The sequence below is a fragment of the uncultured Pseudomonas sp. genome (assembly GCF_913774235.1).
Taxonomy (GTDB): Bacteria; Pseudomonadota; Gammaproteobacteria; order Pseudomonadales; family Pseudomonadaceae; genus Chryseomonas.
On the sequence record NZ_CAJYDW010000018.1, the window covers coordinates 111,466 to 168,130 of the forward strand.

The following is a 56,665-nucleotide window of genomic DNA, read 5'->3' on the forward strand; positions in this document are numbered from 1 at the left end:
GACGGTGTCGCCTGGCTTGAAGTCCGGATGCTGGGAGGCGACCACCTCGCCCACGCCCAGGGCGCGAATGACCTCGCCGATGCCGATGGGCTTGATGTAGGACTTGCCCTCGTTCATCCAGCCGCGCATGGCTGGATCGAGGGACAGGTAGAGGTTCTTGACCAGCACCTGACTGGCGCCAGGCTCGCCTACCGGCTGCTCGACGCGCTCGAAGGTTTCCGCGGTGGGTTCGCCGGAGGGGCGCTTGGCGAGCAGGAATTGGCGATTGGTACGGGACATGGTGGTCTCCTGTGGGGAACGATCAAGTTCCGACCGATCAGGAGCCCACTCGTTTCCTAGGTGCGGCGTGCGGTGAGTAGCAAACTGGCGACAAGACCCGCCACCAGGCCCCAGAAGGCCGATCCCACCCCGGCCAGCGTCAGGCCCGATGCCGTCACCAGGAAGGTGATCAGGGCCGGCTCGCGCTGGCTGGGCTCGGCCAGGGCGCCGTGCAGGCCGTTCATGATCGAGCCAAGCAGCGCCAGGGCAGCCACCGAGATCACCAGCTCGCTGGGCAGGGAGGCGAAGAGGGCGGCCAGGGTCGCGCCGAAGAGGCCGGCGATGCCATAGAAGAGTCCGCACCAGACCGCTGCCGTGTACCTCTTGCCAGCGTCCTCATGGGCCTGGGGACCGGTGCAGATCGCCGCGCTGATGGCCGCCAAGTTGATGCCATGGGAGCCGAAGGGGGCGAGCAGCAGGGAGGCAAGTCCGGTGGTGGCGATCAGCGGCGAGGCCGGCACCGCGTAGCCGTCGGTGCGCAGCACCGCGATGCCAGGCATGTTCTGCGAGGCCATGGCCACCACGAACAGGGGGATGGCGATGCCGATGGTGGCGGTGAGGGAGAAGGTAGGGGCAGTCCAGACCGGGATCGCCAGTTCCAGACGCAGCTGGCTGAAGTCCAGCAGGCCGAGGCCGGCCGCCAGCAGCAGGCCGGTCACCAGGGCCACCAGCACGCAGTAGCGGGGCCAGCGGCGCTTGGCCACCAGGTAGCTCAGCGCCATGCCCAGTACCAGGGCGGTCCGGTGCTGGGCCGCCGCACAGATCTCGATGCCGATGCGGAAGAGGATTCCGGCCAGCAGTGCAGCGGCCAGGGCCGGCGGTACCCGGCGCAACAGCCGGTCGACGCTGCCGGTGAGGCCGCACAGAGCCAGCAAGGCCGCGCAGACGATGAAGGCGCCGATGGCGTCGCTGTAGGGCACCGACGGCAGGCTGGTGACCAGCAGGGCCGCACCCGGGGTCGACCAGGCGATGACGATGGGCGTCCGGTATTTCAGCGACAGGCCGATGGTGGTCAGGGCCATGCCGATGGACAGCGCCCAGATCCAGGAGGAAATCTGCCCGGTGCTGAGGCCGGCGTTCTGGCCGGCCTGGAACATCAGCACCAGGGAGCTGGTGTAGCCCACCAGCATGGCGACGAAACCGGCAACGATGGCCGCGGGAGAGGTATCGGCCAGCGGTCTGAGCCGGCGCGTGGTGACGTCCATGGTGGATCTCAATGGTGGCCGAACAGGATCGGATAGAGCGACAGCACCAGCAGCAGCGCCATGCTCCAGTTGAACACCCGCAGGCGGGCCGGGCTGCTGAGCAGACGGCGCAGGCCCATGCCGAACAGCGTCCAGAGGCTGACACTGGGCAGGTTGATCAAGGCGAAGAGCAGGGCCACCAGCAGCAGATTGGCGGTGAAGTTCTCGGCCGGAATATAGGCCGTGACCGCACCGACGGCCATCACCCAGGCCTTGGGATTCACCCACTGGAAGGCCGCGGCCTGAAAGAAGCCGAAGGGCTTGCCGCTGGCTGTCTCCCGCGGCGTAGGCGCCGCGGCGGTGGCCAGCTTCCAGGCCAGATACAGCAGATAGGCGCCGCCGACCACCCGCAAGGCGATCTGCAGCGGCGGATAGAGCACGAACAGCTGACCCAGGCCGAGGCCGGTGCAGATGACCAGCAGCATATGGCCCAGGCTGATGCCGAACATGTGCGGCAGGGTCCGCCGGAAGCCGAAATTGACCCCGGAGGCCAGCAGCATCATGTTGTTGGGACCCGGTGTGGCGGAGGAGACGAAGGCGAAGAGCATGAAGGCGTAAAGCAGTTCGACGGTCATGAGGACATCCCTGAGCTTTGCGCCAGCTTAGCCAGGCGCCTTGCGCCGGTATCCATACACCGAGGCCGCGAACGAGCGGTACAGTTTTCAGGCGTCGACCGAGTGTTCCGAACTGTCCTGGCTGCCATCGACTGCCTGGCGACCGGCCAGGGCCTGATTGAACGCCAGCCAGCCCGCGGCTGCGTCCGGCCCGGCCGCGGCCAGTGCCGCCTGCACCAGGCGCATCTGCTCGCGTCTCAGGGTCTGCTCCAACGCTGCGCCGCCGCGGGTCAGCGATAGCCTGCGCCGGCGCTTGTCGCTGGCGTCGGTCTCCATCACCACCAGTTGCATCTCCAGCAACTGCCGCAGCGGGATGTTCAGCGCCTGCTTGCTGACGTTGAGCACCTCCAGCAGCGCCTTGTTACTCAAGCCCGGATCGCGCGCGATGAAGAACAGGATGCGCTGGTGGACCCGACTCAGGCCCCGGCGGGCGAGCATGTCGTCGGCCTTGGCGGTGAACGCCTGGTAGCCGAAGAAGAAGCTTTCCATGACTTGGCGTTGGCTGGCAGTCTGGTTTAGGTCAAGCATATTGACTTGTCTTTCCAAGGTGGATTAGGGTCGGTCAACTAGTTTGACTCATTAGGCGGCCGCAGGCCACGGAGGGAAGATGGCATTTTCCGAGCGGGTGACCAGACTCAAGAGCAGTCTGATCCGGGATATTCTGGCAGCGGCGCAGCGTCCTGAGGTGATGTCCTTCGCCGGTGGTCTGCCGGCCGAACGTTGCCTGCCGACCGTGGACTGGACGGCCATGCCCGCCGGCCTGGGCCAGTACGGCATGAGCGAGGGCGAGCCCGCGCTGCGCGAAGCCATCGCCGCCCAGGCCCGCAGCTACGGCCTGGACTGCACGGCCGAACAGGTGCTGGTGACCACCGGCTCGCAGCAGGCCCTGGATCTGATCGCCAAGCTGTACATCGACGTGGGTACCCCGGTGCTGGTGGAGGGGCCTACCTACCTGGCGGCCCTGCAGAGCTTCCAGTTCTTTGGCGCAGACTGCCTGAGCGTGAGCCTGACGCCGGAGGGGCTGGACCTCGCCGCCCTGCGTGACTGCCTGGCGGCGCGGCGCCCGGCCTTCGCCTATCTCATCCCGACCTTCCAGAATCCGTCCGGGGTGCGCTACAGCCCGGCCAACCGAGATGCGGTGGCGGCGCTGCTGGACGAGTTCGGTGTCACCCTGGTGGAAGACGAACCCTATCGCGAACTCCGCTACGACGGTGGACCGGCGCGGCCAGTCTGCGCCCAGCTCCAGCGCAGCGCCTGGATCTACACCGGCAGCCTGTCCAAGACACTGCTACCCGGCCTGCGCGTGGGCTATTTGATCGCCTCGCCGGAGCTGCTCAAACCCTTGCGCGCGCTCAAGCAGGCGGCCGACCTGCATACCTGCCGCGTCAGCCAGTGGCAGGTGCTGCAATGGCTGGGCAGCGAGCGCTATGCCCGGCATCTGGACGAAATACGGGATTTCTACCGGGAGCGTCGGGACAGCTTCGCCGTGGCCCTGGAGCGGCATTTCAGCGATATCGCCGACTGGCAGGTGCCCCAGGGTGGTCTGTTCTTCTGGCTGCGACTGAAAACGCCCCTCGATACCCGTACGCTGTTGGACCAGGCCTTGGCGGAGCAGGTCGCCTTCATGCCCGGTGAGCCCTTCTTCGCCGATCCCGACCAGCATCGTGGTCTACTGCGCCTCAACTTCAGCCATGTGCTACCCGAACGCCTCGATACCGGCTTGGCCCGCCTGGCCGCGGTGATCCGGCAAGCCACCCCCGCCGACAAGGAGCTATGACATGTACCAGGTCCATGGTGATCGCCGTTCCGGCAACTGCTACAAGGTCGTGTTGATGCTGCACCTGCTGGGGGTGGAGTATCGCTGGCACGACGTCGACATCCTCGCCGGTGAGACCCGTACCCCGGAGTTCCTGGCGAAGAATCCGAACGGCAAGATTCCGGTGTTGGAGTTGGACGATGGCACCTGTCTGTGGGAGTCCAATGCCATCCTCAACTTCCTGGCGGAGGGCAGTCCTTACCTGCCGAGCGAACCGCGCCTGCGCACCCAGGTGCTGCAGTGGCAGTTCTTCGAGCAGTACAGCCACGAACCCTATGTGGCGGTGGCACGTTTCATCCAGCTTTACCAAGGCCTGCCGGAGTCCCGTCGGGCCGAGCACGAGGCGTGCCTGGCGCGGGGCTACCGGGCACTAGCGGTGATGGAGCAGCAACTGCAGCGAACCCCCTTCCTGGTGGGCGAGCGGTATTCCATCGCCGACATCGCGCTCTATGCCTATACCCATGTGGCCGACGAAGGGGGCTTCGTGCTGGATGACTTTCCGGCGCTGCGCGCCTGGCTGGCCCGGGTCGCTGCCCAACCCGGCCACGTCCCGATCGGCTGAAAGCGAAAGAGCGACGCAAGGTCGCTCTTTTTGCATGCCTGGCGGGCCCGTTCTAGCGCGCGCTGACCACGAACTGCCAGTACTGGTTGAGGCGGCGCTCGCCGCCGTTGGCGGTCAACAGAACCGAAGACGGCGGCTTGGTCTGCAATTCCGGCAGGGATTTCATCAGCGCCATCCAGTTGCTGTAGTAGGTCTGCAGGCAGCGGCGCGCGGTACCGTTGTTCTGCAAGGAGGTGAGGGCCTTCTGGTAGGCCGGTTCGATTTGCGACAGGGCTTCGGCGACGCAGCTGTCGGTGTCGGCGAAACGGGCGGTGTCGCCGATTCGCGTGCCGGCGATGACGGCTTTGTTGGCGCAGGTCTTGAAGGCGGCCATGGTGGTCTGCTCGAACTGCAGTGCATCCTGGTCCATGGCGAAGGCAGGACTACTGCAGAGGGCAGCGACCGCAACGGCTAAAGCGAAAGCGTGGCGTTTCATGGTGGGGCGTCCCTGACTACGTCGGTGCAACGTGGTGGCATCAATGCACAGCGGCAGACTACGCTGCCAGGCAAATGTTCAGCGCAGAAGGCGGCAAAGCGCCATCAGGTAATTTCTACCAGACCGACGGTAGTGAGACCGATGAACAGGGCGGTCAGAGCGACCATGGCGAAGGCCAACAGATAATCTTCCATCAAGGTTTCCCCTACTACGATGATGGCGATAGGACTCATGGCAACTGGCCAGGTTCGTAGGAGGGTATGGCGATTTGCCGGCGTGCCGACGAAAGGTAAGACGACAGTTGAGAGGGGAGGCCTTGCCGACGCGTTATCGCCACGTCGGCAAGCCAGGGCATCACTCTTCCAGACGGTTCTTGTCGAGCTTCTGGGCGAGACCCGCGCCCAGGTCGGCACCGGTCATCGGGGCAGCGCTTGGGTCCGACATCGTGCGGGTGGCCAACTGCTCCACGGCTTCGGCCTGCCGCGTAGGCAGGGTGACGCTGGCCAGGCCATCGCCACCATCGACCGCGGTGCCGGGCTGTTCGACGTACTCCCAGTCCTGGCCCTGGTTCCAGGGGCCGCGCAGATCGCCTTCGCCTTGCGACAGGTTGTAGTAGACGCTGGCGAATTCCGGCCGCGGTGGCACCTTGCCCTGGGGGAAGTTGGGCTGGATGGAGTGCAGGGCGTTCTCGAAGGACTTCTGGTGGGCGATCTCCCGGGTCATCAGGAAGCTCAGGGTGTCCTGGATGCCCGGGTCATCGGTGACATTGATCAACCGTTCGTAAACGATCTTGGCACGCGCCTCGGCAGCGATGTTGGATCTCAGGTCGATGGTCGGTTCGCCGATGGTATCGATGTAGGCTGCGGTCCAGGGTACGCCAGCTGAGTTGACCAGGGCGGGACCGCCACCGTAGAGGATCTGGGTGACGTGGGAATCGTTGCCGGCGCCGGTCAGGGAGCGGTACATCTCCGCCTCTGCCTGGGTCTTCTCCGCCAGGTCGCCCTTGGCGCCCTTGTTCAGCATGGCGATCAGCGAGCCGATGATCTCCAGGTGGCTGAGTTCCTCGGTGGCGATGTCGAACAGCATGTCCTTGCGACCCGGGTCCAGCTCGGCTATCGCCTGGGTGAAATAGCGCATGGCGGCAGCGAGTTCGCCTTGGGGACCGCCGAATTGTTCCAGCATCAGGTTGGCGAGGCCGGGATTGGGTTCGGATACGCGCACGGTGTATTGCAGTCGCTTGTTATGGACGAACATGTAACCTCCAGGGGCTAGTCACGGGTAACGCGGGGGTGGTTCAGCGCTTCGCGGCCAGGTCGGGGTCGGCGGAGCGTTCCAGGAAGGCTCGGGTGGTGGCCGGCAGGTCTTCCAGCAACCAGGCCGCCATGGCCTTCTCCTGTTCGAGGATGCGTTCGCAGGCCTGCTGTGTTTGGCTGTCGCCGATCTCGGCAGCCGCCGCGATCAGCGTGGTGTAGGTGGCGATTTCGAGGTTCTCGAAGACGTAGCCACTGATGGCACCCTTGATGACCTCATCGCTCATGGGGGCGCCGCCGATGGCCTGGCCCAGCGCCATCAACTTGCCGCCCAGGTCCTTGAGGGTGGAGGGGCTGCTGCCCAGGCGGCTCAGGCAACTCTCGATCACCTGACGCTGTTCCTGGGTTTCCCGGATGTGCTGCTCGATGCGTTGGCGCAGGCGCGGGTAGTGCTCCAGCCGGGCCGATTGGGCAGTGAGCATTTTCTCCGCCTGCTCTTCCATGCCGTGGGCGTCGCGAAGCCAATCGATAAGGTTGTCTTTTCTGGATGCAGTCATGGAAAACTCCTATTGGAAAAGGGCCGTGGCGATGGCCGTCGTCCACCACCGAATCCAGGTTCTGTCTGATCATTAGTGGGCCGGGAGGAAGCAGAGATTCGGGCGGCGAGAGCCTTTCGGATCGGTGGGGAAGGCGAGCGGCTTTTGTTTTACAACCCCAGCGGCGGCAGGAGGTCTGGCAGTCTTTTTTGTTGTACGCGAGGGCTTTGGCTGTACAAGTCTTGTCTCGACCGTGCCCGGTTATAGTCATATGTTTACCGTTCGCACGGCTCTGGATACCGTTCACCCACTGCGTGGCGGAACGCTCGGCATTTGTGTCAGGATTCGACGATGCAGGGGAAGGAGTCAGCATGAACGTGCCTGAGAAGGGACATCCGGGCTCGGATTCGACCGGGCAGGGTGGGCACGAGAGCAGTCGCTGGCCCGACCCGAACGGCCTGGGCGTCGAACCGGAGCGGATCGTCGCGCAACTGCGCGAGGCGGCCGCCGACGCCGATTGGGCCTGGTATCAGCGCCGTGGCGGCTGGTGCCGGACCGCCCAGGGCGACGCGGCGGACCCGTGGCCGATATCGCTCGACGATGCCCAGTTGGCCGCGCTGCGCGCCGAGCCGACCGTGCTTTCTCTCCCGACCGGCTGCGGCCCGACGCCGCCGGGGTGGCTGCTCGCCCGCCCCGATGGCCGGACCGATTTCGCCGCCCTGGCCCTGCGTTTCGGCTTCGTTCTCCAGCAGCGGCAACTCGAGCGCGCCCAGGCCATCCAGCAGGTGCTCTACGACATTACCTACCTGGCCAGTTCGACGGTGGATCGCCAACTGTTCATGCAGCGCACCCACGAGTTGCTGAAGGCGCTGATCGATGCCGAGAATTTCTGCCTGGCGCTGCTGGATCCGATATCCGAGCGTATCCACTATCCCTACTATTTCGACCAACGCGACGAGTCTCCGCCCGAGCCCGGTTCCTTCGAGCCCCTGGAGCGCAGCCGGCCGAGCCTGACCGCTCATGTACTGCTCCACGGTGAACCGCTGCTGCTACCCAAGGAGGCCATCGAACTCGCCCAGGAGCAGGGTCCCTACTATTGCCAGGGCACGGTGCCCGAATTCTGGATGGGCGTTCCGCTCAAGGACGGGACCGACCGCACCTTCGGCGTGCTCAGCTTGCAGGTCTACGACCGCGAACGCCGCTACGGCAGCGAGGACCAGGCGCTGTTCCAGGTCATCGCCCGCGACGTGGCCATGGCGCTGGATCGCATTCTCCGGCACGAGGACCTCGAGGCGACCGTGGGGCTGCGCACCCAGGAGCTGTCCGAGCTCAATGCGCGCCTACGCGAGCAGATCATCGAACGAGAACGCGCCGAGCAGCTGCAGGTAGCACTGTTCCGCATCGCCGAGCTGTCCAGCGCCAGCCCCGACATGACCGATCTGCTGAGTGGTCTACACCAGGTAGTGGGGGAGCTGATCTATGCGCAGAACTTCTACATCGCGCTGTATGACGATGCATCCGGCGAGGTAAGTTTTCCCTACTTCGTCGATGAGGGTCGTACCCAGGCGCCGATCAGGCGCCGCAGGACCCGTGGCTACACGGAATACACCATCCGCCAGCGCCGTCCTTGCCTCATCGATCGGCAGAAGGCGCGCGAGCTGATCGCGCGGGGCGAGATCACGCCCGTGGAGGGAACGCCCGAGGCCTTTTCCTGGCTGGGCATACCGCTCTACGACGGTCAGCACGTCCGCGGGGTGCTGGCGGTGCAGAGCTATCGCGAGGACGTCTACTACAGCGCCCGTGATCAGGAACTGTTGACCTTCGTCTCCCGCCACATCGATACCGCCCTATCGCGGCGCAGCGCTGCGGAGGCGGTGCTGCAATCCCGGCTGGCACTGGAAGTGCGGGTGCAGGAGCGGACCAAGGCGCTGGACGAAGCCAACGCCCGGCTGCTGTACGAGAACAACCACGACGCCCTCACGCGTCTGCCCAATCGCAGCTTCTTCCAGCAACGCCTGGGTGAACTCTGGAGCGCGCTGGAACGCGACGGCAGCGGCCTGGCGGTGATGTTCCTCGATCTGGACCGTTTCAAGCGGGTCAACGACCAGTTCGGCCATCCCTTCGGCGATCTGCTGCTGGTGGCGGCCGCGGCGCGGCTGTCCGGTTGCCTGCGCGAGACCGACCTGCTCGCGCGCCTGGGCGGCGATGAGTTCGCCATCCTGGTGCCCGGCGATGGGCTGGAGTTTCCGGTAGCCATCGCCCAGCGCATCATCGAGGCTTTCGACCGCCCGCTGCTGATCGACGATCACAGCCTGTTCGCCTCCTGCAGCATCGGCATCGTGGTCGCCGATCCGAGTCTCCACCGTCAGCCGGACGACCTGCTGCGCGACGCCGACACGGCCATGTACCGCGTGAAGCAGGGCGGCCGCGACAACTTCGCGGTGTTCAATCAGGAACTGCGCCAGGTAGTCTCGGACCAGGTGGTCCGCGAGGGGGCCTTGCGCAAGGCGCTCAAGCACGATGACGAGCTGGAGCCCTTCTTCCAGCCCATCGTCGAGGTAACGAGCGGCCGGGTGGCGGCGCTGGAAGCCTTGATCCGCTGGCGCCAGCACGACGGCAGCGTCCTGGTGCCGGGCGCCTTCCTGCCGGAGCTGGAAGGCTTGCGGCTGATCGGCCGGTTGGATACCTACATGCTGACGCGCATCGCCGCCATCCTGGCCGAGCCGGCCCAGGCCGATTGGCCGGTGGTGCATGTCAACTGCTCCAGCTATAGCATCGTGCGGCCGGAATTCGCCGACGAGGTGCTGGGCATCCTGGCCGCCCATGGCGTGGCGCCTTCGCGCATCTGCCTGGAACTGACCGAGGGAGCGCTGGTGGCCGAACCGGCCCAGGCCAAGGCGACCATGGAGGCACTGGATCGCCACGGGGTATCGGTGGTGCTGGATGACTTCGGTGCGGGCTTCTCGTCGCTCGGCTACGTGCACGAGTACCGCTTCCGCGGCCTCAAGATCGACAAGTCCTTCGTGCTGCGCCTGGCGGAGAGCCCGCGCAGCGTGGCCATCGTGCGCGCCATCGTGCGCATGGCCGAGTCCCTGGAACTCGACGTGGTCGCCGAGGGCGTCGAGGATGACCAGGCGCTGCAACTGCTCAAAGACATGGGCGCCCGCCATGCCCAGGGCTACCACTTCGCCCGGCCTATGGACCTCCCGGCGATCCGCCGACTGCTGGCCGCCAGCCCCTGAGCGCCGCTCCCCGCCCTTGGGCGATTAGAAAGTGACGCCCGCGACCAGGATCAGGTTGGTGTAAGGCTGGCACTCTCCGGTACGGATCTGCACCCGCGCTCCCTGACATAGCGCCTTCAGCTCCTCGTGGGAGACCAACTGGCGGCTGCCGAGTGCGCCCGCGGCGGTCAGGCGTTCCAGCTCGGCCAGTGCCGGTGGCTGTACCTCGAGGGTTTCCTCGGCGAGCAGATGGCTTTCCACCTGCATCTCGCTAAGCAGCGCCTGCAGCACGCTGAGAAAATCCGGTACTCCGTGGGTGACGGCCAGGTCGACCAGAGGCGTACCGGGCGGCACCGGCATACCGGCATCGCCGATGACCACGCGATCGCCGTGACCGAGGCTGGCGACGGCTTGTGACAGGGCAATATTGAGCAGGGCGGTTTTCTTCAACGGGCAAGCTCCTGGCGCGTGGGAATGGACGGCTGGGCGCCTGGGCGAGTGACGGCGATGGCCGCGGCACGTTGGCCAAGGGCAATGGCATCGGCGACATCCAGTCCCTCGGCCAGGCCCGCAGCGAAACCGCCAAGGAAGGTATCGCCAGCCGCGGTGGTGTCCACCGCCTTCACCGGCGTGGCCGGATGATGCAGGCACCCCTCGGCCGTGACCTGCAGCAGCCCCTGGCTGCCCAGGGTCAGCAGGACCTGCCGTGCACCGGCGGCGATCAGCTGGCGCGCCGCGATCTCGGCCTGCTCGCGACTGTCCACGGGGAGGCCGGTGAGCAGGCTCGCTTCGCTTTCGTTGGGGACCAGGTAGTCGATATGGGCGTACCAGTCGGCGGGCAGGGGGCCGGTCGCGGGTGCCGGGTTGAAGATCACCGTCTTGCCCAGCGCCCGGGCACGCGCCAGGGCGTCACCGACCGTGGCGAGGGGCACTTCCAACTGGGCGATGACGATCTTGGCCGAGGCCAGCAGGGATTCCTGGCTCTGCAGGTGCGCACCGGATAGCTCGCCGTTGCCGCCGGCGACGATGACGATGGCGTTCTGCCCCTGATCATCCACCAGGATGGAAGCGATGCCGGTGGGAACGTCGTTCGCCACCGAGACGCCGCTGCAGTCGATGCCTTCCTGGACCAGGCTGCGGGTGAGGAAGTCGCCATAGGGATCGGCACCGACGCAGCCGATCATGGCGACCCGGGCACCCAGGCGCGCGGCGGCTACCGCCTGATTGGCGCCCTTGCCGCCTGGGGCGGTGGCGAAGGCATGGCCGGCGAGGGTTTCGCCGCCCTTGGGCAGGCGCGGGGCGCGCACTACCAGATCCATGTTGAGGCTACCGATGACGACGACGTCAGGGTGCATGGGAGGTCTCCAGTGCAGAAGGCGCCGCGGTGGATTCGCGCAGCACCAGCCGGGGTACGGCGATGTCGTGGGTGGAAGGACTGCCGACCGTCGCGCGGCGCGCCAGCAGCAGTTGGGCTGCCCGCTCGCCGAGGTCGCGGATCGACTGGCCGATGGTAGTGAGGGCAGGGTAGAGGTAGCGGCTGAGTTCGATGTCGTCGAAACCCACCACCGACAGCTGGGCCGGTACCTGCAGGCCGCGTTCGGCCGCCGCCCGCAGCACGCCCAGGGCGATGGTGTCGTTGCCGGCGAAGATCGCCGTCGGAGCACCTGGCTGGGCCAGCAGTGCCTGGGCTTCGGCATGGCCGGCGGCCGCCGTGAAGGCGCAGCGACGGATCACGCCTGATGCGACACCTGCCTCGGCCAGGGCTTGTTGGTAACCGGCCACCCGCTCGCTGGCGACCGGCGAATCGGCTGGGCCACCGAGGCAGGCGATGCGACGATGCCCCAGCTCCAGCAGGTGGCGTGTAGCGAGCAGGCCGCCCTGCTGGTGGTCGACACGGATGTGCCCGGCCTGGACCCCTTCCAGTGGACGGTCCACCAGCACCAGCGGGATGCGCAGCCCGGCCAGCGCCTTGGCGAAGCGCGGATCGCCGTCTACCGTGGCGACCACCAGGCCATCGATGCGGCGTTCGCGCAAGACCCTGAGGTAGCGCAGCTGCTTGTCGGCATCGTCATCGGAATTGCACAGGATCACGCTGTAGCCCTGGCGTTCGCAGTGATCCTCGATACCGCGGGCCAGTTCGGCGAAATAGGGGTTCACCGCATTGGGCACCAGCACGCCGAAGGTGCCGGTGGCCTGGTTGCGCAAGGAACGGGCGACGCCACTGGGCACGTAGCCCAGCTCGGCGATGGCGGCCTCCACCTTCTCCCGCACCCCCGGACTGACCGGACGGGTGTTGTTCACCACGTGGGACACCGTGGTGTAGGAGATGCCGGCGCGGGCCGCGACGTCCTTGATGGTTGCCATCAGGCCGCTCTCTTGGCCCGTTGGCTGCGATAGGTGTCGAGGATCACGGCGACCACGATGACCGCGCCGGTGATGATGCGCTTGGTGGGTTCGCTGGCGCCGATCTGGGCCAGGCCGGCGGCCAGGACCGAGATGATCAGCACGCCGAAGAAGGTGCTGATCACCGAGCCGCGGCCACCCATCAGGCTGGTGCCGCCGATCACCACGGCGGCGATCACCTGCAGCTCCAGGCCGACGCCGGCATTGGGATCGGCAGCTTCCAGACGCGAGATCTGGAACAGCGCGGCCAGGCCCGCCAGTAGCCCCATGAGGGCGAAGACGATGACCTTGTAGGGCTTGGGATTGATCCCGGCCAGGCGGACCGCTTCCTCGTTGGTGCCGATGGCGATCAGGTAGCGGCCGAGCACCGAGCGGGTCAGCAGCAGTTGCGCCACCACGATCACCAGCAGGGCGATGACGAAGGAGGGCGAGATGCCGAAGGCGAAGGGGGTCGACAGCCAGGCATAGGCATCGCCGATATAGGCGGTGCGCGAGTCGGTCAACTGGTAGGCGGCGCCGCGGGCCATCTCCAGCACGCCCAGGGAGACGATGAAGGAGGGGATGCGCCAGGCCACGGTCACGCTGCCGGTGAGGGTGCCGGTCAGGGCGGCGGCGAGCATGCCCAGGGCGGCGGCCGGCAGGATGCCCCAGCCCCACTCCAGGGTGGCGACGCTGACTACCGCGGCGGCCAGGGCTACCACCGAGCCGACCGAGAGGTCGATGCCGCCGATGATGAGGATGAAGGTCATCCCGGTGGCCAGCACCATGAGGTCGGGGATCTGGTTGGCCAGGGTGGTGAAGGTGGCGTAGGAGAGGAAATGGCTGCTCAGCACGGAAAACAGCACGATCATCGCCAGCAGCGCGGCGGCCAGGCCCACGTAGGTACCCAGGCCCAGGCCGAAGGCACGCCGGGAGGAGGTGACGGGAAGACTGCTCATCGAATGGCTTCCTGAGAAAGGGGTTGCGGCGGGATAGGTTCTTCCAGCAGGGCTTCGCGGGAGCGATAGCCGGCGAAGGCGGCGGCCAGCAGCCGCTCCTGATCCCAGTCATGACGCTCGAAGGTGTCTACCAGGCGGCCGGCGGACAGCACGCCGATGCGGTCGCAGATCAGCATCAGCTCGCGCAGGTCGCTGGATACCACCACCAGGGCCTTGCCCTGACGGGTCAACTCGGCCAGCAGGCCGTAGATCTCGAACTTGGCGCCGACGTCGATGCCGCGCGTGGGTTCGTCGAACAGCAGCACCTGGCAGTCGCGCTCCAGCCAGCGGCCGATGACCACCTTCTGTTGGTTGCCGCCGGACAGTTCGCCCACGGCCTGGGTGCCGTCGTTGCAGCGGATGCGCAGACCCTTGATATGACGCTGAGCCAGCTCGGTCTCGCGGCCGCCGTTGACCAGGCCCTGCTGCGCCAGCTTGTCCATGTTGCCCAGGGCAAGGTTGGCGGCGATCGGCTGGCTGAGCAGCAGGCCTTCACCCTTGCGATCCTCGGTGATGAGGGCGATGCCCTGGCGCACCACCTTGGCCGGCGAACCCAGGTCGACCGGCTTGCCGGCCAGGCGTACCGCGCCGGAATCGGCCCGGTCGGCGCCGAAGATCAGCCGCAGCAGCTCGGTACGACCGGCGCCGATCAGGCCGGAGATGCCATAGATTTCCCCGGCGCGCACGCTGAAGGACACGTCCTGGACCTTGTCGGCGCGGTTCAGTCCCTGCACTTCCAGCAGCGGCGGGCCGAAGCGGCGTTCGCCCATGTCCAGGTGTTCACCGAGATCGCGCCCCACCATGAGACTGACGATCTGGTCGGTGTCGTATTGCACCATGGGCGCATCGGCGACCAGGCGGCCATCGCGCAGCACCACCAGTTGCTGGGCGATGCGCTTGAGTTCTTCCAGGCGATGGGAGATGTAGACCAGCGCTACGCCCCGGGCGCGCAGGCGCTCGATCTGCTCGAACAGCAATTCCACCTCTCGAGAGGTGAGCATGGCGGTGGGTTCGTCGAGGATCAGCACCCGGCAATCGCCAATCAGGTTGCGAGCGATTTCCACCATCTGCTGGTGCCCCACGCCCAGTTCGGCGATGGGGGTATCCGGGTCGATGGCTTCCAGGCCGACCTGGGCCATCGCCAGCCGCGCCTGTTCGCGCAGCTGGCGACGGTCGATCCAGCCCAGCCGCCGCGGCAGGCGGTCGAGAAAGAGATTTTCCGCCACCGTGAGGGTGGGCAGCAGATTGAGTTCCTGCATGACCATCCGAACCCCTAGGGCCTCCGCCTCGCGGCGGCTGCCCGGGGCATAGGGTCGGCCGAGGAAGCTCAGCTCGCCGGTGGTGGGTTGCACCAGGCCACAGAGGATCTTGGACAGGGTGCTCTTGCCGGCGCCGTTTTCCCCGGTGAGCGCCAGCACTTCGCCAGCGCGCAGTTTCAGGTCCACGCCGCCGAGGACCGGCTGTGCATAGGTCTTGCCGATGTCACGGGCGCTGAGGATCACCTCGGACGACATGGGAGGCTCTCCTCGGATCAGGGCTGGGTGACGAGTTCGACCGGCGTCTCGATCACCCCGTCCTTGGCACCGGTGGGCTCGCCCTTGACCAGCTTGAGTGCGGCCTCGATGCCGAACACGGCCTGCTTGGCGGCGAACTGGTCGGCGGTGGCGAGGACGCGACCGTCCTTGAGCATCGGGTGGATGGCCTTGATGTTGTCGTAGCCGACCACCTGCACCTGGCCCTTCTTGCCAGCCGCGCGCACGGCGGAGACGGCGCCCAGCGCCATGCTGTCGTTACCGGCCAGCAGGGCCTTCAGGTCGGGGTATTCGTTGAGCATGGCCGCGGCGACGGCGTTGCCCTTGTCGATCTCCCAGTTGCCGGACTGCACGCCGACGATCTTCATGCCGGCCGCTTCCATGGCGTCCTTGAAGCCTGCGGTGCGCTGCTGGGCGTTGGTGGTGGTGGAGACACCCTCGATGATCCCGACCTGGTCACCTTGCTTGAGTTGCTTGGCCAGGTATTCGCCGACCAGGCGGGCGCCCTTGCGGTTGTCGGGGCCAACGAAGGGGATGTCCAGGGACTTGGACTTGAGCACCTCGGGGTCCAGGCGGTTGTCGATGTTGACCACCTTGATGCCGGCGTCGCTGGCCTTCTTCAGCACCGGGACCAGTGCCTTGGAGTCGGCCGGGGCGATGACCAGGGCATCGACCTTGGAGACGATCATCTGCTCGACGATTCGAATCTGGCTGGAGGTATCGGTCTCGTCCTTGATCCCGTTGGAGATCAGGTCGAAGTCGGCCGCATGCTCTTTCTGGTAGGTCTTGGCGCCGTCTTCCATGGTCAGGAAGAATTCGTTGGCCAGGGATTTCATGACCAGCGCGACCTTGGGCTTCTCGGCGGCCGTGGCATGACTGGCGGTGAGCGGCAGGATCAGCGAAGCGGAGGTGAGGGCAATGGCCGCCAGCAGGCGGGCAGGACGGAAGGCCAGCATAGGGGATCTCCGAATTCTTATGGTTGTTGTGGTCGCGCAAACGTTTGCGTCCGCCAAAGAATGGTGCGAGAGCGGGTAGCTGTCAATCGCCGGCACTACATGAATCGATTCAGCAGGACGGGACGGCTGGTTGGCCTGGGCCTGCCACGGACCGCTATACTGCGCCCCTTGTTTTTCTGCCAGGCGCCCGCCGCCGACGAGTCTCTGCCATGTCCTTTTCCGAATCCGCCCTGAAATCCCTCATCCGCGCCGTGCCCGATTTTCCCAAGGCCGGGGTGATCTTCCGGGACATCACGCCGCTGTTCCAGTCGCCCGAGGGCCTGCGTGCCGTCATGGAAGCCTTGCTGGAGCGTTACCGCGGCGCCTCCTTCACCCATGTCGGGGCGCTGGATGCGCGGGGCTTCCTCATCGGTCCGATCCTGGCCTACGAACTGGGCAAGCCGCTGGTGCTGTTCCGCAAGCAGGGCAAGCTGCCGGCCGAGCTGCTGACCGAGGTCTACAGCACCGAGTACGGTGATTCCGTGATCGAGGTGCACAAGGACAGCGTCGGCGCCGGTGATTCGGTGCTGCTGGTCGATGACCTCATCGCCACCGGCGGCACCCTGGTCGCCGCCGGCAACCTGATCAAGCGCCTGGGTGCCCAGGTCCACGAAGCCGCGGCTATCGTCGACCTGCCGGAACTGGGTGGTTCCAAGCGCCTGGAAGCTGCCGGCATCCCCACCTTCGCCCTGACGAGTTTTGCGCTGTCGGAGTATTGATCACAGCTTTGATCGCGGCCATGGCGGTGCGCCGTAGCGACCGCTCTGACTTGGACTATCGCGGCCATGGGCCGCTCCTACAAAAGCATCACCCTCTGTAGGAGCGGCCCATGGCCGCGATAGGACGTTGTGAGCCGTATCAAGGCGTTTCAGCCGGTCTTCTCGGCTCCAACGGATATAGATCCACCTCATCCGCCAACTTGGGTAACTCGTCGAGGAAGGCGAGGGTATGCGGCTGATTGAAGTGGTCGTCCTGGGCAGCGACCGATGTCCAGCGCGCCTGGATCACCCAGAGATCGCCCTCTTCGCTGCCTTGGAACACCTGGTAGTCCAGGCAGCCGACATCCTTCACCGCCAGGGCGGCCAGGTCCAGCAGGTGGGCGCCCAATGCCTGGGAACGTTCGGGTTGGGCTCTGAGCAGGGTGAGGCTATGGACGTCCGGCATGGGCGGGGCTCCTGGAGGGTGAAATCTTCGACCCTCCAGGACGACGGACGTCGCGGCCGGCTCAGCGATTGATCAGGCTGAGGAATTCGGCGCGGGTGGCGTCGTTGGCGCGGAACTGACCCAGCATCACCGAGGTGACCATGGAGGAGTTCTGCTTTTCCACGCCGCGCATCATCATGCACATGTGCTGCGCTTCGATCACCACCGCGACGCCGGCCGCCTGGGTGACCTTCTCGATGGCCTCGGCGATCTGGCGCGTCATGTTTTCCTGAATCTGCAGGCGGCGAGCGAACATATCGACGATGCGCGCCACCTTGGACAGCCCCAGCACCTTGCCGCTGGGCATATAGGCGACGTGGGCCTTGCCGATGAAGGGCAGCATATGGTGCTCGCAGAGGGAGTACAGCTCGATGTTCTTGACCAGCACCATCTCGCTGTTATCGGAAGTGAAGAGCGCTTCGCCCACCACCTCTTCCAGCGTCTGGTTGTAGCCGCGGCAGAGATACTGCATGGCCTTGGCGGCCCGCTTGGGCGTGTCCACCAGCCCCTCCCGGCCGATGTCTTCGCCGAGTCCGGTCAGAATCGAGGAGTAGTGCTGTTCGAGAGACATTTGGGTTCCTGTTTATCGATAAGGAAGAAGGCGCTCGGATGAGACGTCAGCCGAGTCACAGGCTCATTCATCGCGACCTTCGAGCATGGTGCGCTTGAGCAAGACGTAAAGCGAGCCGGTACCGCCATGGCGGGGCAGGCAGGAGGTGAAGCCCAGCACCTGTGGATGCTGGCGGAGCCAGGTATTGACGTGGCTCTTGATCAGCGGCCGGCGCCCATCCAGCCGCGCGGCCTTGCCATGGGTGATCCGCACGCAGCGGATTTCCAGGCGAGTCGCTTCGGCGAGGAAATCCCAAAGGGTTTCCCGGGCTTTTTCCACCGTCATGCCGTGCAGGTCCAGGCTGCCTTCGAAGGGGATCTGGCCGGCCTTGAGGCGCCGCAGCTGGGCGTCCTGCACCCCGTCGCGGCCCCAGTAGAGTTCATCCTCGGCGCCCACGTCGATGACGAAGGCATCGCTCAGGCCGTCGACACGGGTGACGGTCGAGGTCTTGGTCGCATCGGCGCGTCTTTGGGCGATCTGGCCGCGATCGGCCCGCGGTTTGCCGGTGTCGGCACGATCCTGCTTGAGCGGACGGATCCCGCGGGTGAAGTCGGCGAAAGAGGCATCGTCGTCGTGCATGGTGTTCTCCGGTACAGGACGACATTCTACCGGCGGCTCAGGCCTCGTGCAGCAACCGACGCACTGCCGCCCGCGCGGCAGCTTGCCGCTCGGCCCAGTCACCGGCGATTTCCAGTACGGGTTGCCGATGCGCCTGCAACCACTCCCGGCAGCTCTCGAAGAAGGTGAGACGTTCGCTCAAGCCCGGCTGACAGCGCTGACCGTCGTCCTGCCAGGCGACGCCGCGGGGATCGAGCAGCAGGTGCAGATCGTAACGGCGCGCCAGCAGGGCGGGCTCCAGCCAGGCGGGGGCGCTGCCGAACAGCAGGCGACTCCACAGCAGATTGCTCAGTAGGTCGGTGTCCAGCAGCAGCAGCGGCGGCGCGGCGCCCCGCGCCTGGTCTTCGCGGCGCAGTTGCTCGCGGGCGATCACCTCCACATCGGCCAGGGTGGTGTCAGTGCCATGCAGCTCGCAATACTCACGCACGTACTCGTCCACCCGGACACCGCCGAAGCTCTCGCTCAGGTGCCGTGCCAGCCAGGATTTGCCGCTCGACTCGGGGCCGGTCAGCACCACGACCTTCATCGCGTGCCGGCCAGCGCACGGCGCCAGTCGCGCCAGCCATAGGCCGCCAGGCCGACGAAGACGGCATAGAGCACCGCAGTGGGGTAGAGGCCTTTGTAGTAGAAGAGCCCGACGTAGATGACGTCCAGTACGAACCACAGCGCCCAGCACTGCAACCGCTTCTGCGCCATCCAGAACTGCGCGACCAGGCTGAAGCCCGTGAGCGCTGCATCCAGCCAGGGTAGGGCGGCGTCGGTATGGGTACCCATGAGATAGCCGAGCGCAAGGCTGCCGACCGCGCCCACGGCGAGCCCGGCCAGCACTGCCGGAACGCCGAGCGAGGTGACGTCTCGACCTTGGTGGTGCCGGCCGCCCCTCAGCCACTGCCACCAGCCATAGAGCTGCAGTACCGCGTAGACCACCTGCAGCAGCATGTCGGAATAGAGCTTCACGTCGTAGAAGATCCAGATGTAGAGGACCACCATCACCAGGCCGATCGGCCAGCCCCAGATGTTCTGGCGCACCGTGAGCCAGACCGCGACGATGCCCAGGACAGCGGCCACCAGCTCTACCGTCGACATACCCAGAAAGGTGGTGAGAGGTTCCAGAAACGACATGCTTCACATCCGGAGAGATTCGATTCGTCATTGTACGGCACCTAATGGCCGTTCATCGGTCTCTTCAACCGGTCTCGCTCTGGTAAGGTGCCGGGCGGACGCACTAGCGCTGGTTGTCTTGGGTACCGCGAAGGGCTTGATCCCCGCGGAGCGTCACGGTTCGAACCCCGTTGCCGTCGGAGCCTCATGGCCCGGCTACCTGCAAATGTTTCACTTGGATGGAGTAATACCATGGACCTATGGAGTGCCTTGCAGGCGCTGATTCTGGGGATCGTCGAGGGCATCACGGAATTCCTGCCCATTTCCAGTACCGGCCACCAGATCGTCGTCGCCGATCTCATCGGCTTCGGCGGGGAAATGGCCATCGCCTTCAACATCATCATCCAGTTGGCGGCCATCCTGGCCGTGGTCTGGGAATATCGCTTCAAGGTCTTCGAGATCGTCACCGACCTGCCGCGCAAGTCCTATGCGCAGCGGTTCACCGGCAACCTGATCATCGCCTTCCTGCCGGCTGCCGTGCTGGGCGTGATCCTTGGCGACCTGATCCACGAGTATCTGTTCAACCCCATCACCGTAGCCTTCGCCCTGGTGATCGGCGGTGTGATCATGATCTGGGCGGAGAAGCGCACCCATCGCATCCGCGTGGAAGAGGTGGACGACATGCGCTGGCATGACGCCCTCAAGGTCGGCTGCGCCCAATGCCTGGCGATGATCCCGGGCACCTCGCGTTCCGGTTCCACCATCATCGGCGGCCTGCTGTTCGGCCTGTCGCGCAAGGCGGCCACCGAGTTCTCCTTCTTCCTGGCCATGCCGACCATGGTCGGGGCGACCGTCTACTCGGTCTACAAGTACCGTCACCTGTTCACCGCCAGCGATGTGCTGGTGTTCGGGGTCGGCTTCGTCACCTCCTTCATCTTCGCCATGCTGGCGGTCAAGGCCCTGCTGAAGTTCATCGGTCACCACAGCTATGAGGTGTTCGGCTGGTATCGCATCGTCTTCGGGCTGCTGATCCTGGCCACCTGGCAGTTCGGCTGGATCGACTGGCACGCGGCCAAGGCGGCCGGGTGAAACCGGAGAAGGAACCGCAGAGCCGGCGCAAGCCGGCTCGTGCGTCTGCGCAGTCCGCTGCGCCGAAGGCCGCCAAGCGCGCGCCCGCGCTGACCCCCTACCAGCAGCGGGCGGCCATCGCCCGGCAGGACATGCTGCTCCTGCTGCAGATCGGCGTCTTCGTCCTGCCGCTGGTGGGTCTGCTGTCCCTGGCCTTCGGCCGCGGCCTGCTCTGGCCGCTGGCCCTTTATGCCCTGGCGAGTCTCATCACCTTTCTGCTCTATCGGCACGACAAGCAACGCGCCCGTGACAAGGGTTGGCGCGTGCCGGAACGCGTGCTGCACCTGGGCGAACTCCTGGGTGGCTGGCCGGGTGCCCTGATCGCCCAGCAGCGCTTTCGCCACAAGACGGTCAAGCTAAGCTTTCGCCTGGTGTTCTTCATCATCGTCGCCCTGCATCAGCTGTTGTGGCTGGACGTGCTCTGTGGCGGCTTCCTCGCCCGTCATCTGGGGTTCTGAGGCGTCCCCCAAGGCGAAGGCAATTGTCTTGGGCTAGGCTAGGCGGATCGTCCGCAGGGCGAACGCCGCTCGCTGCCCAGGAGAAACCCGTTGCGCACCCCTACGTCGATTTGTTCCGCGTTGCTGCTGTCGTTGACCCTCGCCGCCTGTGCGTCGCACCCGGAGACGACCCTACCCAAGGCCCCGGAAGCGGGCTCCGGCTATCGATCGGGACTGGTGCCGAGCCAGGCTCGGCAGCAGATGGCCGCGGCGGCCAATCCCCTGGCAGCCGAGGCCGGCCGCGAGATCCTGCGCCAGGGGGGTAGCGCCATCGATGCCGCCATCGCCATGCAGGCGGTCCTCACCCTGGTCGAGCCGCAGTCCTCGGGCATCGGCGGCGGTGCTTTCCTGCTCTATTGGGATGGCCGCAAGGTCCAGGCCTACGATGGTCGTGAGACCGCTCCCGCGGGTGCCACGGAAGGGCTGTTCCTGCGACCGGACGGGACACCCATGGCCTTCGAGGAGGCGCGCATCGGTGGTCGCTCGGTCGGGGTGCCAGGGGTGTTGCGCGCCCTGGAACTGGCGCATCGCGACCATGGACGCCTGGCCTGGCAGAGCCTGTTCGCGCCGGCCATCCGCCTGGCGCGCGAGGGCTTTCCGCTCTCGCCGCGGCTGCACAATCAGCTCCTTCACGATCCTTTCCTGAAGGGTTCGCCCGCCATGGCGGCGCTCTACCTCGATTCGCGCGGAAAGGTGAAGCCGGTTGGCAGCCTACTGCGCAATCCCGAGCTGGCGGAGACCCTGGCCCTGATCGCCAAGGAGGGGGCCAGCGCCCTCTATCGCGGCGACCTCGCCCAGGCCATCGCGACCGCGGTGCAGCAGAGTCCCAATCCGGGCAGCCTGAATCTGCAGGATCTCGCCGGCTATCGCGCCAAGAACCGTACGCCGCTCTGCACCGATTACCGACGCTGGCGTATCTGCGGCATGCCGCCGCCAGCCGGTGGCCTCACCGTGGCCCAGACCCTGGGCATCCTCCAGGCCCTGGAAGCCCGCGATCCTGCCTGGGCCCTCGCGCCCCTGCGACCGGTGCCGACGGCGCTGCCAGCTGGCCAGGAGCCGCGCCCGGAGGCGGTGCACCTGATCGCCGAGGCCGAGCGCCTGGCCTACGCCGACCGCGCTCAGTACGTGGCGGACCCCGATCGCGTGCCGGTCAATGTCAGCGGCCTGCTGGATGGCGGCTACCTGGCCAGTCGCGCACAACTGATCGGCGAGCGCAGCATCGGCAAGGCCGCGCCTGGCAGTCCGCCGGGGCCGACGCTGGCCTGGGCACCGGATCGCTCCCCGCTGCGCATCTCCACCTCCCAGGTGGTGGCCGCCGATGCCTGGGGTGGGGCGCTATCCATGACCACCACGGTGGAGAGCTACTTCGGCTCCCACCTGATGGTGAAGGGCTTCATGCTCAACAACCAGCTGACGGACTTCTCCTTCGTGCCGCGGGAGAAGGGTCTGCCCGTGGCCAATCAGGTGGAGCCGGGCAAGCGCCCCCGCTCGACCATGTCGCCGACCCTGGTGTTCGATCGCGACAGCGGCGCCCTGGTGGCGGCCCTGGGGTCGCCCGGCGGTTCGCAGATCGCCGGCTATGTGGTCAAGACGCTGGTCGGCCTGCTGGATTGGCAACTGGATGCCCAGGCGGCGGCAGGCCTGCCGAATTTCGGCAGCCGCAATGGCCCCACCGAACTGGAGCGGGGAGAGACCACGCCAGGCTTGCGCAAGGCGCTGGAACAGCGGGGACATGAGGTGCGCGAGGATGAGATGACCAGTGGCATCCAGGTCATCCGCCGGGTCGGCTCAGGCTGGCAGGGCGGCGCCGATCCGCGGCGGGAAGGGGCGGCGCTGGGGGATTGAGGGTCGTTCGCCGACGGGCGATAGATCTTCACCCCAGCCCTCTCCCAGAGGGAGAGGGGGCGGAGCAGGGCAGTTACGCGGGTTGATCGAGTTGCAGCACGCGGGTGGTGCGCGAACGCACCTCTCGCAGCAGCTCGGGCTCTTCCGCCAGCTTGTGGCCGAAGGCGGGGAACATCTTGCGCAGCTTGGCCTGCCAGTCCTCGCTCTGGAAGCGGCTCGGGAAGCAGCGCTCGACCAGGGTCAGCATGATGGACACCGAGGTGGAAGCGCCGGGAGAGGCGCCCAGCAGGGCGGCCAGGGTGCCGTCACCGGAGGCGACGATCTCGGTACCGAACTGCAGGATGCCGCCTTTTTGCGGGTCCTTCTTGATGATCTGCACCCGCTGGCCGGCCACTTCCAGGCGCCAGTCCTGCTTGCGCACGGCCGGGTAGAAGGCCCGCAGTTCCTCGACGCGCTGATCGAAGGACTGCATGACCTGGCCAACCAGGTAGCGGGTCAGCGGCATGTTGTCCCGCGCCACGGCGAGCATGGGGCCGATGTTGCTCGGCTTGATCGACTTGGGCAGGTCGAGGAAGGAGCCACGCTTGAGGAACTTGGTGGTGAAGCCGGCGAAGGGCCCGAACAACAGGGATTTCTTGCCGTCGACCACGCGGGTGTCGAGGTGCGGGACCGACATCGGCGGCGAGTTGACACCGGCCAGGCCATAGACCTTGGCCTGGTGGCGCTCGACGATCTGCGGATCGTCGCAACGCAGCCATTGGCCACTGACCGGGAAACCGCCGAAGCCGGCGCCCTCGGGGATGCCGGACTTCTGCAGCAGCGGCAGCGCCGCGCCACCGGCACCGAGGAAGACGAACTTGGCGATGACCGTACGGGTGGCACCGGAGCGGCTGTCCTCGATGGTCAGGCGCCAGCGCTGGTCGGCCTCGCGGGTCAGATCGACCACCTTCTGGTTGTAGCGGACCTGGGTGCCGGGGCGGGTCTGCAGGTGACCCAGCAGGCTCATGGTCAGGGCGCCGAAGTTGACGTCGGTGCCGCCCGCCACGTGGGTGGCCGCCACGGCTTCGGTGGCCGGCCGGCCTTCCATGACCAGGGGCATCCACTCGCGCAGCTTGGCGTGGTCCTCGGAGTACTCCATGCCGTCGAAGCAGGCATGGTCCTTGAGCGCTTCATAGCGCTTGCGCAGGAAGGCCATGTCCTTGGCACCGTGGACGAAGGACATGTGCGGCACGGGGCTGATGAAGGCACGGGGCGAGCCGAAGTGGCCTTCCTCGACCAGGTAGGACCAGAACTGCTTGGAGGCCTCGAACATGGCGTTGATGCTGAGCGCCTTGGTGATGTCGATGCTGCCGTCGGCCTTCTCGGGCGTATAGTTCAGCTCGCAGAGCGCCGCATGGCCGGTTCCGGCGTTGTTCCAGGGGTTGGAACTCTCCGCCGCGCCTACGTCGAGCAGTTCGAGCACCTCGACGGTGCTCGTGGGCTCCAGTTCCTTGAGCATGACCGCCAGGGTCGCGCTCATGATTCCCGCGCCGACGAAAACGAAATCCGACTCTTCGTTACCACTGTGCATTCATCGTACTCCTGAGACCGTGTCTCGCATTACACCTGAGGGAGACCAGGCGTCGGCGCCTGGCCTCGGATGGGGCGACCCGCAACGGCCAACGGCCAGGCGCGGGTAGGCAACCGGTAGGGCGCAGCAGTCAGATGCGACAGCGGCCGTCCGGCAATGTTCTGATTGGGTAGGGTGGAGCGATTCGCCCTGGCGTTCCTGCGGAAGCCGGACGATGTAGCGGGCGATCAGGGTGCGACAAGGAGCCCGTCGAGCGTGCCGGGAAGGGGCGCTACGTGTTACGAGACGTGGCAGGAGACCCCTGGTCTCCCGGCGCAAACGATGGCTATTGATCGCGGCGATCCTGGTCGAGTACCCGTTTCGGTGCGAAATGATACCTAGGGTAACTGCTTAGGGCACCCTCTATTTTGCCCGTGTAGTGAGTTCTGATAGTCACTACACGGGCCTGGAGGTCAACCGTTGATGCCCTGGCTGCGCAGATAGTCGTCGTAGCTGCCGCTGAAATCGACGATGCCGCTCTCGCTCATGTCGAGGATACGGGTGGCCAGGGAGGACACGAATTCCCGGTCGTGGCTGACGAAGATCAGGGTGCCCGGATAGTTCTCCAGCGCCAGGTTCAGCGCTTCGATGGATTCCATGTCCAGGTGGTTGGTGGGTTCGTCCATCACCAGCACGTTGGGCTTCTTCAGGATCAGCTTGCCGAACAGCATGCGACCCTGCTCGCCACCGGAGATCACCTTGACCGATTTCTGGATGTCGTCGCTGGAGAACAGCATGCGCCCGAGGGTGCCGCGTACCAGTTGCTCACCGCCCTGGGTCCATTGGCCCATCCAGTCGAACAGGGTCGTATCGTCGGCGAAGTCCTCGGCATGGTCCTGGGCGAAGTAGCCCACGTCCGCGCTGTCGGTCCATTTCACCTCACCGCTCTGGGGTGCCAGCTCGCCCACCAGGGTGCGCAGCAGGGTGGTCTTGCCGATGCCATTGGGACCGATGATGGCGACCCGCTCGCCGGCCTCGATCTGCAGGCCCAGGCGCTTGAACAGCGGGGTGCCGTCGAAGCCCTGGGTGACGTTCTCCAGGGTCACCGCCTGGCGGTGCAGCTTCTTGTACTGTTCGAAACGGATGAAGGGACTCACGCGGCTGGACGGCTTGACCTCTTCCAGCTGGATCTTGTCGATCTGGCGTGCCCGGCTGGTGGCCTGCTTGGCCTTGGAGGCGTTGGCCGAGAAGCGGCTGACGAACTGCTGCAGTTCGGCGATCTGGGCCTTCTTCTTGGCGTTGTCCGACAGCAGGCGCTCGCGGGCCTGGGTGGCGGCCGTCATGTATTCGTCGTAGTTGCCCGGGAAGAGGCGCAACTCACCATAGTCCAGGTCGGCCATGTGGGTGCAGACGCTGTTGAGGAAGTGGCGGTCGTGGGAAATGATGATCATGGTGCTGTTGCGCGCCACCAGGATGCCTTCCAGCCAGCGGATGGTGTTGATGTCCAGGTGGTTGGTCGGTTCGTCCAGCAGCAGTACTTCCGGGTCGGAGAACAGCGCCTGGGCCAGCAGGACCCGCAGTTTCCAGCCGGGCGCGACGGCGCTCATGGGGCCGAAGTGCTGTTCCAGCGGAATACCCAGGCCGAGCAGCAGCTCGCCGGCGCGGGCTTCGGCGGTGTAGCCGTCGAACTCGGCGAACTGGACTTCCAGCTCGGCCACGGCCATGCCGTCGTCTTCGCTCATTTCCGGCAGCGAATAGATGCGGTCGCGCTCGGCCTTGACCTTGGCCAGTTCGGCGTGGCCCATGATCACCGTGTCGATGACGGTGGAGTCTTCATAGGCGAACTGGTCCTGGCGCAGCTTGCCCAGGCGCACATTGGGTTCGAGCATCACCTGGCCACCGGTGGGTTCGAGATCGCCCCCAAGGATCTTCATGAAGGTGGACTTGCCGCAGCCGTTGGCACCGATCAGGCCATAGCGATGGCCATTGCCGAATTTGACGGACACATTCTCGAACAGCGGCTTGGCGCCGAACTGCATGGTGATATTGGCGGTGGAGATCAAGGGGGGTACCTGTAAAGGGTTTCAAACCGGAGAAAGGCATCCGCCGACGCCAATGCGTAGCGAGGGCGGTACGTTCCAGTCAGATTGGCAAGAGATCCAGCGGGCGCAGGTCGATGGCCGCAGCGGAAAGCGAGAGCCGGACAGACCCGCGAGGGAGGCGCAGTCGGCTCTACGTTGACGTAATTGTCTCATAGCTGCGCAGGCCGGTGCACGCGGCTACGCAGGGGTGCCGGCGATCTGTCGTGCGGACAGGCCGGCCGCTGGCGGGGTTCGCCTACTGCGGTCGCGGTACCACTTCCCAGACCGCCTCGGTCAGCTGATCCAGGGTCCAGGGCTTATGCAGGAAGGGCACTCCAGCCGGAATATCGTTGCGCAACCCGGCATAGCCTGACATCAGCACGAAGGGCACCGATGGCCAGCGGTCAGTAACGATTCCGGCCAGCTGGATGCCATCGATCACGCCTGGCATCCGGACGTTCGACACCACCACGTTCACCTGTTGCCAGTGCCGCTCCAAGAATTGCAAGGCCGCGTCGGCCGTGCCGAAGGTCTCCACGTTGAAGCCCTCCTGCTTCAGGACTTCACGTACCAGTGCCTGCAGCAGCAATTCATCTTCGGCAACGACCGCGAGCAGCGTCGCGGTTGGGGCGGGACGGTTCGAGGTATCCATAGGCGCGGCTTTTCCAGGTGTGGGAATCCCTGAAGTCTAGTCGCGCCCAGGCTGCATGCGGGATCGAGCGCTCGAAAGAGCGGGCCCAGCGGCTGTCCGGCAGTCATGCTGGCCACGCCATCCGCTCTGGCACGAGGGCTGGCAGCCGTGGAATTTGGCGACGCGTGGCAGCCGCTTTGGTGAAACATTCGCCATCGACCACCCACTAAAGCTGGAGATCGACCAACCCAGGAGCCCCAGCATGATCGCATCCTCGACCTTTGCCGCTGGTTTCGCCTCGCCCACTGTCTGGTGGCTGGGCGGCGACCAGGCACCGCTCAACGACTCCGACATGGCTGACGAGGAGATCGATACCGACATCCCCGACGAGGTGGTCGAGAACCTGACCGAGCCGCCCAAGCCGCCGGCTCCCATTCCGGATCCAGGGCCCCTGTAGCGCGGCCAAGCAACCACCAGCCAGACGTTTTTCTTCGTTCCTTTAGCATCCTTGCGGATGAGGTAAAGCTTCGTACACATTTCAAGGTGTAACAAAGTATTTTTTAACGCGTTAGGGTGCTGCAGGGTGATACCGCGCAGCGGCCACCCACCCAATAAACGAGGTTCAGCACAGATCCCACTATGCCATTGAGGACCACGCCATGTATTCAGCGCTACCCGCCGAGTTACAGCAGTTACGTCTTCCCTTGCGTATTCGCATCGACCAGGGGCCTGAGATCGACCTGGGTGACTCGCCACGGGTGACGCTGGTGGTCAAGGATCTGGGATTGTTGGCGAACCCGCGCCAGTTGAATCTCGATTCCCTGGGCCAGGCCTTCGTGGAGTCCCGCATCGATCTGGAAGGTGACATTCACGAGGTCATCGAGATCGGCGATCAGCTCAGCCAGGCATTGGGAGGACTCGCCCAAACGCCGGATGGGATTCACCAGGCTCACGACAAGGCCACCGATGCCTCGGCCATTGCCTATCACTACGACCTGTCGAACGACTTCTATCGCCTGTGGCTGGACCCTGAGCTGGTGTATTCCTGCGCCTATTTCAAGACCGGGACGGAGGACCTGGCCACTGCCCAGCGCGACAAGCTGGAGCTGATCTGCCGCAAGCTGCGGCTGCAGCCGAGCGAGCGGTTGCTGGATGTGGGCTGTGGCTGGGGTGGCCTGGCGCGCCATGCCGCTCGTGAGCATGGCGTCGAGGTGCACGGCATCACCCTGTCTCGCGAGCAGCTCGACCTGGGCCGGGCGCGAGTGGCGGCTGAAGGCTTGAGTGATCGCGTGACGCTGGAGCTGTTGGATTATCGCGACTTGCCCGAAGAGGGTCGCTACGACAAGGTGGTTAGCGTCGGCATGTTCGAGCATGTCGGCTATGCCAATCTGCCCCTGTACTTTCGCAAGTTGTTCGCCGCGGTACGCCCTGGTGGGCTGGTGCTCAACCACGGCATCACCGCGCTGCATGCCGATGAGCGCGCGGTCGGTCATGGCGGCGGGGAATTCATCGACCGCTATGTCTTTCCCAATGGCGAATTGCCCCATCTGTCACGGGCCATCGCCAACATGAGCGACGCGGGACTGGAGGTGGTCGACGTCGAAAGCCTGCGCCTGCATTACGCCCGCACCCTGGAGTTCTGGAGTGCCGCCCTGGAGGCGAATCTCGACGAGGCGGCGCGCCTGGTGCCCGCCGAGGCCCTGCGCATCTGGCGCCTGTATCTCTCGGGTTGCGCCTATGCCTTCCGCAAGAACTGGGTGAACATTCACCAGGTACTCGCCAACCGGCCCCACGCCGACGGTCGGATCGAGCTGCCCTGGTCGCGGGCCGATATCTACGCCTGAGGCTAGGCTGCCGCAGCCTCGTTGAGTGCCCTGCGATAGAGCAGGGCGCTCAACGCGAGGCCGGCCAGCGCCATCAGCCCGGCGAAGAGGAAGATGGCGCTGAAGCCGAAGCCATTGGCGATGGCGCCGGCCAAGGGCCCGGTGATACCCAGGGCCAGGTCCAGGCACAGGGAATAGGCGCCCAGGGCCGCGCTGCGGTTGGTCGGCGGTACCTTGATGATGGCTTCGACGCCCAGCGCCGGATAGACCAACGACAGGCCGAAGCCCGCCATGGCCGCGCCGATCAGCGCCATCTGTGGCGTCACTGCCAGCCAGAGCAGTAGTAGGCCGAGGGTTTCCACCGTGAAGCAGGCTAGGGCCACGCGGAAGCCACCGATCCTGTTGATGGCGCCGGCGAACAGCAGGCGTGCGCAGATGAAGGCGGCGCCGAAGGCGGTCAGGCAGAAAGCCGCGTTGGGCCAGCCATTGCTGGCGTAGTAGAGGGTGACGAAGGTGGCGATGGCGCCGAAGCCGATGGAGCTGAGTAGCAGGCAGAGGCCGAAGGGGCTGATGCGCCAGAATACCTTGTGGAAGGGCAGCCGCTCTCCGGGAATGACCGGCGCCGCTTCCTTGTTCCAGGCCAGGGCCAGGCCGATGGCCCCGAGCAGGGCGATGGCGACGCCCAGGCTCCACAGGCCCAGTCCCGCGACCATGGCCACGCCCAGGGGTGCCCCTATGGCCAGGGCGCCATAGGCGGCGATGCCGTTCCAAGAGATCACCTTGCTGACGTGCTGCATGCCGACGCTGCCCATCCCCCAGCTCAGGCAACCGGTCCCGATCATCGCCTGGGACATGCCCAGGATCACCCGGCCAACGATCAGCAGCCCGAGGCTGACGGCGGGGATGCTCTGCAGAGACGTCGCCAGGAGGGTCAGGACGCCACAGGCGACGCAGCCGAACAGGCCGTAGATCACTCCACGCTTGGCGCCGATGCTGTCCGCCAGCTTGCCGGCGAGCGGACGGGTGAAGAGGGTGGCGAGATACTGGATGCTGATCGCCAGGCCCGCGATCACCGAGCCATAGCCGAGATCGTCATGCACGTAGCCTGGCAGGATCGCCAGCGGCAAGCCGATGGCGAGGAACAGCAGGAAGCTGAAGATGACGATGGAGACGATGCGCAGATTGATGGCAAGCGCGGTGGTGGGCGGAGCGGTCGTGGTCATGGCTGTTCCCGAGACGACTCGTCGAAGCGGCGGAGCAGGCCGACGCTGAGCGCCAGGCCGGCGAGGGCGGCCAGGGCGGCGCAGAAGAAACTGGCGGCGTAGCCGAAATGCGTGGCCACGGCGCCGATCAGCGGACCAGTCACCGCCAGGGACAGGTCGATGAACACCGAATAGCCGCCCAGGGCAGCGCCGCGGTTGGACGCGGGTACCCGTTGCACGGCTTCGACCGCCAGTGCCGGGAAGACCAGGGAGAAGCCGATGCCGGTCAGGGCCGCGCCGACCAGGGCCGTCGTCACGCTTGGGGCCAGCCAGAGGATGGCCAGGCCCACGGCTTCCACCGCCAGGCTGACGATGGCGACGCGGAAGCCGCCGTGGCGATTGATGGCATTGGCGAACACCAGCCGCACGCCGATGAAGAAACAGCCGAACACCGACAGGCAGAGGGCCGCGCCGCTCCAGCCCTGGCTGGCGTAGTAGAGGGTGATGAAGGTCGCCAGGGTGCCGAAACCTATGCCGCCCAGGGCTAGACCGAGGCCAAAGGGCAGCACCCGACCGAGCACCGTGGTGAAGGGGAGTCGCGTACCCCGTACCGGAACGATGGGCGGGCGGGGTTTGGCGATGCGGTAGCCGAGCAGGGCGAGGGCCATGATACTGGCGCCCATGATCCACAGCCCCAGCAGATCCACCAGCACCACGCCCAGGGGGGCGCCAATGGCGAGGGCGCCGTAGCTGGCGACGCCGTTCCAGGAAATCACCTTGGCGGTGTTGGTCGGGCCTACCCGGCCGATGGCCCAGGAGATCGCTCCGGTACCCGAGAGGCTCTCCGCGCAGCCCAGCACCAGGCGTCCCAGCAACAGCGCGGCAAGGCTGACCCAGGGCCAGTGCTGCAGCAGCACCGAGGCGAGCATCAGCAGGCCGCTGAGGCCACAGCCGAGCATGCCATAGAGTACCGACTGCTTGGCCCCGACCGTATCGATGATACGCCCGGCATGGGAGCGCGAGAGCAGGGTGGCGACATACTGGCTGCTGATCACCAGGCCGGCGATGATGGAGTTGAAGCCCAGTTCGCCATGCACGTAGCCCGGCAGCACGGCCAGCGGGATGCCGATGGTAAGGTAGGCGATGAAGGTGAACAGCACCGTACCCAGGGTAATACGGGTGGCTTGGGCAGACGAAAGCGTGGGCGTGGAGGTGGCGGTGGACATCGGCTTCGGGAGGTTGTCTGACAATGTGGGATAGATTGCTTTCGCCTGGCAAAGGTCACACGCGATGAGGTTTTTTGTCCATGGCAGCCGGATGGGCAGGTGGCGGGGGGCCTGTCTGGTCGCCTTATTGACCGCTCTGGCTGGGCCCCTCGCCATGGGCGGCGAGCGCGTCGAATTGCGCATCGGTGATCAGGTATTGCGGGTGGAGATCGCTGGCACACCCGCGCAACGCACCCAGGGCCTGATGGGGCGTGCCCCGCTGAGGGCCGACGAGGGCATGTTGTTCGTCTTCCCCGGCGACGACATCCGCTGTCTGTGGATGAGGGATACGCCCAGTGCCCTGGCCGCGGCCTTCATCACGGCCGACGGCGTCATCCTCAACCTTGCGGAGATGCAGCCGCAGACCGATACCCGCCATTGCTCCCGGGCGCCGGCCCGCTACGCGCTGGAAACGGCGACCGGCTGGTTCTCCCGGCGAAGTATCGCCGCCGGGACGAAGATCCAGGGATTGGCTGCGGTGCCGCCGGCCCTCAGGTGAGCGGGCCGCTGTACACCAGGGTGTCGTAGTCGAAGCGAACCCGGCCTTGTTCGGCGTGGGCGTCGAACAGCTGCTCCACCTCGGCGCTGAGCGCTGCATGGCCTGGGCTGCCGGCGGCAGGCAGGTAGGAAGAGGATTCCACCCGTGCCTGCAGGCCCTCGCGATCGAGCCACTGCGCATTGCTCGTCGCCCAGAGCTGGCATCCCTCCGGGCCAAAGAAGCGTGCCAGTTCCGCCGGACGCAGATTGCGGTGCTCCACCTGCCGGTAATCGGTGCCATGGCGCTGCAGCAGCTCCTCGTAGCCGGCCATGAAGGGGCTGCCATCGGACAGTCGATAGTTCCAGATCAAGGCGAGGGTGCCACCCGGACGCAGGATCCGGGCGAACTCCGGCCGCGTCCGCTGGCGGTCGAACCAGTGGAAGGCCTGGCCCACGACGATCAAGTCCACGCTCCGCTCGCCCAGGCCGGTGTCTTCCGCCGTGCCATGCCAGGTATGGAAGCCCGCCCGCTGGGCGAGACTGGCGGCCATGGCCTGGCGCATAGGGGCGTTGGGCTCGATGGCGTGGACGGTGTAGCCCGCCGCCAGGAACTCCCGGGTCAGCAGGCCCGTACCAGCGCCGACGTCCGCCACTACGGCATCCGCGGCGAGATCCGCTACCAACCGCTGGATCACGGCTGAGGGATAGCCCGGACGGCCCTTCTCGTAAGCGGAGACCCTGTCGCTGAATCGCTTTTCGTTCTTCATAAGGCCTTTTTAATCAGCTAGTTAAATTATATTTTTGACGTGAATTATCGAAAAACTTCAGAAATCACTTTAAGTTCGCTCCTCCAGTCCGCGTGCGCTGAATGCGTGACCGATGCTGACGCCGAGCGTGAAGAATCCTTCTTCGAAAAGAATGGCGGCAGCGGTACGAGCTTGTCGAGAGCAGGTTGGTTGAAGGTGGTGGCTGTTGGCCCTGACCGCTAGGGCGCAGAGGCCTTGCCAGGACTCTCCGCGTCGGGAGCGGGCAGGAGCGGAGGCGACTGGCTGCTCGCCTCGTTCACCGCTCGCCTGATGACTGCCGCGCGGCCATGACCTGGGGAGCGACCGCTCGCGCCGGGTTGCGCTACCAGGCGCGCCCCAGGGTTCTTGCCTCCATGGGCCAGGTCGAGCGGCCAAGGAACCGCTCAAGGGGCGTCGCTATTGGAGCCAGGCCTCGACGCGGCGATTCTTCACCCGGCCGTTGGGCGACAGTCCGGCTACCGGCAGTTGGTCGCCGAGGGAAAGGAGGTCTGCCGCGAAGACCTTCTGGTGGCGCAGCGCCGTGGCGACCGCCAGGGCTCTGAGGCGGGCCAGCAGGGCGGCACGAGCGGGATCTTCGGTGGCATCGTTGAAGCCTGCCAGCACCAGGCGGCGATTGGCGTTTTCCGGCAAGCGCATGAAATCGGCCAGTCGTTCGACGTCGCGCAAGGCCTTGTTGTCGAGCTGGGCGCTGCCGGCGGTGAAACGAAAATTTACCGTGAGGCGCTGGGCCCGCTGGGCCAGGTCGGCATAGGCCTTGGGCATGCCCTGGGTGTCGGTGATTCGTAGCGGCTCGATGTGTTGGGCGACAAAACCACTCTGTTGGACGATGTTCTGGCCGGCGGGCGTCTGGCTGAATTCCAGCAGGCTGCGCACCCAGTCGGACCGTTCGTTGGGCGGCGCATAGAGGAACAACCGGCGCGCCAGGGGATAGTCCTCGGTAGCGACGCTGGCTTCGCTGGGCAGGATGGCGCGTCCTTCACCATCGCGCAGGGCTAGCCTGGGCAGCTTGGCAGCGGCCGCCAGGCTGGTGAAGCCGATACCGGCGGGATCGCTGGCGACCTGCTCCGCCAGCTCTTCATTGGATTCATAGCGTTTTGCCTGTGTACTCAAGCGCTTACCGGCGGGAGTTAACACCAGCTCACGGAAGGTATCGTAGGTGCCGGAGCGGTCGTCGCGAGCGTAGAGATGGATGGCGCCGGGCTGGCCGCCCAGTTGCTGCCAATCGCTGATGTCGCCGGCGAAGATCTGCGCCAGGCGCTGTAGATCGAGTTCGCGCAGGGGATTGCCCGGATGCACGATGATCGCCAGGCCATCCAGGGCGATCACGTACTCGGCTTGCCGGCTACGCAGGTCGCCCAGGGGCGCGAGGGCGGTCGCCTCGGCATCGGTGACGGGACGCGAGGCAGCGGCGACATCGGTGGTCTTGTTGGCCAGGGCCGTGAAGCCGGTGCCGGTGCCATGGGCGGCGATCTGCACGGACGCGGAGCTGCCGTCGGGTGTGCGAGCCACCAGACGCCACTCATCCATCACTCCAGTGGGTAGGGTCTGCGGTTGCTGGTAACCGCGCTCCGCGAGCAGACCGGCCACCAGACGCGGTCCCAGGCGGGCGTTTACCGTGTTGGAACCCTGGAGCCGCAGCAGCGGCGTGTCGGTCTCCGCAGCGAAGGTGGCGGACGATGCCAGAGGTAGCAGCAAGAGAGTCAGCACCGCCCGCCGTAGCAGCGTACGGCGGAATACCGGGGCGGAGCAGTTCATGGGTCGGGCCTCGAACCTACGACGAGGCCGCCACCTTAGGGCTGCTCCATGACGCCGACGTTACAGCCGTTCAGCGCAATTCAAGCCATACCGGGGCGTGGTCGGAGGGCTTTTCCATGCCGCGGATGTCGTAGTCGACGCCAGCCGCGGCGATGCGCTCGCGCAGGGCCTGGGAGGCGAGAATGGTATCGATGCGCAGACCACGCTTGGGCTCGTCTTCGAAGCCACGACTGCGATAGGGGAACCAACTGAAGCGATCATCGACCTCAGGGTGCAGGTGGCGGTAGCTGTCGACCAGCCCCCAGCCCAGCAGACGCTGCATCCATTCCCGTTCTTCGGGCTGGAAGCTGCAGGCGCCCGTTCGCAGCCAGCGCTTGGCATTGGCGGCGCCGATGCCGATGTCGTGGTCCTGGGCGGAGATATTGAAGTCACCCATCAACAACAAGGGAGTATCGGCGGAGAAACGCTCTTCAAGTAGATTCTGAAGATCCGCGTAGAACTTCCTCTTTCCAGGGAATTTGGTTGGGTGGGCGATGTTCTCCCCTTGAGGAAAATAGCCGTTCATGACCACCAGTGGCTGGCCCTGGCGATCGGCGAAGACGCCATAGATGAATCTCTTCTGGGATTCCTCGCCATCGCCAGGAAAGCCCTTGTGCAGTTCCAGGGGTGCCAGGCGCGACAGCAGGGCAACACCGTAATGGCCCTTCTGGCCGTGGTAATGGACGTGATAGCCCAGCGCCTCGATCTCCGCCTGGGGAAACTGGTCATCCGAGACCTTGGTTTCCTGCAGGCCGATCACGTCAGGATCATAGCGTTCGATGATGGCAGAAAGCTGATGAGGTCTTGCTCTCAAGCCATTGATATTGAAGCAAATTATCTTCATTCTAGCTGTCCTGGGAAAAGAGGCATCCTAGCCTATTCCACCGTGCGCTGGCGAAACGGCCTGGCAGCGAACCCTGGGCGCATCCGTTTGTCTCACAGCGCAACGCCCGTTAGCATCCCTGTATGAATAGTCCGACAGCTCTACGCCGTACCTTGATTGGAGTTTGTTGCCTGCACGGGATGGCCTGGGCAGCGCCGGCCGAGGTAAGCGTCCGCGTCGAACCGGCCAATACACCCCTGCGCGACAACATCCAGGCCTACATCGGCTCTGTCGAAGGACGGGACGCCGCCGCGCTGCAGCGCCTGCGCCCTGCGGCAGAGCGGCAGGCCGAGCAGGCGGCCCAGGCGTTGGGCTTCTACCATGCGCAAATCGATACCCGGGTCGACCCCGGCGAAACGCCCCGTTTGGTGGTGGAGGTCCGGCCGGGTGAGCCGGTCAAGCTGCGCAACGTGGACATCCGCATCGAGGGGCCGGCGCGCCAGCTACGGGCCTTCCAGCGCCCCATACCGGCAGGCCTTAAGCCTGGTCAGCCGCTGAACCAGGGCCTGTATGAGGATGCCAAGAGCCTCATCCAGAACCAGGCACAGCGCTACGGCTTCTTCCGCGGGACCTTCACCCAGCATCAGCTGCGCATCGATCCGGCCACTGGTTTCGCTGACATCGCCCTGGTGTTCGAGAGCGGACCGCGTTTCGTCCTGGGCAAGGTGAGCTTCGAGGGGGATGCGCCCTTCGATCCCGATCTGCTCCAGCGCATGGTGCCCTTCACCCCCGGCACCCCCTACGATTCCGAGCTGATCGCCGACTTCCAGAGCAATCTGCTGGCCAGCGGCTTTTTCGATGGTGCCCGGCTCGACACCTATCCCAAGACCGAGGGGCCCGCCGAAGTCCCGGTGACGGTGACCCTGCGCACCCGCAAGCCGCGAACCTTCGGCTTCGGCCCGGGCTACTCCACCGACGTCGGCCCGCGCCTCAGATTCACCTGGGAGAATCACTGGCTCAATCCGCAGGGGCACAGCCTGGGTGCCGAGGCCGAGCTGTCGGCGCCGCGCCAGAGCATCGCGACCTGGTACGACATCCCGGGCCAGGACCCGATCAATGACAAGTTCCGCTTCGCCGGTGGCTACCAGTACGAGCAGATCGCCGACGACGATTCCCTCAGCCAGCTGCTCACCGTTGGCCCCGAGTGGCATCGCAAGTTTCCCAACGGTTGGGAGCGGGTGCTGTCGGTGAAGTGGCGCAACGAGAACTATCGCCTGGGCAACGACGACGGCACCTCCAACCTGGTGATGCCGGGCGTGGACTTCTCGCTGCTGCGCAGCGACAACCGTATTGATCCCCATCGTGGCTACCGCCTGCAGTTCGGGGTATCGGCGGCCAAGGAAGGTCTGCTGTCGGACGCCAACATGGTGCATGCCACGGCGCTGGCCCGGGGCTTGATCACCGTGGGCGACGGCCACCGCTTCCTCGGACGCCTGCAACTGGGCGGCAACTTCACCAATGGCTACAACAAGGTCCCGCCGTCGCTGCGCTTCTTCGCTGGCGGTGACCAGAGTGTCCGTGGCTACGACTACCAGACCCTGTCGCCGGAAAACGACGAAGGCGACTACGTCGGCGGTCGCTACCTGGTCGCCGGTGGCGTCGAGTACCAGTATCCGCTGCGGGACAAGTGGCGCCTGGCGACCTTCGTCGACCAGGGCAGCGCCTTCAATGATCTCAACAATTATCAACTCAAGACGAGTATCGGCGTGGGTGTGCGCTGGGTCTCGCCGGTCGGCCCGATCCGCGTCGACCTGGCCCACGCCCTCGACGAACCCGGCGGCATTCGTCTGCATTTCTCCATAGGACCCGAGCTGTGAAGTCGCTAGGCGGTGTCGTTCTCGGAATCCTGGCGGCCCTCCTGGGCGCGCTGATCCTGCTGCTGGTGCTCGTGTTGAGCAATGCCAGCATCGGACGGGCGCTACTGGGCCAGGTGCCTGGCCTGACCCTGACCGGTTTCCAAGGGCGTCTGGGCAGCCAGTGGCAGGCCCAGCAGTTGGTGTGGCAGGGCGGAGCTACGCGGGTGACGGTGGATGAGCCGCAATTCGCCTGGCGGCCCGGCTGCCTGCTGCGTCTGCAGCTGTGCATCGATACCCTGGTCGCGTCGCGGGTCGCCATCGACCAGGCGCCGAGCAGCGAACCGGCGCCGGCGCAGAGCGGTCCGGTGCGCTTACCGTCGCTGGGCTTGCCCCTGGCTGTGCGACTGGGCGAGGTACGCCTGGGACAGGTGCTCTACAACGGCGCCGAACAGGCTCGCGACCTGCAACTGCAGGCGCGCTGGCAGGCCGACGGCGTCGCCATCGAGCGCCTGGCCGGTGCGGCCTATGGTCTGACGCTGGATACCCAGGGGCACCTGCAACCCAAGGGTGACTGGCCGCTGCAGCTGAGCGGCACGCTGGGCCTGCCGGCTCCGGACCAGGCGCCCTGGTCGTTGGCGCTGAAGGTCGAGGGTGAGTTGCAAGAGACCCTGCGCCTGACGGCCGACAGCAGTGGCTACCTGCCGGGACAGTTGACCGGCACGGTCCAGCCTCTGGTCGAGCACGTCCCGGCCGATCTGCAACTGGTGGCGAACGGCTTCAAGGCGGCGAGCCTGCCCGATACCTTGCGGCTGAACGACCTCAAGCTCACCGCGCGGGGTGATCTCGCCGCAGGCTATGCCTTGGTCGGCCAGGCGACGTTGCCGGGCGAAGGCGGGCCGGTAGCGTTGAATCTGGATGGCGCCGTCGATGCCAAGGGCGCGCGGATCGCTGCCTTGCGCCTGCAGGCCACGCCCGAGCAGCGGGTGGTGCTGGCCGGGCAACTGGACTGGCAGCAAGGCCTGGCCGCCGATGCCACCCTCGACTGGCGCGACTTCCCCTGGCGGCGGCTCTATCCCATGGCCGAACCGCCGGTGACACTGCAGCGTTTGCAGGGCGAGGTGGCTTATCGCGATGGCGGCTACCTGGGCAATCTCAAGGCCGAGGCCACTGGGCCGGCCGGGGCTTTCACCCTGGTCACGCCCTTCAGCGGTGACACCACCCAGCTCAACCTGCCGTCCCTGGATCTCCAGGCCGGCCAGGGGCGCGCCCAGGGCAAGGTCAACCTGGGCTTCGCCGAGGGCGTCACCTGGCAGGTGGCACTGGATCTCAGCCGTCTGGACCCGGCCTTCTGGGTCGCCCAGTTGCCGGGCAGCCTGGCCGGTCCGCTGCGTAGCTCCGGTACCTTCAAGGACGGACGCCTGCAACTGGATGCCGACCTCGACCTGAAAGGCCGCCTGCGCAACCAGCCGGCCGTGCTGGCGGCTCAGGCCAAGGGGGCCGGGGAGCAGTGGCAGGTCTCGCAACTGGACATCCGCCTGGGGGATAACCGCATCCAGGGGCAGGGCGCCCTCGACCAGCGCCTGCAAGGACAACTCCAACTGGACCTGCGCCGCCTGGCCCAGCTCTGGCCGGATCTCGCCGGCAGCGCCCAGGGGCGCCTCGATCTCGGCGGTACCCTCAAGGCTCCGGCTGGTCAGTTGCGGCTCAATGGCCGGCAACTGGCCTATGCGGACAATCGCATTGCCGGTCTCGCTCTCACCGCCGATCTGGACGAGCGTCAGCGCGGCAAGCTGGAGCTGAGTGCCCAGGGCCTCCAGGCCGCTGGCCGCGATTTTGGCGTGCTGCGCCTGCAAGGGCAGGGCGATCGTCGCCAGCAGCAGGCCGATCTGACCCTCGATGGCCCGCCAGTCAAGCTGGCCCTGAATGCCGGTGGCACCCTGGCCGACAATGGCGACTGGAAGGGACAACTGGCCCGGGGCTCGGTCGCCGCCAGTGGCCAGAACTGGACGTTGGCGAGTCCGGCGCGTATCGAACGCCTGGCCAATGGCCGCCTGGAGCTGGGCCGCCATTGCTGGCGGTCGGGCGCGGCCAGTCTCTGCGGCGATGACCAACAGCTACTACCCGATACCCGCCTGGCCTGGCACCTGCGCGCCTTCCCCCTGGCCAGCCTGCAACCGCTGCTGCCGCCGGAGCTCGCCTGGCAGGGCAGTCTCGACGGTGACGTGGACCTGCGCCTGCCCAAGGCCGGGCCCGATGGCGAAGTCCGTCTCCAGGCCGGACGTGGCAGCCTCAAGCTGCGCGACGCCGCCGGCCAGTGGCAGACCTTCAGCTACGACAGCCTCGACGTGACCAGCGCCCTGAAGCCTCAGCAGGTGGACACCCAGGTGCGCCTGACCAGCGCCGACCTTGGCCGCCTGGACGTCCAGGCACGCCTGGACCCGCGTGACCCGAACCAGGCGTTGGCCGGGCGTTTCCAGTTGCAGGGCCTGAATCTCGCCTTGGGCAAGGCCTTTGTCGAAGGCATCGAACACCTCGAAGGCAAGATCAATGGCGCAGGCGAGCTGGGTGGCACCCTGCTGCAACCGCGGGTCAACGGCCAGCTCCAGCTCACCGGGGGCGATATCGGCGGTGGCAGCGTGCCGACCCGGCTGCAGGACCTCGGCCTGACCGCCCGTATTCAGGGTGATACCGCCGTGCTCGATGGCGGTTGGCGCAGCGGCACCCAGGGCCGCGGCCAGATCCAGGGCAGCGTCGGCTGGGCCCAGGGGCTGGACGTCAACGTCGCCGTCACCGGCGATAGGTTGCCGGTCAACGTGGAGCCCTATGCTCAGCTGGAAGTGGCGCCCAATCTCAAGATCCTGATGAAGGACGGGCGCCTGGCACTGGCCGGCGAAGTCCGGGTACCGCGCGGACACATCCAGGTGCGCCAACTACCGCCGTCCACGGTGAAGGTGTCGGACGATGCCGTCATCGTCGGCCAGGAAGCCCCGGCCAGGCAGCAACCGCTGCAGATCGCCATGGACGTCGATGTGCTGGTCGGCGCCGACAAGCTCAGCTTCGATGCCTTCGGCCTGTCCGCCGAGATCGTCGGCAAGGTGCATATTGGCGACAACCTCGACACCCGCGGCGAATTGAATCTGCGCAATGGGCGTTACAACGCCTATGGCCAGCGTCTGACCATGAGACGGGCGCGGCTGTTCTTCCAGGGGCCCATCGCCCAGCCGTACATCGATGTCGAGGCGGTGCGGGTGGTGCAGGAGCAGAACGTCACCGCCGGCCTGAGGCTCTCCGGTTTCGTGCAGCAGCCGCGTATCGAGGTGTTCTCCGAGCCGAGCATGAGCCAGGAACAGGCGCTGGCCTACCTGGTACTGGGACGGCCCCTGTCCAGCGGCAGCGAAGGGGACAACAACGTACTCGGCCAGGCCGCTCTGGCGCTGGGCCTGGCGGGTAGCTCCGGCACCGCTGGCGAGCTGGCCCAGCGGCTGGGTATCCAGAATTTCCAGCTCGACACCGCGGGTTCCGGCGACAAGACCAGTGTCGTCGCGTCGGGCAATCTCACCGATCGGCTGTCGCTGCGTTATGGTGTCGGAGTTTTCGATTCGGCCAACACGGTCGCGCTGCGTTACCAGCTCACCCGCCGGCTCTATCTGGAGATCGCCAGTGGCCTGGCCAACTCCCTGGATTTCTTCTATCGCCGCGATTTTTGAGTCGAGGACGCGCAAGGCTTTGATCGGCCGCGGAAAACGTGTTTACTCCCTGTCCCCGTCTCATGAGAAAAGGAGCAATTCATGGCAACCGTCAATCTGCGCGGCAATCCGGTCGAGGTGCAGGGCAACCTGCCGCAGCCTGGCCAACAGGCACCGGCTTTCAGCCTGGTCAATGGCGACCTGCAGGACGTCACCCTGGCCAGCCTCGCCGGCAAGCGCAAGGTGCTCAACATCTTCCCCAGCGTCGATACCCCGACCTGTGCCGCTTCGGTACGCAAATTCAACGCGGAAGTCGACAAGCTGGATAACACCCTGGTGCTCTGCATCTCGGCTGACCTGCCGTTCGCCCAGAAGCGTTTCTGCGGTGCCGAAGGTCTGGAGAAGGTGGTGAACCTCTCCACCCTGCGCGGTGCCGAATTCCTGCAGAACTATGGCGTCGCCCTGGCCAGCGGCCCGCTGCAAGGCCTGGCCGCACGTGCCGTGGTGGTGCTGGACGAGCAGGACAAGGTGCTGCACAGCGAGCTGGTCCCTGAAATCGGCCAGGAGCCGAACTACGCCGCGGCCCTGGCGGTGCTGGGCTGATCGATCGTCGTCCGCCGCAGGTACCGGGCGGGCATTGGGGGGCTCGGGACGTTGACGCAAGAGTGGACGAGTGATCTTTCCGGCGGGACGTGGCAATGCTGTTCGGGCAGTCCGTCAACGCGGGAAATCGTCAACCGGTGCAGTTAACTTCTGAAACACCCTACCTGTAGAACGGGCAGGCACCTTGGTGTCTGCCCGTTTCGCCTTGAGTAAAATGGCGGTAAAGGGACTGGTTTTTACTGCATCCCTGCTGCTTACCTTCTCGCCTTCCCTGCGTGTACGTATCCCTGATGTCCGACTCTTCTTTCCATACTGCTTCGCGTCGCCGACTGCTCTGGCCGCTCGTCATCGTTATCCTGGTGGCCGCCGGCGGCTGGTACTGGTATCACCAGCACACGCAGCAGAATGTCGCGGCGGCGGGGAAAGGTGCCCGTGGAGCGTTCGGCATGAACGGACCTACGCCGGTGCGGGTGGTGGCGGTGGAGCAGCGCAGCTTTCCCATCGTGCGCAAATCCATCGGTACGGTGACAGCGCTCAACACCGTGAACGTCCGTACCCGGGTCGCCGGCGAGCTGGTGCGGGTGGCCTTCGAGGAAGGCCAGAAGGTCAGGGCCGGCGAGCTGCTGGCGACCATAGACCCACGTCCCTACGAGGTGGCCCTGCAGCAGGCCGAGGGCACCCTGCAACAGAATCAGGCGCAGCTGCGCAACGCCGAGTTGGACCTCAAGCGCTACCAGGGGCTGTTCCGCGAAGACAGCATCGCCAAGCAGACGCTGGATACCCAGGAAGCCCTGGTCAACCAGTATCGCGGCACCCTCAAGAACAGCCAGGCGGCGGTGGCCGACGCCAAGCTGAACCTGGCCTTCACCCAGATCAAGGCGCCCATCGCCGGCCGCGTCGGCCTGCGCCAGCTGGATGGTGGCAACCTGCTCTCCGCCAACGACAGCACCGTGGTGGCCGTGATCACCCAGACCCAGCCGATCTCGGTGGTCTTCACCCTGCCGGAAAGCCAGCTCGGCGAGTTGCTCAAGCGCGCCCGCGCCGGCCAGGCGCTGGCCGTCGAAGCCTGGGATCGCGGCGGTACGCAAAAGGTCGCCGAAGGCACCCTGCAGAGCTTCGACAACCAGATCGACACCGCCACCGGCACCCTCAAGTTTCGCGCCCGCTTCGCCAACGGCGATGAGGCGCTGTTCCCCAATCAGTTCGTCACCGTGCGTGTGCGCGAGCAGGTGCTGGACCAGGCGCTGGTGCTGCCTTCGGCATCCATCCAGTTCGGCTCCAATGGCACCTTCGCCTACGTGGTGGGGGCCGACAACAAGATCCAGGTGCGCAGTCTCAAGCTGGGGCCGGACGACGGCAGCCTGACCGTAGTCACCGAGGGCCTGGCCGCCGGTGACCGGGTGGTGACCGAGGGCACCGATCGCCTGCGCGAGGGCACCGAGGTGGAAGTCGTCACCGGTGCCTCGGCGCCACCCAGCGAACCGGCCAAGCCGGCGGTACGCAAGCCCGGCAAGACCCAGGGCTGATCGGCCGCGATGGATATCTCGCGCCCGTTCATCCTGCGCCCGGTCGCCACCACCCTGTTGATGGTGGCGCTGCTCATCGCCGGTCTGCTGGCCTATCGGCTGCTACCGGTGGCTGCCTTGCCGCAGGTGGACTATCCCACCATCCGGGTGCTCACCCTCTATCCCGGCGCCAGTCCCGACGTCATGACCAGCGCCGTCACCGCGCCACTGGAGCGCCAGTTCGGCCAGATGCCCGGGTTATCGCAGATGGCCTCCACCAGCTCCGGTGGCGCCTCGGTCATCACCCTCAGGTTCAACCTGGAGCTCGACCTGTCGGTCGCCGAGCAGGAAGTCCAGGCGGCGATCAACGCGGCCAACAACCTCTTGCCCAACGACCTGCCGGCTCCACCGGTGTACAACAAGGTCAATCCGGCCGACACGCCCATCGTCACCCTGGCGATCAGTTCCAGGACCTTGCCGCTGCCCACCCTTTACGACCTGGTCGATACCCGCATGGCGCAGAAGCTGGCCCAGGTCAGCGGGGTAGGGATGGTCAGCCTGGCCGGCGGCCAGCGCCCGGCCGTACGCATCCAGGTCGATCCCGACAAGCTGGCCGCCCACAACCTGACCCTGGCCGACGTGCGCAGCCTGGTCACCAGCGAGAACACTAACCAGCCCAAGGGCAGCTTCGACGGTCCCACCCGGGTGGCCACCCTGGACGCCAACGACCAGATACGCGATCCCAAGGCCTACGGCGAGCTGATCCTCAACTATGCCGACAATGGCGCCCTGCGTCTGGGTGACGTGGCTACCATCGCCCAGGGCGCGGAAAACGATCGCCTGGCCGCCTGGGCCAATCGCAGCGGTGCCATCCTGGTCAACGTCCAGCGCCAGCCCGGTGCCAACGTCATCCAGACCGTCGACCGCATCCAGGCGCTATTGCCCAGCCTGCGGGAAAGCCTCCCGGCCGGTCTCGACATCGCCGTGCTCAGCGACCGCACCGAGACCATCCGCGCCGCGGTCACCGACGTCCAGCACGAGATGCTGCTGGCGGTCGGCCTGGTGGTCATGGTCACCTTCGTCTTCCTGCGCCGCTTCAGCGCCACCCTGATTCCCTCGGTCACGGTGCCGCTGTCGCTGATCGGCACCTTCGGCGCCATGTACCTGGCCGGCTTCTCGCTGAACAACCTGTCGCTGATGGCCCTGACCATCGCCACCGGCTTCGTCGTCGACGACGCCATCGTCATGCTGGAGAACATCTCGCGGCATCTGGAGGAGGGCGCCACCCCACTGGAAGCCGCGCTCAAGGGCGCCCGGCAGATCGGCTTCACCCTGGTGTCCCTGACCGTCTCCCTGATCGCCGTGCTGATTCCGCTACTGTTCATGCAGGACGTGGTCGGCCGGCTGTTCCGCGAATTCGCCATCACCCTGGCGGTGGCCATCCTCATCTCCCTGGTGATCTCCCTCACGCTCACCCCGATGATGTGCGCGCGGCTGCTCAAGCAGGAACAGGCCGCGGAACAGCGCTTGGTCTGGCTGGAGCGGTTGATCGCCGGCTATGGCCGGGCCCTGCGTTGGGCGCTGCTGCACCGGACGCTGATGTTGCTCCTGGCGGTGGCGACCTTCGTGCTCACCGCGGTGCTCTACCTGCTCGTGCCCAAGGGCTTCTTCCCGGCCCAGGACACCGGCTCCATCCAGGGCATCACCGAGGCGGCCCAGTCCATCTCCTTCCGCGCCATGAGCGAGCGCCAGCAGGCCCTGGCCGAGGTGGTGCTGCAGGACCCGGCGGTGGCGAGCCTGTCGTCCTATATCGGCGTCGATGGCGACAACGTCACCCTCAACAGCGGGCGCATGCAGATCAACCTCAAGCCGCAGAGCGAGCGCGACGTGACCGCCCTGGAGGTGATCGACCGCCTGCGGCCCGAGGTCGCCAAGGTGGTGGGCATTACCCTCTACATGCAGCCGGTGCAGGATCTCAGTGTCGAGGATCGCGTCAGTCGGACCCAGTATCAGCTCAGCCTCGATTCGCCCGATGCCAACCTGCTCGACACCTGGGTGCCGCGCCTGACCCAGGCCCTGCAACAGCGTCCGGAACTCACCGACGTCACCAGCGACCTGCAGAACAAGGGCCTGCAGCTGTACCTGACCATCGACCGCGACGCCGCGGCGCGCCTCGGTGTCCAAGTGTCGGCCATCACCGATGCCCTCTACGATGCCCTGGGCCAGCGGCAGATCTCGACCATCTACACCCAGGCCAACCAGTATCGGGTGGTGCTCGCCAGCGCCGCTGCCGACAGCCTGGGGCCAGACGCCCTGAGCCAGGTCTGGGTGAAGGCGGGCAGTAGTACCAGCTCCAGTGGCAGCAGCGGGACCGGCACCGCGACCACGACGGAAACCGCCACCGATACCGCTCGTGCGCCGGTGCGACTGTCGAGCTTGGTGAAAATGGAACAGCGCCCGACTCGGCTGGTGATCAACCACCTGAGCCAATTCCCCGCGGTGACGCTGTCCTTCAACCTGGCGAGCGGCGTCTCCCTGGGGGCCGCGGTGGCCGCCATCGACGCGGCCAAGCAGGAGATCGGCCTGCCGATCGGCATCAACACCCGCTACCAGGGCGCGGCGGCAGCCTTCCAGGCGTCGCTGTCCAGCACCTTGTTGCTGATCCTGGCCGCGGTGGTAGTGATGTACATCGTCCTCGGGGTGCTCTATGAGAGCTTCATCCACCCCCTAACCATCCTCTCGACGCTGCCCTCGGCGGCCATCGGTGCGCTGCTGGCGCTCTTGCTCACCGGTAACGACCTCGGCCTCATCGCGGTGATCGGCATCATCCTGCTCATCGGCATCGTCAAGAAGAACGCCATCATGATGATCGACTTCGCCCTGGACGCCGAACGGCACCAGGGGCTGAGGCCCGAGGAGGCCATCTACCAGGCGGCGTTGCTGCGCTTTCGGCCGATCCTGATGACCACCCTGGCCGCCTTGTTCGGCGCGGTGCCGCTGATGCTGGCCACCGGCGCGGGCGCCGAGTTGCGCCAGCCGCTGGGTCTGGTGATGGTCGGCGGCCTGCTGGTCAGCCAGGTGCTGACGCTGTTCACCACCCCGGTCATCTACCTGGCCTTCGACAGCCTGGGCGAGCGCCTGGGTCGGCGCAAGGCGGCCTGAGGTGAATCTTTCGGCGCCTTTCATCGCCCGGCCGGTGGCTACGCTGCTGCTGAGCCTGGCGCTATTGCTCGCCGGCGCCATCGCCTTCCGCCTGCTACCGGTGGCGCCCCTGCCGCAGATGGACTTCCCGACCATAACCGTCTCCGCCAGCCTCTCCGGCGCCAGTCCGCAGGTGATGGCCTCCAGCGTCGCCACGCCGCTGGAGCGTTCCCTGGGTAGCATCGCCGGCATCAGCTCCATGACCAGCCGCAGCAGCCAGGGCTCGACGCAGATCATCATCCAGTTCGACCTGGACAAGGACGTCAATACCGCCGCCCGGGAAGTCCAGGCGGCCATCAATGCCTCGCGCAACCTCTTGCCCAGCGGCATGCGCCAGATGCCGCGCTACCGCAAGGTCAATCCGTCCCAGGCACCCATCATGGTGTTCTCGCTGACCTCCAAGACCCTGAGCAAGGGCGAGCTCTACGACCTGGCCTCCACGGTGCTGGCCCAGAGCCTGTCCCAGGTCAACGGGGTGGGCGAGGTGCAGATCGGCGGCAGCTCTCTGCCGGCGGTGCGCGTCGAGCTGGAACCGCGCCAGCTGGAGCACTATGGCCTGGCGCTGGACGATGTCCGCACCGCCATCAACAGTGCCAATCAGCGCCGGCCCAAGGGCGCGGTGGCCAACGACGAGCACAACTGGCAGATCCAGGCCAACGACCAGCTGTTCAAGGCTGCCGACTACGCCCCGTTGATCATCCGCTACCAGGACGGGGCGGCCTTGCGCCTGCGCGACGTCGCCAAGGTCAGCGATGCCGTGGAGGATCGCTACAACGCCGGCTTCTTCAACGACCAGAGCGCCGTGTTGCTGGTGGTCAATCGCCAGGCCAACGCCAACATCATCGAGACCATCGCCGCGCTCAAGGCACGCCTGCCGGCGCTGGAAGCCATCGTCCCGGCCAGTGCGCGGCTGGAAGTGGCCATGGACCGATCCGGGGTGATCAAGGCCACCCTGCACGAAGCCGAGCTGACCCTGATCATCGCTGTCTTCCTGGTGATCGGTGTGGTCTGGCTGTTCCTCGGCCGGCTGCGCAGCGCGGTGATCCCGGCCCTGGCGGTGCCCATCTCGCTGGTGGGCACCTTCGCCGTCATGTACATCCTTGGCTTCTCGCTCAATACCCTGTCGCTGATGGCGCTGATCCTGGCAGCGGGGCTGGTGGTGGACGATGCCATCGTGGTGCTGGAGAACATCGCCCGCCATATCGACGAGGGCATGGCGCCGCTCAAGGCGGCCTACCAGGGTACCCGCGAGGTGGGCTTCACCCTGTTGTCGATGAACGTCTCCCTGGTCGCCGTCTTCGTCGCCATCCTGTTCATCGGCGGCATCGTCGAGAAGCTGTTCCGCGAATTCTCCCTGACCCTGGCGGCGGCCATCCTGGTGTCGCTGGTGGTGTCCCTGACGCTGACGCCCATGCTCTGCGCGCGCTGGCTCAAGCCCCATGACCCGCAACACGAGGGTCGTTTGCAGCGGTTCAGTGAGCGTACCCATCGTCGCCTGGTGGCGGGCTACGATCGCACCCTGGGCTGGGCGCTGCGGCATCGGCGGCTGACCCTGCTCAGTCTGTTCGCCACCATAGCCCTGAATGTGGCGCTCTATGTGGTAGTGCCCAAGACCTTCATGCCGCAGCAGGACACCGGCCAACTGATCGGCTTCATCCGTGGCGACAACGCCCTGTCGTTCCAGGTGATGCAGCCTAAGATCGAGATCCTGCGCAAGGCCCTGCTGGCCGATCCCGCGGTGGCCAGCGCCTCCGGCTTCGTCGGTAGCTCCGGCTCCGGCAGCGGGGTGAACAACGCGGTGATGCTGATCCGCCTCAAGCCTATCGCCGAACGCAAGCTGGATGCCCAGCAGGTCATCGACCGCATTCGCGCCACGGTGCCCCAGGTGCCCGGGGCCCGGCTGTTCCTCATGGCCGACCAGGACCTGAGATTCGGCGGTCGCCAGCAGAGCACCTCCTCCTATGAGTACAACCTGCTCTCGGGCGACGTCGGGCTGCTGGAAACCTGGCAGCCCAAGGTGCTGGCCGCGCTCAAGGCCCTGCCGGAGCTGACCGCGGTAGACGGTCGCGAAGGCAGCACCCAGCAGATCACCCTGCAGATCGACCGCGAGAAGGCCAAGCGCCTCGGCGTGGACATGGAGACCGTGGCCGCGGTACTTAACAATTCCTTCGCCCAGCGGCAAATCTCGACCATCTACGAGCCACTGAACCAGTACAAGGTGGTGATGGAGATCAATCCACGCTATGCCCAGGACCCGACCGTCCTCGAGCAGGTCCGGGTCATTACCAGTAGCGGTGCCCAGGTGCCGCTGGCGGCCTTCGCCTACTACACCAACAGCCTCGCCGAAGACCGGGTCACCCACGATGGCCAGTTCGCCTCGGAAAGCATCAACTTCGACCTGGCCCCGGACGTCAGCCTGGAGCAGGCGACCCGGGCAGTGCAGCGCGCCGTGGCGGCCATCGGCCTGCCCAGCGACGTCCAGGGGCGACTGGGGGGCTCCGCCAACATCTTCGCCAGCACCGTATCTGGACAGCCGCTGATGATCCTCGGCGCCCTGGTGCTGGTTTACATCGTCCTCGGCGTGCTCTACGAAAGCTATGTCCACCCCCTGACCATCCTCTCGACACTGCCGTCGGCCGGGGTAGGGGCCTTGCTCGCCATCCAGCTCACCGGCGGCCAGTTCAGCCTGATCTCCATGCTCGGCCTGTTCCTGCTGATCGGGGTGGTGAAAAAGAACGCCATCATGATGGTGGACCTGGCGCTGCAGCTGGAACGCCAGCAGGGGCTGTCGCCGGAAGAGGGCATCCGTCAGGCCTGCCTGCTGCGCCTGAGACCCATCCTGATGACCACCATGGCGGCCATCCTCGGCGCCGTGCCGCTGCTGATCGGCAACACCGAGGGCGCCGAGATGCGCCAGCCGCTAGGCCTGGTGATCGTCGGCGGCCTGGTGCTGAGCCAGATTCTCACCCTGTACACCACCCCGGTGGTCTATCTCTATTTCGAACGCCTGCGCCGTCGCGTCAATCGCTGGCGCGGCATCCGCACCGACGCTGCCCTGGATACGCCGCTATGACCCCAACCCTGCGCCTGCCGACGCTGACCCTGGCACTGCTGCTGGCCGGCTGTACCCTGGGGCCGGACTACCAGCGGCCAACCACCCCGGTACCGGTCGCCTATCGCCACGCCGAGGGCTGGCAACCCGCCGCGCCCAAGGACCTGGAGCTGCGCGGCGACTGGTGGCGTCGCTACGATGATCCCACCCTGGATCGGCTGATGGTCCAGCTGAATCAGCGCAACCAAGGCCTGGCCCAGGCCGAGGCCAGCTATCGGCAGTCGCTGGCCTTGGTGCGCCAGGCGCGCTCGGCACTCTTTCCTACGCTGTCGAGCAGCCTGGGCGCCACCCGCTCCGGGCGCGGCGGCGGTTCGGGCAACAGCACCGTCATCCGCAATTCCAGTGGCACCAGCGGCACCGTCAGCAGTGGTGGCGTGAGCACCATCAACAACTCCTACGACGCCAGCCTGGGGGTGAGCTGGGAGGTGGATCTCTGGGGGCGGGTGCGTCGTCAGCTGGAGTCGGATCGATCCACCGCCCAGGCCAGTGCCGCGCAGCTGGCGGCCACTCGCCTGAGTCTGCAGACCCAACTGGCCACCAACTACCTGCAACTAAGGGTGCTGGACGCCCAGCAACGTCTGCTCGATGCCACCGTCGCCGCCTACGAGCGCTCGCTGCGGCTGACCCAGAACCAGTATCGCGCGGGGATCGTCACCCCGGCCGACGTCGCCCAGGCCACCACCCAGCTCAAGAGCACCCAGGCCGACGCCATCGACCTCAGATACCAGCGCGCCCAGCTGGAGAATGCCATCGCCGTGTTGATCGGTGAGGTTCCGGCCAACTTCCAACTGGTGGCGGTCAATGCCATCCCCGCGCTTCCGACCCTGCCGAGCGCAGTCCCCTCGCAATTGCTGGAGCGCAGGCCCGACATCGCCCAGGCCGAGCGGCAGGTCATGGCTGCCAATGCCGCCATCGGTGTCGCCGAAGCCGCCTACTACCCCGACCTGACCTTGAGCGCCAGCGGCGGCTACAGCGCCAGCCAGTGGGGCAACCTGGTCAGCACGCCGAATCGCTTCTGGTCGATCGGGCCGTCCTTCGCCCTGTCGCTGTTCGATGGCGGTCTGCGTCGCGCCCAGGTGGAGTCCGCCGAGGCCAGCTACGATGCCAGCGTCGCCGGCTATCGCCAGACCGTGCTCGACGGCTTCCGCGAGGTCGAAGACTACCTGGTGCAGCTACGCACCTACGAGGATGAAGCCGGCGTCCGCCAGGAGGCCCTGGACGCCGCCCGGCGGGCCCTGCAATTGGCGGAGAATCAGTACCGTGCCGGGTTGATCGGCTATCTGGACGTAGTCACCCTGCAGACCACCGCCCTGAGCAACGAGCGCACCAACCTGACCTTGCTGGGTAGTCGCCTGAGCGCCAGCGTACAACTGATCGCAGCGCTTGGCGGGGGTTGGGATGGCGATCTGACCCCGCCTGCGCCCGCACGAAGACCCTGAGCGCCGGCATGAGAACGCCGGGCTATCGCCGCTGTGGCGTGCCGCCGATGCGCCGCTTCTACGGAAGGATCCCGATCTTGCCGGGGAGATGAGCGCTTGGTGGGATAGCTCCCTCTCCCTTCGGGAGAGGGTTGGGATGAGGGCGCCCTCCTGGCCACGAAGGCCCGGTGGAAAAGGCTGCGCCGTTTTCCACGCTACGGCGACACTCTGATCGTACGAGCAACTGATTTATAGCGGCCCATGGCCGCGATAAAGCGAGAAGGTAGCCCAGAGGGGGCAATCACAAGACCGGCATCAGCCCAATGCTGATCAGTTAAGGCAGAACGCCGCGTTCTTGTGAAGAGAACACGGCGTTCTTTGGCAGCATCGGGGTAGCTGGAAGCTGCGATCACGGCTAACGAATTGGCATCAGGGCAGTTGCCCGGTTCTAGCCCTTCGTATCTGACTCAGTTAGGGAAGAGTTCGCCCAGCTTCATGCTCAGCATCATGTTGCCTTCGACGCGCAGCTTGCCGGACATGAAGGCCTGCATGCCGTCGGTCTCGCCGCTGACGATGCCGGCCAGGGTGGCCTGGTCCATGATCAGGGTGCAATCCGGATCGGCGGCATCGCCCTGCTGGACGTCGCAGGTGCCGTCCTTGATGACCACGTAGTAGTTGTCACCGCCCTCGACGTCGAACTGATAGGTGAGATCCAGGCCGGCCGCGGCGGAGGGGTCGAATTTGCTCTTCAGGGTAGCGATGGCATCGGCTGCGCTCATGGCGAGGGTCCTTGTGGTCTTCTTCGATGAGGCCAGGTCCGTGGTGGCCTGGCTGGGATACTCGACCGAGGGTAGGGGGCGACAGGTGACCTGTCAACGGATATTCATACGCTTGTTTGAATGCCTGGGAGGCATACCTCGAACCAGTCCAACGAAGCCATAGACCTGACCGGATGCCCGGCCGGTGGCTGCCGAGTTTCTATCGGCCTGGCGACTCGGTATGCTGGGTAGGGCATTGCTGCCGCCATTCTAGGAGAGTCCGTGGAGTTTCTTGCCGACTATGCCAGTTTCCTGGCCAAAACCGTCACCCTGGTGGTGGCGATCCTCGCCGTGCTGCTCTTCACTGCGGCCATTCGCGGACGTAATCGCCGTGGTTCGGGCGGACAACTCCAGGTCCAGAAGCTCAACGACGTCTACCGCGATCTGCGCCTGAGATTGCAGCAGAGCGTACTCGGCAAGGAGGCCTTCAAGGCGCTGCGCAAGCGTGAGACCAAGGCCGAGAAGAGCAAGCGCAAGAGCGAAACCGGCAAGTCGCGGGTCTATGTGCTGGACTTCCACGGCGACATCAAGGCTTCGGCCAACGAGCACCTGCGCAACGAGATCACCGCCATCCTTACCCTGGCGACGCCCAAGGATGAGGTGGTGGTGCGGCTGGAGAGCGGCGGCGGGCTGGTGCACAGCTACGGCCTGGCCGCCTCGCAACTGGCGCGTATCCGCCAGGCCGGCGTGCCTCTGACCATCTGCGTCGACAAGGTGGCGGCCAGCGGCGGCTACATGATGGCCTGCATCGGCGACCGCATCCTCAGCGCTCCCTTCGCCATCCTCGGTTCCATCGGCGTGGTCGCCCAGTTGCCCAACGTCCATCGCCTGCTGAAGAAGCATGACGTGGACTTCGAAGTCTTCACCGCCGGCGAATACAAACGCACCGTCACGGTGTTCGGCGAGAACGACGAAAAGGGCAAGGAAAAATTCCAGGACGACCTGGAAACTACCCACGAACTGTTCAAGAACTTCGTCGCTCACTACCGGCCGCAGCTCAATATCGAAGAGGTCGCCACGGGCGAGGTCTGGCTTGGCCAGGCCGCCCTGGGCAAGCAACTGGTGGACGAACTGCGCACCAGTGATGAATACCTGGCCGAACGCGCGCAGGTCGTGGATGTCTTTGCCGTACGCTTCGTCGAGAAGAAGTCGCTGCCCGAACGCCTGGGCATGGCGGCCAGCCTCGGCGTGGATCGGCTGGTGACCACCTGGTGGGAGCGGCTCTCCGAGTCGACCCGCTGGCGCTGAGCTCCACAAGCCTTGCCGACTCCATAACAAGACTTCGAGGGAGAAACAGCGATGAGCAATTTTCAGGCACTCTGGGTGACCGAAGGACCCCATGGGGCATTTCGTCAGGAGGTGGTGAGCCGTACCCTGGACGACCTGCCCGCGGGTGAGGTGCTGGTCCGGGTGCGTTACTCCTCGCTCAACTACAAGGACGCGCTATCGGCCATCGGAAATCGCGGCGTGACCCGGCGCTATCCCCATACCCCGGGCATCGACGCGGCCGGCGTGGTGGAGGCCTCCAGCGCGGCCGAATTCGCCCCTGGTGACGAGGTCATCGTCACCGGCTACGACCTGGGCATGAACACCGCGGGCGGCTTCGGCCAGTACATCCGTGTCCCTGCCGCCTGGGTGATCCGCCGGCCGGACAACCTCGGCCTGCGCGAAGCCATGGTGCTGGGTACCGCGGGACTGACCGCGGCCCTGTGCGTCGAGAAGCTCGAACAGATGGGGCTGACCCCCGAGGCGGGCACGGTGCTGGTCACCGGCGCCAGCGGTGGCGTGGGCAGCCTGGCGGTCAAGCTGCTGGCCAGGCTCGGCTATCATGTGGCGGCGTCCACGGCGAAGCTGGAACGCGCGGAGTGGCTGCATCGCCTCGGCGCCCGGCAGATCCTCGACCGCGCGACCCTGGCCGATGGCGTCGGCAAGCCACTGCTGGATCAGCAATGGGCGGGCGCAGTGGATACGGTTGGTGGCGACATCCTGTTCAACGTCATCAAGTCGCTGGAATACGGCGGCAGCGTGGCCTGCTGCGGCATGACTGCCGGCACCAAGTTCGAAGCGGGCGTCTTTCCCTTCATCCTGCGCGGAGTGAATCTGCTAGGGGTCGACTCTGTGGAGCTGCCGCTGATGGCGAAGGCTGCCCTCTGGGACAAGCTCTCGGTGCAATGGAAACTGGACGACCTGGATAGCCTGACCCGGGAAATCGGCCTGCAGGAGCTGCCGGATACCATCAGCCAGATCCTGGCGGGCAAGATGGTGGGACGTGTGGTGGTCAATCTGGGTTAGTGCCGAGCAAGTAAAAGAAAACCCGCCGCGGCGGGTTTTCTTTTGTCTTGTTGCCGGGCCGATCAGGCCTGGCGGCGGCGGAACAACGGCTGGGGCTCATCGACCGCGGCTTGATAGGTCTCGCTGAAGTCGCGCAGACCTTTCAAAGCGGCTTCCGGATCGCGGTCGGCACGCACCACGTAGGCGTCGAAGCCGCAACGCTTGAGGAAGAACAGCTGATCCTGCAAGACATCGCCAATGGCGCGCAGCTCGCCGGTCCAGCCGAAGCGCTCGCGCAGCAGGCGGGCATAGGAGTAGCCACGGCCATCGACGAAGGCCGGGAAGTTGATGGCGATGAGGGCGAAGTGCTCCAGGTCGCCGGCGATGCTCTCCGGTTCTTCGTCGCTGTCCAGCCAGATGCCCAGTTTGCCGTCGCGGCAGGTGAGGGCATGACCGTGCTCCAGCCACAGCGCGGCCGGGATGATCACGTCGTCGCTGTTGGGGACGTCTTCGAGGGCGACATCCTTGGGCAGCAGATGCCAGTTGTCGGTGACCAGTTGGTCGCCCTTAATGATTCTTTGCATAGACGCGCTCCTTGAAGGGGTCGATACCGATACGGCGGTAGGTGTCGATGAAGCGCTCGTCTTCGGTGCGTTGCTCGACATAGACATCGATGAGCTTGCCGATTACCTCGGGCATCTGGTCCTGGGCGAAGGAGGGGCCGAGGATCTTGGCCAGGGTGGCGTCACGGCCGGCATCGCCGCCCAGGGAAACCTGGTAGAACTCTTCGCCCTTCTTGTCCACACCAAGGATGCCGATGTGGCCGACATGGTGGTGGCCGCAGGCGTTCATGCAGCCGGAGATGTTGAGGTCCAGCTCGCCGATGTCGAACAAGTAGTCCAGGTCGTCGAAGCGACGCTGGATGGACTCGGCGATGGGGATCGACTTGGCGTTGGCCAGGGAGCAGAAGTCACCGCCCGGGCAGCAGATCATGTCGGTCAGCAGGCCGATGTTGGGCGTGGCGAAGCCGTGTTTGCGCAGCTCGTGCCACAGCTCCAGCAACTGGTCCTGGCGGACGTCGGCGAAGATGACGTTCTGCTGGTGGGAGGTACGCAGCTCGCCGAAGCTGTAGCGATCGGCCAGATCGGCCATGGCGTCCAGCTGACGGTCGGTGACGTCACCTGGGGCCACGCCGGTGGGCTTGAGCGACAGGGTCACGGCGACGTAGCCCGGACGCTTGTGGCGGAAGGTGTTGCGCTGACGCCAGCGGGCGAAGCCCGGATGCTCGGCGTCCAGGCGGGCGAGGGCCTCATCCTGGTCCTGCAGCTCGGCATAGGGCGGATCGACGAAGAAGGCGGAAACCCGCGCGACTTCAGCCTCGGTCAGGGTGATGGGACCATCCTTGAGGTGCGCCCATTCGGCTTCGACCTTTTCGGCGAAGACGTCGGCGCCCAGGGCCTTGACCAGGATCTTGATGCGCGCCTTGAACTTGTTGTCGCGGCGACCGTAGCGGTTGTAGACCCGCAGGGTGGCTTCCAGGTAGCTGAGCAGGTGCTGCCAGGGCAGGAATTCACGGATGAATTCGCCGGTGTGGGGCGTACGGCCCTGACCGCCGCCAACCAGTACGCGGAAGCCCAGCTCGCCGGCGTCGTTGCGTACCGCTTCCAGGCCGATGTCGTGCACCTCGATGGCTGCGCGGTCCAGGGCGGCGCCGTTGACGGCAATCTTGAACTTGCGCGGCAGGAAGGCGAATTCGGGGTGAAAGGTGGACCACTGGCGAATGATCTCGCACCAGGGGCGCGGATCTATGACCTCGTCATGGGCTACGCCGGCGAACTGGTCGGTAGTGGTGTTACGGATGCAGTTGCCGCTGGTCTGGATGGCGTGCATCTGCACGGTGGCCAGCTCGGCGAGGATCTCGGGGACGTCTTCCAGCTCCGGCCAGTTGAACTGGAAGTTCTGGCGGGTACTGATGTGGGCGTAGCCCTTGTCGTAGTCGCGGGCGATCTGCGCCAGCTTGCGCACCTGGGTGGTGTTCAGCAGACCGTAGGGGACGGCAACGCGCAGCATGGGTGCGTAGCGCTGGATGTAGAGGCCATTCTGCAGGCGCAGGGGGCGGTATTCCTCGCCACCCAGCTCTCCGGCCAGGAAGCGGCGGGTCTGGTCGCGAAACTGGGCGACACGTTCTTCGACGATCCGCTGATCGTACTGATCGTAAACGTACATGGTCATCCTGCTGTCAGGCGGCGCGCACGGCTGCGCATGATCGAAGTCTTCGGCACCTGCACAAGGTGCGCTAGCGACTTTTCTAGGCCGTGAACGATAGCAGCAGGGCTATATGCTTAAAAGCGATGTTTCTTTATATATAAATCTATTCCGGCGATAAGCGGTGAAAGCGGGCGGCGCCGGATGCCGCCCGCCCAGGCCTCAATTAAGGCCCAGCTTGCCACGCAGGGTGGACAGATCCTCGGCCAGGGTATTGACCGGGCCGACCAGGGCCTTGCGGTCGCGCTCGCTGACCTTGTCGTAGGTCTCGAAGCCGCCATCCTTGGTCTTGTACTTGGCCAGGATCTTGTCGACGGTGGCGAAGTTCTTGTCGACCTTGGCCACGAAGGCCTTGTCCTGCTTCTCGATCTGCGGGCGGAACAAGTCGACGATCTTCTTGGCGCCATCGACGTTGGCCTGGAAGTCGTAGAGGTCGGTGTGACTGTAGCGGTCTTCCTCACCGGAAACCTTGGTCGCCGCCACTTCTTCCATCAGCGCCGCGGCGCCGCCCACCACCTTCTCCGGGGGGAAGGT

50 protein-coding genes (2 of these 50 running past the window's edge) are annotated in these 56,665 nt (G+C 65.8%); 19 read left to right on the forward strand and 31 right to left on the reverse strand.

All coding sequences use genetic code 11. The features are described from left to right. The 4 genes from QZ471_RS19720 to QZ471_RS19735 form a co-directional block, all read right to left on the reverse strand. Positions 1-279 carry the 5' end (the start) of an NADP-dependent oxidoreductase gene (locus QZ471_RS19720; RefSeq protein ID WP_295466976.1) on the reverse strand. The gene continues 723 nt to the left of window position 1, outside the view, so 279 of the gene's 1,002 nt are visible here — the first part of the coding sequence; its start codon is at positions 277-279; the stop codon falls past the left edge of the window. A 56-nt stretch (positions 280-335) separates the two neighbouring features. Next, positions 336-1,523, reverse strand: a complete 1,188-nt coding sequence (locus tag QZ471_RS19725; RefSeq protein ID WP_295466978.1) for a benzoate/H(+) symporter BenE family transporter — start codon at positions 1,521-1,523, stop codon at positions 336-338. Positions 1,524-1,531: 8 nt separating this feature from the next. Next, the gene (locus tag QZ471_RS19730; protein ID WP_295466980.1) at positions 1,532-2,137 is read right to left on the reverse strand and encodes a LysE family translocator; all 606 of its coding nucleotides are present in this window, start codon (positions 2,135-2,137) and stop codon (positions 1,532-1,534) included. Between the two features lie 87 nt (positions 2,138-2,224). After that, the gene (locus tag QZ471_RS19735) at positions 2,225-2,704 is read right to left on the reverse strand and encodes a MarR family transcriptional regulator (protein WP_295466982.1); all 480 of its coding nucleotides are present in this window, start codon (positions 2,702-2,704) and stop codon (positions 2,225-2,227) included. A gap of 79 nt (positions 2,705-2,783) precedes the next feature. Between QZ471_RS19735 and QZ471_RS19740 the strand changes: the two genes are divergently transcribed. Next, entirely contained in the window at positions 2,784-3,953 is a 1,170-nt protein-coding gene (locus QZ471_RS19740) for a PLP-dependent aminotransferase family protein (RefSeq protein ID WP_295466984.1), read from the forward strand. A gap of 1 nt (position 3,954) precedes the next feature. After that, positions 3,955-4,554, forward strand: a complete 600-nt coding sequence (locus QZ471_RS19745) for a glutathione S-transferase family protein (RefSeq protein ID WP_295466986.1) — start codon at positions 3,955-3,957, stop codon at positions 4,552-4,554. A gap of 52 nt (positions 4,555-4,606) precedes the next feature. On the opposite strand, the gene QZ471_RS19750 is transcribed toward QZ471_RS19745, so the two are convergent. From QZ471_RS19750 to QZ471_RS19765, 4 genes are all read right to left on the reverse strand, one after another. Continuing rightward, on the reverse strand, positions 4,607-5,029 hold the full coding sequence (locus QZ471_RS19750; RefSeq protein ID WP_295466988.1) for a hypothetical protein: 423 nt from the start codon (positions 5,027-5,029) through the stop codon (positions 4,607-4,609). A gap of 104 nt (positions 5,030-5,133) precedes the next feature. Further along, positions 5,134-5,262, reverse strand: a complete 129-nt coding sequence (locus QZ471_RS19755) for a hypothetical protein (protein WP_295466990.1) — start codon at positions 5,260-5,262, stop codon at positions 5,134-5,136. Between the two features lie 121 nt (positions 5,263-5,383). After that, on the reverse strand, positions 5,384-6,283 hold the full coding sequence (locus QZ471_RS19760; RefSeq protein WP_295466992.1) for a manganese catalase family protein: 900 nt from the start codon (positions 6,281-6,283) through the stop codon (positions 5,384-5,386). A gap of 40 nt (positions 6,284-6,323) precedes the next feature. Then, positions 6,324-6,836 carry a ferritin-like domain-containing protein gene (locus tag QZ471_RS19765; RefSeq protein WP_295466994.1) on the reverse strand — a complete coding sequence of 171 codons (513 nt, stop codon included), beginning with the start codon at positions 6,834-6,836 and terminating at the stop codon, positions 6,324-6,326. 350 nt (positions 6,837-7,186) lie between these two features. Between QZ471_RS19765 and QZ471_RS19770 the strand changes: the two genes are divergently transcribed. Continuing rightward, on the forward strand, positions 7,187-10,057 hold the full coding sequence (locus tag QZ471_RS19770) for an EAL domain-containing protein (RefSeq protein ID WP_295466996.1): 2,871 nt from the start codon (positions 7,187-7,189) through the stop codon (positions 10,055-10,057). 24 nt (positions 10,058-10,081) lie between these two features. Here QZ471_RS19770 and rbsD read toward each other — a convergent pair whose 3' ends face one another. From rbsD to QZ471_RS19800, 6 genes are read right to left on the reverse strand one after another with little or no spacing between them, the layout of a single operon-like run. Next, positions 10,082-10,486, reverse strand: a complete 405-nt coding sequence (gene rbsD, locus QZ471_RS19775; protein ID WP_295466998.1) for a D-ribose pyranase — start codon at positions 10,484-10,486, stop codon at positions 10,082-10,084. Then, positions 10,483-11,391: a ribokinase gene (gene rbsK / locus QZ471_RS19780; protein ID WP_295467000.1), complete on the reverse strand. Its 909-nt coding sequence runs from the start codon at positions 11,389-11,391 to the stop codon at positions 10,483-10,485. The genes rbsD and rbsK overlap by 4 nt, the downstream gene beginning before the upstream one ends. Further along, positions 11,381-12,400 carry a LacI family DNA-binding transcriptional regulator gene (locus QZ471_RS19785; RefSeq protein WP_295467002.1) on the reverse strand — a complete coding sequence of 340 codons (1,020 nt, stop codon included), beginning with the start codon at positions 12,398-12,400 and terminating at the stop codon, positions 11,381-11,383. Before QZ471_RS19785 ends, rbsK begins: the two co-directional genes overlap by 11 nt. Continuing rightward, positions 12,400-13,377, reverse strand: a complete 978-nt coding sequence (locus QZ471_RS19790; protein ID WP_059229510.1) for an ABC transporter permease — start codon at positions 13,375-13,377, stop codon at positions 12,400-12,402. The genes QZ471_RS19785 and QZ471_RS19790 overlap by 1 nt, the downstream gene beginning before the upstream one ends. Then, positions 13,374-14,930, reverse strand: coding sequence for a sugar ABC transporter ATP-binding protein (locus QZ471_RS19795; protein WP_295467004.1), 1,557 nt, complete (start codon positions 14,928-14,930; stop codon positions 13,374-13,376). Before QZ471_RS19795 ends, QZ471_RS19790 begins: the two co-directional genes overlap by 4 nt. A 17-nt stretch (positions 14,931-14,947) precedes the next feature. After that, complete coding sequence (locus QZ471_RS19800) at positions 14,948-15,904, reverse strand: sugar ABC transporter substrate-binding protein (protein ID WP_295467006.1); 957 nt, start codon at positions 15,902-15,904, stop codon at positions 14,948-14,950. 209 nt (positions 15,905-16,113) lie between these two features. Between QZ471_RS19800 and QZ471_RS19805 the strand changes: the two genes are divergently transcribed. Continuing rightward, positions 16,114-16,662 (forward strand): adenine phosphoribosyltransferase, encoded by a 549-nt coding sequence (locus QZ471_RS19805; protein ID WP_295467008.1) that lies wholly within the window; start codon positions 16,114-16,116, stop codon positions 16,660-16,662. A 139-nt stretch (positions 16,663-16,801) separates the two neighbouring features. Here the strand turns inward: QZ471_RS19805 and QZ471_RS19810 are convergent, their stop codons facing one another. From QZ471_RS19810 to pnuC, 5 genes are all read right to left on the reverse strand, one after another. Continuing rightward, positions 16,802-17,107, reverse strand: a complete 306-nt coding sequence (locus tag QZ471_RS19810; RefSeq protein ID WP_295467010.1) for an antibiotic biosynthesis monooxygenase — start codon at positions 17,105-17,107, stop codon at positions 16,802-16,804. A 61-nt stretch (positions 17,108-17,168) separates the two neighbouring features. Then, positions 17,169-17,717 carry a GTP cyclohydrolase I FolE gene (folE, locus tag QZ471_RS19815; protein WP_295467012.1) on the reverse strand — a complete coding sequence of 183 codons (549 nt, stop codon included), beginning with the start codon at positions 17,715-17,717 and terminating at the stop codon, positions 17,169-17,171. A gap of 63 nt (positions 17,718-17,780) precedes the next feature. After that, entirely contained in the window at positions 17,781-18,335 is a 555-nt protein-coding gene (locus QZ471_RS19820; protein ID WP_295467014.1) for a Smr/MutS family protein, read from the reverse strand. Between the two features lie 37 nt (positions 18,336-18,372). After that, on the reverse strand, positions 18,373-18,900 hold the full coding sequence (locus QZ471_RS19825) for an AAA family ATPase (RefSeq protein WP_295467016.1): 528 nt from the start codon (positions 18,898-18,900) through the stop codon (positions 18,373-18,375). After that, positions 18,897-19,460 (reverse strand): nicotinamide riboside transporter PnuC, encoded by a 564-nt coding sequence (gene pnuC / locus QZ471_RS19830; protein WP_295467304.1) that lies wholly within the window; start codon positions 19,458-19,460, stop codon positions 18,897-18,899. The genes QZ471_RS19825 and pnuC overlap by 4 nt, the downstream gene beginning before the upstream one ends. Positions 19,461-19,727: 267 nt before the next feature. Between pnuC and QZ471_RS19835 the strand changes: the two genes are divergently transcribed. The 3 genes from QZ471_RS19835 to QZ471_RS19845 all read left to right on the forward strand — a co-directional run bounded on the left by QZ471_RS19835 (position 19,728) and on the right by QZ471_RS19845 (position 22,945). Next, positions 19,728-20,564: an undecaprenyl-diphosphate phosphatase gene (locus QZ471_RS19835; RefSeq protein WP_295467018.1), complete on the forward strand. Its 837-nt coding sequence runs from the start codon at positions 19,728-19,730 to the stop codon at positions 20,562-20,564. After that, the gene (locus QZ471_RS19840; RefSeq protein WP_295467020.1) at positions 20,561-21,061 is read left to right on the forward strand and encodes a DUF1294 domain-containing protein; all 501 of its coding nucleotides are present in this window, start codon (positions 20,561-20,563) and stop codon (positions 21,059-21,061) included. Before QZ471_RS19835 ends, QZ471_RS19840 begins: the two co-directional genes overlap by 4 nt. A 90-nt stretch (positions 21,062-21,151) precedes the next feature. Continuing rightward, positions 21,152-22,945 carry a gamma-glutamyltransferase family protein gene (locus QZ471_RS19845; RefSeq protein WP_295467022.1) on the forward strand — a complete coding sequence of 598 codons (1,794 nt, stop codon included), beginning with the start codon at positions 21,152-21,154 and terminating at the stop codon, positions 22,943-22,945. 73 nt (positions 22,946-23,018) lie between these two features. Here QZ471_RS19845 and mqo read toward each other — a convergent pair whose 3' ends face one another. The 3 genes from mqo to QZ471_RS19860 all read right to left on the reverse strand — a co-directional run bounded on the left by mqo (position 23,019) and on the right by QZ471_RS19860 (position 27,227). Beyond that, positions 23,019-24,515 carry a malate dehydrogenase (quinone) gene (mqo, locus tag QZ471_RS19850; protein ID WP_295467024.1) on the reverse strand — a complete coding sequence of 499 codons (1,497 nt, stop codon included), beginning with the start codon at positions 24,513-24,515 and terminating at the stop codon, positions 23,019-23,021. 452 nt (positions 24,516-24,967) lie between these two features. Further along, positions 24,968-26,557: an ABC-F family ATPase gene (locus QZ471_RS19855; protein WP_295467026.1), complete on the reverse strand. Its 1,590-nt coding sequence runs from the start codon at positions 26,555-26,557 to the stop codon at positions 24,968-24,970. Positions 26,558-26,831: 274 nt separating this feature from the next. Beyond that, entirely contained in the window at positions 26,832-27,227 is a 396-nt protein-coding gene (locus QZ471_RS19860; RefSeq protein ID WP_295467028.1) for a response regulator, read from the reverse strand. A gap of 241 nt (positions 27,228-27,468) precedes the next feature. Here QZ471_RS19860 and QZ471_RS19865 point away from each other — a divergent pair, with 241 nt between their 5' ends. After that, positions 27,469-27,663, forward strand: coding sequence for a hypothetical protein (locus QZ471_RS19865; RefSeq protein WP_295467029.1), 195 nt, complete (start codon positions 27,469-27,471; stop codon positions 27,661-27,663). 202 nt (positions 27,664-27,865) lie between these two features. Then, complete coding sequence (gene cfaB / locus QZ471_RS19870) at positions 27,866-29,050, forward strand: C17 cyclopropane fatty acid synthase CfaB (protein WP_295467031.1); 1,185 nt, start codon at positions 27,866-27,868, stop codon at positions 29,048-29,050. Between the two features lie 2 nt (positions 29,051-29,052). On the opposite strand, the gene QZ471_RS19875 is transcribed toward cfaB, so the two are convergent. Both QZ471_RS19875 and QZ471_RS19880 read right to left on the reverse strand, forming a co-directional pair. Beyond that, positions 29,053-30,252 carry an MFS transporter gene (locus QZ471_RS19875; RefSeq protein ID WP_295467033.1) on the reverse strand — a complete coding sequence of 400 codons (1,200 nt, stop codon included), beginning with the start codon at positions 30,250-30,252 and terminating at the stop codon, positions 29,053-29,055. Beyond that, a complete protein-coding gene (locus tag QZ471_RS19880) occupies positions 30,249-31,457 on the reverse strand; it encodes an MFS transporter (RefSeq protein ID WP_295467034.1) in 1,209 nt (402 codons plus the stop codon). The genes QZ471_RS19875 and QZ471_RS19880 overlap by 4 nt, the downstream gene beginning before the upstream one ends. A gap of 127 nt (positions 31,458-31,584) precedes the next feature. On the opposite strand from QZ471_RS19880, the gene QZ471_RS19885 reads away from it, so the two are divergent. After that, complete coding sequence (locus tag QZ471_RS19885; RefSeq protein WP_295467035.1) at positions 31,585-31,995, forward strand: DUF192 domain-containing protein; 411 nt, start codon at positions 31,585-31,587, stop codon at positions 31,993-31,995. On the opposite strand, the gene QZ471_RS19890 is transcribed toward QZ471_RS19885, so the two are convergent. From QZ471_RS19890 to xthA, 3 genes are all read right to left on the reverse strand, one after another. Continuing rightward, entirely contained in the window at positions 31,988-32,740 is a 753-nt protein-coding gene (locus QZ471_RS19890; protein ID WP_295467036.1) for a class I SAM-dependent methyltransferase, read from the reverse strand. The genes QZ471_RS19885 and QZ471_RS19890 overlap by 8 nt on opposite strands. Before the next feature lie 435 nt (positions 32,741-33,175). Then, positions 33,176-34,534, reverse strand: coding sequence for a substrate-binding domain-containing protein (locus QZ471_RS19895; RefSeq protein ID WP_295467037.1), 1,359 nt, complete (start codon positions 34,532-34,534; stop codon positions 33,176-33,178). Positions 34,535-34,604: 70 nt separating this feature from the next. Next, positions 34,605-35,417 (reverse strand): exodeoxyribonuclease III, encoded by an 813-nt coding sequence (gene xthA / locus QZ471_RS19900; RefSeq protein WP_295467039.1) that lies wholly within the window; start codon positions 35,415-35,417, stop codon positions 34,605-34,607. Between the two features lie 179 nt (positions 35,418-35,596). Between xthA and QZ471_RS19905 the strand changes: the two genes are divergently transcribed. The 7 genes from QZ471_RS19905 (at position 35,597) to QZ471_RS19935 (ending at position 50,798) form a co-directional block, all read left to right on the forward strand. Further along, entirely contained in the window at positions 35,597-37,273 is a 1,677-nt protein-coding gene (locus tag QZ471_RS19905) for an autotransporter assembly complex family protein (RefSeq protein WP_295467305.1), read from the forward strand. After that, positions 37,270-40,959, forward strand: coding sequence for a translocation/assembly module TamB domain-containing protein (locus QZ471_RS19910; protein ID WP_295467040.1), 3,690 nt, complete (start codon positions 37,270-37,272; stop codon positions 40,957-40,959). Before QZ471_RS19905 ends, QZ471_RS19910 begins: the two co-directional genes overlap by 4 nt. An 81-nt stretch (positions 40,960-41,040) precedes the next feature. Then, positions 41,041-41,541, forward strand: coding sequence for a thiol peroxidase (gene tpx / locus QZ471_RS19915; protein WP_295467041.1), 501 nt, complete (start codon positions 41,041-41,043; stop codon positions 41,539-41,541). Between the two features lie 290 nt (positions 41,542-41,831). Then, entirely contained in the window at positions 41,832-43,067 is a 1,236-nt protein-coding gene (locus QZ471_RS19920) for an MdtA/MuxA family multidrug efflux RND transporter periplasmic adaptor subunit (RefSeq protein ID WP_295467042.1), read from the forward strand. Between the two features lie 9 nt (positions 43,068-43,076). Continuing rightward, complete coding sequence (locus QZ471_RS19925) at positions 43,077-46,208, forward strand: multidrug efflux RND transporter permease subunit (protein ID WP_295467043.1); 3,132 nt, start codon at positions 43,077-43,079, stop codon at positions 46,206-46,208. Position 46,209: 1 nt separating this feature from the next. Then, on the forward strand, positions 46,210-49,320 hold the full coding sequence (locus QZ471_RS19930) for an efflux RND transporter permease subunit (protein WP_295467044.1): 3,111 nt from the start codon (positions 46,210-46,212) through the stop codon (positions 49,318-49,320). Beyond that, entirely contained in the window at positions 49,317-50,798 is a 1,482-nt protein-coding gene (locus QZ471_RS19935) for an efflux transporter outer membrane subunit (RefSeq protein WP_295467045.1), read from the forward strand. Before QZ471_RS19930 ends, QZ471_RS19935 begins: the two co-directional genes overlap by 4 nt. 446 nt (positions 50,799-51,244) lie before the next feature. Here QZ471_RS19935 and QZ471_RS19940 read toward each other — a convergent pair whose 3' ends face one another. Beyond that, positions 51,245-51,556, reverse strand: a complete 312-nt coding sequence (locus tag QZ471_RS19940; protein WP_058765123.1) for an SCP2 sterol-binding domain-containing protein — start codon at positions 51,554-51,556, stop codon at positions 51,245-51,247. Between the two features lie 261 nt (positions 51,557-51,817). On the opposite strand from QZ471_RS19940, the gene sohB reads away from it, so the two are divergent. Both sohB and QZ471_RS19950 read left to right on the forward strand, forming a co-directional pair. Beyond that, positions 51,818-52,843, forward strand: a complete 1,026-nt coding sequence (sohB, locus tag QZ471_RS19945; RefSeq protein ID WP_295467061.1) for a protease SohB — start codon at positions 51,818-51,820, stop codon at positions 52,841-52,843. Between the two features lie 51 nt (positions 52,844-52,894). Further along, a complete protein-coding gene (locus QZ471_RS19950; protein WP_295467063.1) occupies positions 52,895-53,887 on the forward strand; it encodes a YhdH/YhfP family quinone oxidoreductase in 993 nt (330 codons plus the stop codon). 62 nt (positions 53,888-53,949) lie between these two features. Here QZ471_RS19950 and QZ471_RS19955 read toward each other — a convergent pair whose 3' ends face one another. The 3 genes from QZ471_RS19955 to efeO all read right to left on the reverse strand — a co-directional run. Further along, positions 53,950-54,450, reverse strand: coding sequence for a DUF934 domain-containing protein (locus QZ471_RS19955; RefSeq protein WP_295467065.1), 501 nt, complete (start codon positions 54,448-54,450; stop codon positions 53,950-53,952). Further along, positions 54,434-56,092 (reverse strand): nitrite/sulfite reductase, encoded by a 1,659-nt coding sequence (locus tag QZ471_RS19960; RefSeq protein WP_295467067.1) that lies wholly within the window; start codon positions 56,090-56,092, stop codon positions 54,434-54,436. The genes QZ471_RS19955 and QZ471_RS19960 overlap by 17 nt, the downstream gene beginning before the upstream one ends. Before the next feature lie 201 nt (positions 56,093-56,293). Continuing rightward, on the reverse strand, positions 56,294-56,665 hold the end of the coding sequence (gene efeO / locus QZ471_RS19965) for an iron uptake system protein EfeO (RefSeq protein WP_295467069.1). It continues 444 nt past the right edge of the window; only the last 372 of its 816 coding nucleotides appear in the window; its start codon lies off the right edge, out of view; the stop codon is at positions 56,294-56,296.

Excerpts from the sequence above, each read along its gene's own strand:
- QZ471_RS19905 (WP_295467305.1), top strand. The coding sequence starts at position 35,597 with ATGGCCTGGGCAGCGCCGGCCGAGGTAAGCGTCCGCGTCGAACCGGCC.
- QZ471_RS19920 (WP_295467042.1), top strand. The coding sequence starts at position 41,832 with ATGTCCGACTCTTCTTTCCATACTGCTTCGCGTCGCCGACTGCTCTGG.
- mqo (WP_295467024.1), bottom strand. The coding sequence starts at position 24,515 with ATGCACAGTGGTAACGAAGAGTCGGATTTCGTTTTCGTCGGCGCGGGA.
- QZ471_RS19865 (WP_295467029.1), top strand. The coding sequence starts at position 27,469 with ATGATCGCATCCTCGACCTTTGCCGCTGGTTTCGCCTCGCCCACTGTC.
- tpx (WP_295467041.1), top strand. The coding sequence starts at position 41,041 with ATGGCAACCGTCAATCTGCGCGGCAATCCGGTCGAGGTGCAGGGCAAC.
- QZ471_RS19880 (WP_295467034.1), bottom strand. The coding sequence starts at position 31,457 with ATGTCCACCGCCACCTCCACGCCCACGCTTTCGTCTGCCCAAGCCACC.
- QZ471_RS19770 (WP_295466996.1), top strand. The coding sequence starts at position 7,187 with ATGAACGTGCCTGAGAAGGGACATCCGGGCTCGGATTCGACCGGGCAG.
- QZ471_RS19835 (WP_295467018.1), top strand. The coding sequence starts at position 19,728 with ATGGACCTATGGAGTGCCTTGCAGGCGCTGATTCTGGGGATCGTCGAG.
- rbsK (WP_295467000.1), bottom strand. The coding sequence starts at position 11,391 with ATGCACCCTGACGTCGTCGTCATCGGTAGCCTCAACATGGATCTGGTA.
- QZ471_RS19730 (WP_295466980.1), bottom strand. The coding sequence starts at position 2,137 with ATGACCGTCGAACTGCTTTACGCCTTCATGCTCTTCGCCTTCGTCTCC.
- QZ471_RS19795 (WP_295467004.1), bottom strand. The coding sequence starts at position 14,930 with ATGTCGTCCGAGGTGATCCTCAGCGCCCGTGACATCGGCAAGACCTAT.
- QZ471_RS19750 (WP_295466988.1), bottom strand. The coding sequence starts at position 5,029 with ATGAAACGCCACGCTTTCGCTTTAGCCGTTGCGGTCGCTGCCCTCTGC.
- QZ471_RS19810 (WP_295467010.1), bottom strand. The coding sequence starts at position 17,107 with ATGCCGGACGTCCATAGCCTCACCCTGCTCAGAGCCCAACCCGAACGT.
- QZ471_RS19935 (WP_295467045.1), top strand. The coding sequence starts at position 49,317 with ATGACCCCAACCCTGCGCCTGCCGACGCTGACCCTGGCACTGCTGCTG.
- QZ471_RS19950 (WP_295467063.1), top strand. The coding sequence starts at position 52,895 with ATGAGCAATTTTCAGGCACTCTGGGTGACCGAAGGACCCCATGGGGCA.
- pnuC (WP_295467304.1), bottom strand. The coding sequence starts at position 19,460 with ATGTCGACGGTAGAGCTGGTGGCCGCTGTCCTGGGCATCGTCGCGGTC.
- QZ471_RS19890 (WP_295467036.1), bottom strand. The coding sequence starts at position 32,740 with ATGAAGAACGAAAAGCGATTCAGCGACAGGGTCTCCGCTTACGAGAAG.
- QZ471_RS19955 (WP_295467065.1), bottom strand. The coding sequence starts at position 54,450 with ATGCAAAGAATCATTAAGGGCGACCAACTGGTCACCGACAACTGGCAT.
- QZ471_RS19825 (WP_295467016.1), bottom strand. The coding sequence starts at position 18,900 with ATGAAGGTCGTGGTGCTGACCGGCCCCGAGTCGAGCGGCAAATCCTGG.
- QZ471_RS19875 (WP_295467033.1), bottom strand. The coding sequence starts at position 30,252 with ATGACCACGACCGCTCCGCCCACCACCGCGCTTGCCATCAATCTGCGC.
- QZ471_RS19785 (WP_295467002.1), bottom strand. The coding sequence starts at position 12,400 with ATGGCAACCATCAAGGACGTCGCGGCCCGCGCCGGCATCTCCTACACC.
- QZ471_RS19895 (WP_295467037.1), bottom strand. The coding sequence starts at position 34,534 with ATGAACTGCTCCGCCCCGGTATTCCGCCGTACGCTGCTACGGCGGGCG.
- QZ471_RS19820 (WP_295467014.1), bottom strand. The coding sequence starts at position 18,335 with ATGCACGACGACGATGCCTCTTTCGCCGACTTCACCCGCGGGATCCGT.
- QZ471_RS19940 (WP_058765123.1), bottom strand. The coding sequence starts at position 51,556 with ATGAGCGCAGCCGATGCCATCGCTACCCTGAAGAGCAAATTCGACCCC.
- QZ471_RS19740 (WP_295466984.1), top strand. The coding sequence starts at position 2,784 with ATGGCATTTTCCGAGCGGGTGACCAGACTCAAGAGCAGTCTGATCCGG.
- QZ471_RS19800 (WP_295467006.1), bottom strand. The coding sequence starts at position 15,904 with ATGCTGGCCTTCCGTCCTGCCCGCCTGCTGGCGGCCATTGCCCTCACC.
- QZ471_RS19745 (WP_295466986.1), top strand. The coding sequence starts at position 3,955 with ATGTACCAGGTCCATGGTGATCGCCGTTCCGGCAACTGCTACAAGGTC.
- QZ471_RS19790 (WP_059229510.1), bottom strand. The coding sequence starts at position 13,377 with ATGAGCAGTCTTCCCGTCACCTCCTCCCGGCGTGCCTTCGGCCTGGGC.
- QZ471_RS19925 (WP_295467043.1), top strand. The coding sequence starts at position 43,077 with ATGGATATCTCGCGCCCGTTCATCCTGCGCCCGGTCGCCACCACCCTG.
- cfaB (WP_295467031.1), top strand. The coding sequence starts at position 27,866 with ATGTATTCAGCGCTACCCGCCGAGTTACAGCAGTTACGTCTTCCCTTG.
- QZ471_RS19725 (WP_295466978.1), bottom strand. The coding sequence starts at position 1,523 with ATGGACGTCACCACGCGCCGGCTCAGACCGCTGGCCGATACCTCTCCC.
- QZ471_RS19960 (WP_295467067.1), bottom strand. The coding sequence starts at position 56,092 with ATGTACGTTTACGATCAGTACGATCAGCGGATCGTCGAAGAACGTGTC.
- QZ471_RS19760 (WP_295466992.1), bottom strand. The coding sequence starts at position 6,283 with ATGTTCGTCCATAACAAGCGACTGCAATACACCGTGCGCGTATCCGAA.
- folE (WP_295467012.1), bottom strand. The coding sequence starts at position 17,717 with ATGTCTCTCGAACAGCACTACTCCTCGATTCTGACCGGACTCGGCGAA.
- QZ471_RS19805 (WP_295467008.1), top strand. The coding sequence starts at position 16,114 with ATGTCCTTTTCCGAATCCGCCCTGAAATCCCTCATCCGCGCCGTGCCC.
- QZ471_RS19765 (WP_295466994.1), bottom strand. The coding sequence starts at position 6,836 with ATGACTGCATCCAGAAAAGACAACCTTATCGATTGGCTTCGCGACGCC.
- xthA (WP_295467039.1), bottom strand. The coding sequence starts at position 35,417 with ATGAAGATAATTTGCTTCAATATCAATGGCTTGAGAGCAAGACCTCAT.
- QZ471_RS19755 (WP_295466990.1), bottom strand. The coding sequence starts at position 5,262 with ATGAGTCCTATCGCCATCATCGTAGTAGGGGAAACCTTGATGGAAGAT.
- QZ471_RS19735 (WP_295466982.1), bottom strand. The coding sequence starts at position 2,704 with ATGCTTGACCTAAACCAGACTGCCAGCCAACGCCAAGTCATGGAAAGC.
- QZ471_RS19860 (WP_295467028.1), bottom strand. The coding sequence starts at position 27,227 with ATGGATACCTCGAACCGTCCCGCCCCAACCGCGACGCTGCTCGCGGTC.